Raw genomic sequence first — 57,671 nt, forward strand, 5'->3', positions numbered from 1 at the left:
GCTCCGTTTTTCAGAGATTGGTAGTCATCAATAAATTGTTGCTGTTTATCCGCATCGAATTTATGAGGCACTCCCTTGGGTTTTTTGTAGCTGAAACCCTGGCGGTGAAGCCATCTTGTCATACCAGCCACGCTGAAAGAAACCTGCCAACGTGCTCGGACATAGGCCACAATTTGGGCGGTGGTATGCATCAAATTTGCCGTCAAATAATCAATCAGAGCGGCGGTTTGTTCGGCAGAGAGATGGCTTTCAGAGCCGCCATTTTCCGGAGTGAGCTTTTCCTGTGCGATGAAATCTTTTAGGTGACGGCTTACCGTACTCTCGTGAATACGTAAGGCCTGTGTAATCATCTGAGCTGTCCAGCCCTCTGACGCCAAAAGAACAGCCTTGATGCGATCACAGACTCGACTGTCTCGAGTGGTATCATGCATCAATTCAAGGGCGCGTTTTTGTTCTGGTGTCAGATGAATTTTCATGGTTGCAAGCATGATCGGATTGGGATAAGAAATTAAGCATCTTCAATGACGATTGGTATAAAACATAATTGGCTCTTCAAAATTCATCATGAAAATCAGGCGGAGATGAAAAAAGATGTGCTGGATTATCTGCATTATTACAATTTAACGCGATTACACACGGCTAATAATGATTTAACTCCTGTGGAATATGAAATGGCCTTCGTAAAAATGTCCGATTTTTCTTGAGCAGAACAGACATCGTTGCCCGAATTTATCGGAATTCATGGTGAATAAAATGAAAGATGATAAATAACGAACGTATAAAAACCAAATCCACGAAAGTGAAATAAAATGTTGCCATTAACAATGGCGGAATAAAAAGTTAAAATCATTGCTACACTGGCGAAATATGCTGATTTTTTATAAAGGATTAACGCATTGTTTTGCTCATTTTATCCAGGGTGAGAGCGTGAATTTTTTGTTAACAAAATTTAGGGTTGACGGATAAGAAAAAACATCATCTCATCCTTCTTTTTTTAGGAAGTATTCTCATGAGCATCGATGCCTTTTCTCAATATTTCAGTACGTTAACAGACCCTCGCCAGTCGTCTAAGATCAGTTATCCTTTGTTTGATATCCTTTTTCTGGCAATTACATCCATCATCGCCGGCGCGGAAGGATGGGAAGATATTGAAGATTTCGGCGAAACGTATCTGGACTGGTATCAAAAAAAATCACTTTTCCCGAATGGAATACCGGGACATGATTCTATCGCTCGACTTATTTCTCGTCTCAATCCTGTTGAGTTTCAGCACTGTTTTATCCAGTGGGTTCAAGGGATTAATGAACGTTCTGAAGGGGAAATTATCGCCATTGACGGGAAAACATTGCGGGGAACTTATCACGGCAAGGATCGGCAGTCGATGCTCCACATGGTAAGTGCGTTTGCCACCCAGAATGGCGTTGTGATGGGGCAATTGAAGACAGACAAAAAGTCCAATGAAATCACTGCGATCCCTAAATTACTCCGTTTGCTGGATATCAAAGGCTGCCTGATAACGATTGATGCGATGGGATGTCAAACGAAGATTGCGGAACAAATTGTGCAGCAAGAAGGTGACTATCTTCTGGCGGTGAAAGGCAATCAGGAAACGCTGTATCACGCCGTCAAGAAGGCGTTGTCTGCGCAAGTCTCAGCAGTGAGTCATGCCGAAAATATCACGATAGAACAAGGGCATGGTCGTATAGAAGCGCGTGAATATCATGTATTGTCTGCACAAGCGTTATCCCAACCATTTCCTGAATGGAAAAACTTAAAAAGCATCGGCGTAGCAATCGGGTATCGAATTAATAATAAAGGAAAAGAGTCGCTCGATTATCGTTATTACATCAGTTCAGCGGAGCTAAACACGGATAAATTTGCGACCGCTGTCAGGAGCCACTGGGGGATCGAAACACGATTACACTGGGTTCTTGATGTCACTATGGGAGAAGATGCTTGCCTTATCCATCGGGGAGAATCGGCTGAAATATTGGGATGTATGCGTCATATCAGTGTCAATATGTTGCGGGTAGAAACAACCAAAAAAGTGAGTATTCGCCGAAAACAACGGTTTGCGAGCATGGATATTAACTATCTGGACAAGGTATTAGTCGCAGGATTTAAGGTATTGGGCAAGAAGTGAGCATTCACGCTCTTGCCCTGTCATTTTATCTTAAAGGGGAATGTATTTTTTATTAACAATATGATTTAATTGCAAAAATTTAAAATTCACTGCTTTAAAGAGCGTAATCATTTTCATTTTATGAAAATGATTACGAAAATTATTTTTGAAAGAATTAAATAGTGATTAACGCCATCATTAAATAAACTTCCATAACAAAAAATAGCGATTTCATTCAGGTTAAAATAGTGCTTAAATTTCCATTTTAACTCTGCGTGAATATTATATTAAGATGATTTTTAGGCAGGAAATATAAAATCTGTTTTTCTGTATTTGAACGCGTGATGTTTAAATTAACATCAAATATTCAGTTAAAAATAAAAGACAATATCAGATAAACGTTTGACGGTATCTGATGTTAACGTTAATATCACTTTTGTTTTCAGTGATCCCTCGCCTGTAAGGATCAGCGCTAAGCGGCGAACAAAAACTCCTGTAGCCTGAAAGGGAGTGCATGCAATGCGGTACATCTGCGCACTTTTGGAAGCAGATATCTTCGGACACTTACCCCTCCGTCTGAGGATGAAGGTCTCCCGGTGTGTTTACCACCGGCTATCCACATAACCGAGCAGGACATGCCCTGTCTTACGTTAAACGAGACCGTTTTAACCGGTACAGCATTCACCCACGTTTTGCCTTTATCACGATAAACGTCACGAAAATGGCGCGGCGTCACTTGTGTTGAAGCGCAGCGATAACCAAGTGACGCCGCCAGGCGACCAACGTCCAGAGCACGTCTGGTCAGCCTTTACGGTCGGTTTGAACCACGCATTACTCGATGTCACCCATTGTTACGGGCATTTTTCCGTTTCTCATTCACCTTTGTTCGTTTGTTTTTTAACCCAATGCCTGACAACAGGCTGATGCCGTAAAAAAGGAGAAATCACACCACGTCACGATAATGAGGCGTTCATCCTGATTGATCAGGCCCTGAACGGGGAGTATTCCACCGCCGTGCTGAGCACGTAGCGAACTCCTGCAAAAACTTACCCTAACCCTCGCTCTGCTACACATTGTCTGACGCACCACGGAACGGTGAACCTGAACCGACACGCAGGGATTTGTTTAAAAAATGAATAAAAACAAGGCAAATTAGCAGGAGAGACGGGCATGGCGCAGAAATCAGCACGTTCGAAAATTGAACGGTTCAGAAAAGAATTTATTACCCACGCCCGGAAAGCGGGCGGGAGTTTTGCCACGGTGGCCGATCGTGAGCGGATTGCCCGACAGTTTCTTAACTTTCTAAAAGATAATGGGATTAGTCTCCGGCAGATGGACAGCCTGAAAACTCAGCATATTGAGCGCTATATTGCTGAACGTAAAACCCGTCATATCAGTCACCGAACTTTGCAAAATGAGATGTCGGCACTGCGCATGATTCTAGCGCAGGCCGGAAAACACAAGCTGGCCTCCACCGACAATGCGCGTCTGAATAACCGGGCGCTAGGCATTGCGGGTAGCAGCCGTAAGGGAACGAAAATAGCACTGACTCCGGTAGAATTCAGAGAAATCTTTCAGCAGGTCGAACAAAAAGATCGGAGCGTGGCGGCTGTGATGCAACTGGCCTATGTGCTAGGACTGCGGACCAAAGAAGCGGTAGAAGCCTATAAGTCCTTAGCGACCTGGAAAAAAGCGCTGGAAAACGGACAGATGTCTGTGCGGGTGGTGTTTGGCACCAAAGGCGGGCGACCGAGGCAGACGACCATATTGGATCGGGCAGCGCTGCAACATGCCATTGCTTACGCCGAGCGAGAGCAGGTAGAGCGTGGTGGAAAACTGATTGATAAACCGTCGATCACGCAGGCTATAGACCGTTACCGATATATTGTCAGAAGCTCAGGACTGGCAGGTAAGAATGCCCCGCACAGTATGCGCTACCATTTTGCCCAGCAATCCGGTGAATATTACACAGCGCAGGGATTCAGTGAACGGGAAGCGCTGGCATTGGCATCAATGGATTTGGGGCACGGTGATGGACGTGGGCGCTATATCCGGCAGGTGTATTACCAGAAAGGTGAGACGGAATAACACTATTTTCCCTGATAAAAGGTAATTATCTGTATTAGTCTAGATTAATCGCTACCTTGTCTGACCGTCAGCTTCACGCCCTGAGGCATTCGACAATCTTTTTATTCTTTAAGCAAAGGCGAATTTCGATCTTTGAGTGCCAGTAAGTATTTTGCTTCGTTGTAACAGGTTCTGGTTTTCCAACAGCGATAAATTATCCTGATCCATTTAAATGCCAGTGCTCGGATCGCGGATTGATGTGATTTTCCTTTCTCACGTTACCCCTGATAATACTGTTTGGCCCAGTATGATGATTGCACTGTCTTGGCAGCCCATTCAACAAATGTCTGCCTGACGAACTTGGCACATTGCCACCGCCAGTGTACCCACGATTTCTGACCACTTCGCATGGTTACCGGTGCGATGCCTGCGTAATTTTGAATTTCTTTTGCACTGTTAAAGCGGTTACGGTTATCACTCAATGCTGCAAGCATTCGTGAGCCCATGCAGGGCCCCATACCGGGAAGTGATTTAAACAAGTCTGCATCTGGCATGGTATCGAACAACGCTTCGATTCGTTTGTTGTAGATTCGGATATTCGTAACCAATAAGCGCATACCCTAAATTACCTCACAGTATAACTCTCAGAGTATGAATGACTATATTGAGCCAATTGCGGACGTTACTCAAATCATGACGTGCTAATGCAACAAAATAATATGACGTGTATCTATTGTGACCTCGCAAGATAACCCGATCGCCATTGCTATCGGTTTATTGAAAACAATTTTGACCGGAAAACGTTGCACAATTTTTGTAAAGTTCCCAGTGGCGTTATCGGCGGGCAAAAGTGCGAACACAGAACCGGTCGCCGGCGCTAGGCTTTCAATGTGGCCTTTAAACACTTCACCGGGATAGCTATCGATAGTGATATCAACAGCTTGTCCTGGCTTCATCCTACCTCGCTGCGTTTCCTTAAAATTAGCTACAACCCACGGCTGCTGTTCGGGGACGATACTGGCGATAGTTTGCCCGGCTTGGGTAAACATACCAATCTGAAGATTACGGTTTCCTATCACGCCGGAAACAGGCGCAATAATTCGAGTATAAGTTAACTGTAGCTGTGCATCCGCCAAGCTGGCCTGCGCATGTTTTAGTTGCGCTTGAGCCTGTTCAATGGTGGTCTTCAGCACCGCCAGTTTAGTCTGCTGAGTCTCTAGGCTTGCCTGTGCTTCCTTTGCGTCGGCAACGGCGATTTTGTGCGCGCTGTCAGCTTTGTCTATATCGCCCTGAGCGACATAATGGCGTGTATTGAGCTGGTTGATGCGAATCAATTCTTGAGTGGCATATTTTTCTCTAGCTTTGGCTGAAGTAAGACGGCTGCTGTACTGGTTGATGATGCTTTCTTGCATCTTTGCATTAGCCTGCGCATTACTCAGCGCAGCCGTCGTTTTTGCGACATCAGCTTCTGCTTTCAGGATCGCGACTTTATAAGCACGATCGTCGAGAACAGCTAAAAGCTGCCCTTGTTTTACTTCATGGTTATCAGTGATATAAGACGTCATCACCTGGGAGCTAATGCGGGCGCTAATATTGGTGATATCGCTTTGGGTATAGGCATTATCGGTAGTCTGGATATAGCGCCAGTATAATAACCAGTATAGGAAACTACCCATAAGCGAAACCATAATGAGTGGAATAAAGATTTTTTTAACGTATTTCATTGGCTCACCGCATAAGATGTGTAACTGCCGGAAAAGCTGGAGATAACATTTTCTGGCTGATACAGATCAGCTTATCTTGACAATTTGTTTTCCAAAATGTCTGGCGTTAAAGAGATCGATAAAAGCTTGCGGAGCTTTTTCCAACCCATCAATTAACGTTTCCCGATATTTAAGTTTTCCTCCATGAAGCGCATTCAATAGCCACTTATCCGATTCCGGGTAATCCTTAAGCCATTCCGTTACCAGAAAAAAACGGTTGACAGGGGGATTTGGCAGAGAGGAGAAAAAATCAGCAAGGCTGGAAGCTGCAATACTGGATGATTGATCGTAATTAGCCGCATTGCCACAAACCGATACGCGGGCGCCGTCATTTAATAATTGTGCGACCAGCACCGAAATTCGGCCACCGACATTTTCGAAGTAAATATCGATGCCGTTCAGGCAAGCCTGGCGCAGTTGGTGTTTGAAATCGCTGTCTCGATAGTTAACGCAGAAGTCAAACCCAAGCTCATGAACGACATACCGGCATTTCTCTTCACTACCAGCGATACCTACTACCTGACACCCCGCCATTTTGCCAATCTGCCCTACGGTTGATCCCACTGCGCCAGAGGCCGCTGATACCACCAACGTTTCCCCTGCACGCGGTTTAGCGATACGTATCATGCCGAAATAGGCAGCACGTCCCGGTGTACCCACGGTATTCAGAAAAATGGTGTCGGACAGCTTGACCTGCGGCAAGGTGTAAACAATAAAATTACGCTCGTTGCTAATGTAGTACTGCTGCCAGCCTGAATATACGAAGACTTTGCTGCCCTCGTTAAAGTTCGGGTTGCGAGATGCTACCACAACGCCGACGGTTTCTCCGGCGATAACCTCGCCACAATGGATGGAGTTGACATAATCTGTACTGAGGTTCAGGCGCAGACGGATGTAGGGATCCAGCGATAACCACTGATTGGCGATAAGGAATTCGCTCGGCTCCAGATCTCTGACAGGCGTTATCTCCATGCGGAACTCACTGAGTTGTAAGAGGCCTCAGGGTGCCTAACCAGTACGATGGCTTTGTTTTCGTAATGTGTCATGATCTGCTTACCTTTAAACTAGTAGGTTATGGGTGATTCTCTCGGTGTCAGGCAAAAGCTCAAGACTGCTTCGTTTTTGCCTGCCAGCAATAACGTGGCCAGCGAACACTAAAAAATATCATCGCCAACGTTAGCGGCCAGCCAACCACTAGCAGGAATGTATTCAATAATGGGCTGTGTAAGTGATACAGCAGGTATACTAGGATCGCTTTGCACAGATAAACGATTATCCACGTCAGCGATATTTCTCGCCAGACGCGAAAATAGGCGGGTGAGCCGTATATGTTCAGTGTCCTAAGTTGTGGTCTTGCCTGTTCGGCTAAGGTCTGGATAACGGACTCACCGCGCAGCGAATAAAAAAGGAAAACCACCGCAACCGTTAATGCACCACTTAGCGACAGAAAAACATCTTCCCGTTGAACGGGCAGCCACGCGGGATGACGCAGGAATAAATAGTGGCATAGACCGGAAAGCAGGATCATCAGCACGATGGCCAGCGTCACCTGACGATTTTTGCTTTGCAGCGCGAGAAATGCGGCCCAAACCGCGCTGACCAGCAACGCCGTACCAATGCCAAATAAGTACAGCGCACCATAATAAAGTGCTAACGGAATGATGATGTTCAGTAACGCTGCACGAGAGCGCAGGTAATGCAGAAAAGTAAAAGGGGTATTCTGGCTCATTTTATTATTTCTCCTGTGAGGACTGGAATAACCGGAAATTCTTTGTTGCGAGCAATGCCATGATCGCTGTGGCCAGCATCATCCCGCCCATCACATAAAAGATGTCATTAAACGCGATGATTTGAGCCTGCAACTTAATGTCTTTAATTAATATTGCATAGGCGGTCTGTTGAACGTTGAGGTTATTTAGCGAGCCACCGTGATGGATCAAAAGCGCTTTGACGCTATCCACGTAGCGATTAAACGCATCGCTATCGGAAATTATCGTCGATTGGATCTGTTTGGCATGCATCCACGCATGATTAACGTAGAGGGTGGAAAGAATAGCCGTACCCATTGAGCCGCCAACGCTGCGGATAATGTTAATCAGAATAGCGGATGAGGCGCTATCTTTGGACTGGACATTACGGGTAGCAATCATGGAAAGCGGCACCATGATAAAGGGTTGCCCCAGCGCCCGAACCAGTAACGAAAGTTTCATCTGCTGCCCTGCGAAATAGCTATCCATATGTCCATTCATGAATGAACTGATAGCCAGACAGGTGAAGCCGATGAAAATCATATAGTTCAGGTTGAAAATCTTAAGCAACTTCGGAATAAATGGAAGGATTACCAGTTGCGGCAATCCCATCCAAATCACGACATTGCCAATCTGCAGAGCGTCATAGTTGTGCACAGTGGTAAGATAAAATGGCACCATAAACAGCGTGCCATAAATAGCTATTCCCAGCATAAAGAACATAATGCAGGCATGTGAGAACGCCGCGTCTCTGAACATGCGGATGTTAATTAATGGGGAAGGGTGCACAAGCTGATCGTAAACGAACCCTAAAAATGCGACTACCGAGATCACGATAAGTGAGCAGATAAGGTTAGAATCCAGCCAGTACAGATTGCGCCCCTCTTCCAGAACGACCTCCAATGAACCTAACCACAGCATTGCGGTGAGGATGCCGATAAAATCACCGTCGCGGATCACCTGCCAACGAATGGGCGGACGTTTCTTCTCATAATTAATTAGGCCGTAAGCGAAAACAGCAGGCACGGCGTTGATGTAAAAAATAGCGTGCCAGGAGAACGTCTCTGTCAGCCAGCCGCCCAGAGAGGGACCAATTGCCGGAGCAAAAGTGCCCACAATGCTGAATAAAGACATCCCGAAGGGGCGTTTTTCCTCCGGTAAGGCCTCAATAATCAGGCGAAATGAAAGAGGGATCAGAGCACCGCCGCCGAATCCCTGTAACGCCCGAAAGACAATCATGGAATTCAGGTTCCATGAAAATGAACACAGTATTGACGCTGCGAGGAAACTGCCGAGACACCACAACGCATAGCGGCTGGTGCCAAGCGCCTGCGCCAGCCAGCCGCACAGAGGAATGGCGATAATCTCAGCGGTAAAGTAAGAGGTCATTAGCCATGAACTGTCATCCAGCGTGGCTGATAACGCACCCTGAATAACCTTCATCGACGAGTTGGTTATTTGGATGTCTAGAACAGCCATAAAGCCACCAAGCAGACCGCCAATAACGGTGCACCAGCTACGGAAAGATACTCTTGTATTTTCCTGCACGGTTACGTTCATAACAGAACCTGTTTTACACGCTGAATAAGTTCTGTGATGAAAGGTTCGTTCATCATGGTGATGTGATTGCCTTGCGCTGGCAGGAGGGTAATAGGTTTATCCGTCAGGCTCTGCCAGCCAAGCCCAGGCTCAGGCAACCGTATCCTTCCAGGAAAATCTTCCTGCGCTTCGGCTACCACAATGTTTCCGGTATAAGGCGCACCGACATAGCGATCGCTGGCATTGATGTGCGTCCATAAAATTACCAGAAAATGACGAAAATGCTCGAAACTCAGTGATGTTGGGACCAGCTCAGCGCGTCGAAATTCACTCATAAACAGATGGGTGCGTTCATCATGGCTCATCGCGGCCAATTTCTCTTGCGTGATATCGAAATGCTTGCCGGTAAACATCGCGACTTTTTGGGCATAATAAGCCAGACGAACGCTGTCGCTCATATTCTCAGTGTCATCAATGCGCACTTGCGGCGCGGGTTGGTCAAACACCAGAAGTGTTGGTGCCCGACCTGTGATGCTGGTGATCTGTTGGCCCATTTCGAAAGCAATAGTCGCGCCCAGCGACCAGCCGCCAATAATCAGTTTTTGGCGATGGAACAGATCCTTTGCCTGTCGCAGGTAGAATGCGGCCAGAGAGGATATTTCGCGGTCATAGTCGTGAATTTGACTAAAATCAACGATCTGAAGACCGTAGACCGGGTAACATGACTCCAGAGACTGCAACATGGGGTAATAGCAGAGTACGTTGCCGCCTGCTGGATGAATCATCAGAAAGGTAGGCAGGCTCTCGTCACCCTTGTTCAGCGTCACCAGAGAAGTCAACGCCTGCGAAGTGCTGGCCCGCTCCACAAACTGCGCCAATTGAGAAATACTGCTATGTTCAAGCAACTGTCCCAGAGATAAAGCAGTGCCGAATTGCCGGTTAATCTGCATCACTAGTTTTAGCGCATTGATCGAATTGCCGCCCAGTTGGAAAAACTTGTCATCAATATCGATATCACTAAGATTGAGCACGTCGCAATAAAGCTGATGCAGTTGATGCTCCGTTTCACTTTGCGGGCATCGACACACAGTATTGCTCGACAACGTCATTGTGTTCAGCTGGGTATAGTTGATCTTACCGCTGGCGGTGAGCGGTATCGACTCAAGCCATAACCATCTGTCCGGTAACATAAAGTGAGGTAACCGGGCACGAGCATAATTTTTAATATCATCCTGTTGCCGCCCGGGTACCGTCGTTAAAAAGACAAGTAATTGTTGTTCATCGTCACTGACCGGTTTTACTAACGCAGCGGCTTGGGTTACGCCGGGGCACTGATGAAGAACGTGTTCGATTTCGGCAAGTTCAACCCGGAAGCCGCGGATTTTCACTTGGCGATCGATACGCCCTAAGTACTCAATATTGCCATCTGTCAAGCGGCGTCCTTTGTCGCCAGTACGGTACAGGAGTTCATCTTTAAGCAGAGGATGGGGAATAAAGGCACTGGCGTTTTTGTGCGAATGACTGCCAATGTAGCCAGCGCTGAGGTGCGCACCGCCAATGCAGATTTCACCCGGCAAACCGTCAGCCACGGGTTGGAACTGATTATCTAAAATCAGCAATTGTACACCGGGGAAAGGTTTACCGATGGGCAGATAGCTGCCTTCCGGCAACTGTGTGTCCGGCATTACTTCCCATGTTGTGACCCCTACGGTGCTTTCGGTTGGCCCATAGTGGTTCAAAATGCGGCAGTGGGCATCCAGCGCTCGCAAATGTTCAATCAGCGACCAGGGCACCCGCTCGCCTCCCAACACTAGCAGGGAGGATGGAAGCAGAGCGGCCATGTTTTCACCCTGTAACAACACACTAAGATGGGATGGCGTGATTTTTATGCAATCGAGCGGCTGATGCGTGAGTAATTCTGCCAGCCGGGACGAATCCTGCAATGTACTATTACTGATAATGTTTAAACAGCCGCCACTGGTTAGGGCAGGGAAAAGCATGGTATGAGCCAGATCGGTTGTGAAGCTGGAGAACATACCATAATGCGTCCCTGCAGGTTGTTGCAAGACCTGACGAGCGTTATCGCAATAGCAAGCAAGTTGAGCGTGATTGACCTGTATACCTTTCGGTGTGCCTGTACTACCTGAGGTATAAATGAGATAGGCGGGGGCATCCGGAGCGACGTTCGGCAGCGGCTGCCGAGTAAGAGATTGGGGTATCACATGAATACTGAGGCAAGTCGTCCCGTCAAACGTGACATTATCGCTCTCGGTGAGTATCCAGTGTGCCGCAGCATCGTCGATCATATACGCTAACCGTTCACGCGGCAGGGTGATATCCAACGGGAGATAACATCCACCGGCGCGCAAAATAGCCATAATGGCTATCACGTAGTCGTTGCCCTTCTCCATATGAATACCAACCACATTACCAGGTTGTAAGCCCTCTGCCAGCAGGCATTGAGCCAGATTTTCTGACTGTTCTTCTACCTGTTGATAATTCAACGCACTATCATCGCAACGCACCGCCATCTGGTGCGGGATGTTATGGGCAACCTGGACGAATTGTCGGTGTACTGATGCGCAATCGGCTTGCGGTTGAGAGCTCCAGGTCTGGTACTGGCTTCGTTCTTCGTCACTCAACAACGAGATCTGCGCGAGGGTGATATGCGGGTTGCCCACGAACTGGCATAGTATCGATTGGAAATGTTCCAGCATCTGCCTGGCCGTGCTTTCACGGTAAAGGGTCGAGTTGTAATAGAGCGTCAATAACAGCTTATCGCTGTCTTCTTCGACCCAGAGGTCAAGTTCGGTTTTTGAAACGCCATAATCCACTTTTAAAGGTTTAATCGATGTTTGGCTATCTTCATAGAAATGCGGAAAAACCTGATAGCATAGCATGGCTTGGAACAGGGGATTCACCCGAGGTGAGCGCACAAAACTGATGTTGTCTAGGATCATGTTGAAAGGAACGTCCTGATAAAGCATCGCCTCAGCGCAGTTCGCGCGCACCTGTGCCAATATTTCATCAAATCGAGATTCCGCACGGATATCCCCACGCAGCGGCAGGGGATTCATAAAAAGCCCCATCAAATCCCGACTCGCTGCATGATTTCGGTTTGCGAAAGGAATTCCGACGATGATTTCGTTCTGACCACTGTAGAAGTACAGCAAGACTTGCCAGGCGGTTAACATAGCATGAAACAGAGTGCTGTTATGATGACTACACAGCACGCTTAAGGTTTTTTGCAAATCACGATCCAGTGTCTGGCTGACGATGCTGCCCCGCGAATTCATTTGTGCAGGACGTGGCGCGTCGGTGGGAATATTCAGTATACCCTGTACGCCATCCAGTTGTTTTTTCCAGTACGCCAGACCTCGGTTGTAATGACCGTTAATTTGCCACTGGTTTTCTGCCAGTGCATAGTCAGAGAATTGCAAAAAATCATCAACTGCTGGCATAATGCCATTTTCCAATTGGAAATAGATCCCCATTAACTCCCTGAAAAAGAGATTCATTGTCCAGCCGTCAGAAATAATATGATGAAGCGTTAGCATCATCACATACTCATTATGTTGGGTTTTAATCACCCGCCAATAGGAAAGTGGCCCACGGGATAGATCAAAAATCCGGCGTCCTTCTTTGAGCGCTTGCTTATCAATACGATCCTTTTTCTCCTCTTCTGGCATGGTTACGATATCTTCATAGACGAAATTAAAAATAATATCATCCGAGATACATTGCATCACTTCACCATTAACCATCTGAAATGTTGTGCGTAAAATAGTGTGCTTACGGGTCAATAACGTTAACGCGTGACGTGCTTGCTCCTGATTGAATTCGAGCGCCATATGACAAACAAAAGCATAGGAATTGTTATAGGCTCTTTTATCTTCAAGGTATTGATCAAGCATCCACATGCTTTTTTGCGAACTGGTCAGCGGAAATTGTTTACGCTTAACATCGGTGCAGCGCTGAATTTCGTCTTGTGTCTTGTCTGCGGTTTGTATTTTTTTCTGGCGGGCTAATTTTTTTATTTCATCCAAGCTTAATGAACGAATAACATCGCTTTTGTTTGTCATATTCTTTTCTTCCTAGGTAGCATGTCGGGTCATAGTGATAGTGTGCACTGGCAGCTATAACGCGATATTTATTTACTCGATTAATGCGCCAACCAGCAGATTAGCCATGCCTCTGATAGTTTGATCCTGATAGAAAAGATCCACGCGAATATCAACTTCAAAAATACTCGATACAATAGAAACAACGTGTACAGACAGCAGAGAGTTGCCCCCCAGCTCCGTAAAATTGTCCAGCACGCCAATACCAGAAATCCCAAGTATGGATTGCCATACATTTGCAATTTCTTTTTCAATATCATTTTCTGGCGCAACATATTCCACCGACAAGGCCGGACGGCCATGCGAATCCGAAACACTGGCTTCGATTTGTAAACTATCTTCCTTTTCTTTTTCTGGGATCGCTTCAAAAATTAATTGATCCAGATCGGATGTAACCACCACTAACTGTGGGAATTCCAGGTGATTAAGAATATGTTTTACAGCCTCCTGTCCTTCAAAATAGAGGATGTCTTTATTCTGTAAATTAACTTTTACCTCAGTTATTTTATTTATTTCACCGGCACTCACCTGATTATTATCCGTGATTTTAATCAACGTATAATTCTCAAGTGTCATCAATCTCTTACCCTGCGCCGAGAAAAATACAATGTTCATAACAATGGTATTATCCTGGGATCGATGGGGCTGATTTAATTTCGCATGAACAAAACACTCTTTTTCTAATGGCGCATGGAAATCAATATGCCCATAACTGATCGGCAGGAAATGATCTTTCGTCAAACTCGACAAACACGCGACAGCGACCGAATCAATCATTGCCGGATGAAAGACATAACGTTGCAGATCGCCCACGAACTCTTTTGCCAGAGCTTGACTAATAAACCATTCGGTTTCATTTTTGCGCAGTTCAGCGATAGTATTCCAACGATGACTTAGCGCTAGGAAATCTTCATTGGTGCTCAGCGCGTAATCATTGATAACAGTAGAGCAACGCCGGCGAATCACATCCGGCTGCTCATAGTCGTCATCCACTTCTTTAGCTTCGCCAATCTGACCAAATGCGTGTTCTTGCCAGTTAAAGTTCAGAATTCCGCGACTTTTCAGGCTGAATTTGTAACCTTTATCCTGTTGGGTAACAACCAGATTCATTTCTCGCGGCCAGGCGTTATGGTAAAGCACTGGTGTGCTCAGCATCAGATTCTTAACTTGTAACTCTTCGCCTAGTTTAAACACATTCAGATATTCATTCAGCAGAGACAAAATAGAGGTCCCGACTAACGTGGGTGTTTTTAATAAGCGGTGCTCGTCAATCACCCAATCTTGATTGACTGAAAGATTTACGCGAAACACTTCTTCACTGGCTTTACTTTCAATTTTCGTAAGAAGATCGCCGGTAATTTTCTTAAATGTCGTGTTTCTTCCTTTTTCATTGAGCTGCTTATTCCATCGCGCGGCCATACCAATATCACCCCACTGGCCCCAGTTAATGGACATGCTACAGCCCGGGCGATGTTGATTACGATAATGGGCGAAAACGTCCATAAAGGCGTTACCTGCGCAGTAATCAATACGAGCGGGATCGCCTACAATGGCGGAAATGGAAGAGAACAAGAGGAAGAAATCCGGCGCTCTGTTAGCCAATAGTTCATCCAAAATTAATGTACCGCGAACTTTTGGATTTAGCACTTCAGTACAGTTAGATGTGTTTTTGAGGGGAATAATCCCACCTCCGACGACACCCGCCGTGTGGAATACGCCATCAATATGAGAGAATTCAGCCAGACCCGCTTTCATACCGGCGTAATCGCAAACGTCTACATTCAACAGATGCACGTGATTACCTTGTTCTTCCAGATGCAAGATACAGGCGAGTTTTTCGCTGAGGGCATCATCCACTGCATGTTCTTGAAGCCAGGATTGCCACTCTTCACGTGCCGGCAATGGTGAGCGGTACGTCAGAATCAATGTCGCATTGCTGCTCTGCGCCAGTTGCTTCGCAACCAGCATACCGATCCCTCCTAAACCGCCGGTGATTAGATAAACACCATCATCGCGAATAGCTACGGTTTTATTGCTTTCTTCAGAAGAGAGCGGCACCTGTCGATAGGCTTCTTCCCAGCGATAACCCTGACGGTAGGCGACCAAATTGCCATCGGTATCGATATTGCTTTCATCGATCAGCAGGTTGGCGATGTCCGCAGCTGGGGCATCAAGATCAATATCTACCAGGTGGCAACGCACTTCATGATATTCATGGTAAAAAACCCTGGCAGGTCCAGTAAGCAGGGCTTTATGCGGCGAACCGATAGGCTCACCCGCAACGCTGAAGATATTGTTGGTGACAAGCAACAAGCGCAAGCCGTCTAACAGGTTTTCTGCAATCAGCGCCTGTTGCAGGTACATTGGGCTGTAAAATGCGTCGCACTGTAAAATCTCACAGGAATCAATCAACCGGGCATTGTCATTTTCCTTAGAGAGGCTCCATAAGTGAAGGATACGGGTTGGCGTTAACTCTCTTTTCTTAATGTTGCTGAACAGGCTAACGTAATGCGCGCTTTTATCAGGATCGATCACGAAAACATTGTCGTTCTCCTGGTACGTTTTACCCTGCGTAACGGTGATAACAGTAAAACCGTTCTCTCTAAGCTGTGAGAGCAGCGCATCAGCGACGCCCTGTTTATCTGTAAAAATCACCCAACAGTCTGTTGCTACCGCAGCGACCCTGCCACTCATGTACTTCCCCGGGATCGTCTGATGCCAGGCTGGCATATAAAACCAGTTACTAATATTTGATTGTTTTCTCTTACGCGCATTAATGGAACGATTATCCAGCCCGCTTAACGCTTCCATATTCACCATCGGAAGACGGAACTCTTTACGTTCAAAAGGATAGCTTGGCAGCGGCAGGCGCAGACGGCGCTGACCGTTATAATAACCAGACCAATCAATAGTTACACCGCTGCACCATAAATTACCTAATGCTGCTAGAAATTGTTCGCCAGTCAGCGCGACATCTCTAGCCATAGGCAGGGATGTGAAAATTGCCGGGTTTTCTGCCGTATTGATATGCTGTTTTGCAGCAGACTCCAGCGATCGGCCTGGGCCTACTTCTAGGAAAACAAATTGGTTATGCCCCTGGGCAATTAACGTTTTGAAAGCATGCGTGAACAGAACCGGCTGACGAACATGGTTGACCCAGTAATCATGGCTCTGCGCTTGGCTATCAGTGATCCAGTTGCCAGTCACGGTAGACACAAAGGGGATGGTAGGGGGATTAAAGGTGATTTTTTCGATCACCTTACGGAAATCATCAAGCATCGGCTCCATCATGTAAGAATGGAATGCATGAGAGGTGTCGAGGAGTTTGTAAAAAATACCGTCGTCTTCCAGTTTGTTCTGGAAGGTTTCAATCTCAACCAACCCGCCTGAGACCACGCACAATCCAGGATAGTTTGCGGCTGCAATCTCAAGATGGCTTTTAGATAAATATTCGCGCAGAGCATCTTCTTCCATCAACACGGCAAGCATAGCGCCTGCCGGAAGCTGCTGTACCAGTTTTCCTCGCATTGCAACTGCCGTCAGCGCATCCTCCAGAGACAATACGCCAGAGAGACAGGCTACGACATATTCACCCACACTGTGGCCGATCATAAGGTCTGGTCTCACACTCCATGACAGCCATAACTGTGCCAGCGCGTATTCCACGACAAAGAGCGCAGGTTGCGTGTACTGAGTTTCATTGATGAGATCTTTATTCGTACTTTCTGTGTCCTGAAAAATGATGTCGTGCAGATTATGTTCGAGGATGCTTTCAAGGTGAGCGCAACATCTGTCCATATGTTCGCGGAAAGTAGGATAACTGTCGTATAACTCGCGCGCCATGTTGACATACTGGTTGCCCTGGCCTGGAAACATAAACACGACAGATTTGTGATTTTTTCCTGATTGCGGTGCGATCACTGTGGGTTGCGCGAGTTTATTGAGCAACGCCTCACGGTCACGCGCAACAACAACTCTGCTGTGCACCATACGTTGACGTCCGACCTGCAAGGTATAAGCTACATCCGTCAGGTTGACCTCTACATTTTGCTGTAGATACTGCCTGAGGTTTTCACGTATCTTTTCAAGCGCAGAGAGGGTTTTTGCCGAGTACGGGAATAGCAGATAACCTTCCGTTGAGCTGCTGGCAGGTACTTCAGGTGCTTCTTCCAGAATAACGCAGGCATTCGTTCCTCCTACACCAAAAGAATTCACCAATGCCCGTAGCGGTTTACCGTTAGCGTTCAGCGGGTGCGTTTCTGTGTTCATGATGAACGGGCTGTTTTCAAAATCGATGTTAGGGTTTGGTGTTTTGTAGTGCAGCGAAGCAGGCAGAACGCGGTTTTTCAGCGACAGCGAGGCTTTGATTAAACTGGCAACACCGGATGCGGTATCGGTATGACCGATATTAGTTTTGACCGATCCCAGGCGACAAAACTGATTTTCAGAAGTGAATTCCTGAAACGTTTGGCACAGAGAGCTAAACTCGATGGGATCGCCCAGCGCCGTAGCGGTTCCGTGCGCTTCCACAAAGTTAATGGTAGTTGGATCGACGTTGGCGCGGTGCAATGCCTCTTTGGCAACGGCAACCTGACCGTCGATACCTGGCGCAGTAAAGCCCGCTTTGATATTACCGTCGTTATTAATGGCACCGCCTTTAATTACCGCATAAATATGATCGCCATCGCGTATAGCATCACTCAGTCGTTTCAGAAGCACGACACCGACACCACGGCTAAATACGGTGCCGTTCGCCCGGGCATCGAAGGCGTAACAATGACCGTCAGCCGATTCCATTCCCCCCTGCATATACAGGTATCCACGGCGTTCCGGCGTATCAATTGAAACACCGCCTGCGACTACCATATCGCTTTCACCGTTCAGCAGGCTATTAACGCCCATAACAATCGCGACCAGCGCCGTGGAGCAGGCTGTCTGTACGTTAATACTGGGGCCTTTAAGGTTCAGCTTGTAGGAAACCCGCGTCGTCACATAATCTTTGTCGTTGTTGGTGACCAGTGAAGCGCCGCTTGTATACTTCTGAACTTCCTGGTTGGCGCTAGCCTGTTGCAGGTACCAGGCTGTGCCGGTACCGCCAAACACACTGACTTTCCCAAGATATGTCGAGGGCACGTAGCCGGCATTTTCAAAAGCCAGCCAACTGCACTCTAGGAAGTTTCGGTGTTGTGGATCCATGATTTCCGCGTCACGGGGCGTAATATCAAAGAAGCTGGCATCGAAATGCTGTGCATCACCTAGGATCCCGCGGCGGCGAATATAGTTCGGCGCTGCGATAAGTTCTTCATCCACACCGGAAGCGCGTAATTCTGCTTCAGTAAAGGTGGTAATCGTTTCCAGACCGTCAAGCAGGTTGCGCCAGTAAGTGGTAATATCTTCCGCGCCAGGGAAGCGGCCCGCCATGCCGATAATGGCGATGTCTTTATCGCGTACGTTAGCGAAATTATTCATGAGCGGTGACTCCATTTGATGATTTATTGTCTGCTTTATCACTTTTATTACTGGAAGCGGATTTAAGGCCTTTCTCAGCTAGATAAGCGCTCAATGCCTTAACGGTGGGATACTGATACAGATCCATAATAGATACTGAAATATCAAGGTTCTTTTTGATTTCTCTATGTGCCTTTGACATTAGTAATGAGTTGCCACCCGCATCGAAAAAATTTTCATGGATAGATATAGCTAAATCATATTAATATGACATAATATCTAAATCTAAAATGACAAGGCATAAAATGAGATGGGCTACAGCTTAGATTTTCGAAAGAGAGTACTGGCATACAAGGACAAGCATTCGTTGACTTTCGAACAAACGAGTGCCCATTTTGAAATCTCCATGCGCACCTTGTTCCGGTGGTGCAATCAGATAGAACCTTGCATGACCCGCAATAAACCCGCCACGAAAATCCCTGATGCGGTGCTCAGGGCAGATGTCCAAAACTTTCCCGATGACTATCAATGGGAAAGAGCAAAACGTTTAGGTGTCTCACAATCAGCTATTCATTACGCCCTGAAACGGCTTCGGATCACCCATAAAAAAAACGTTAACACACCCTCGCGCTGATCTTCAGGCTCGTCAGGCATTTATCGAGCGCATCAGCGACTATGAACGGACGGGCAGGCCGATTGTGTATTTGGATGAAAGTGGTTTTGCTCAGTCGATGCCACGTCAATATGGCTATTCGGAAAAAGGGTTACGCTGTTTTGGTCCGCATGACTGGCAGGCAAAAGGCCGTATCAACGTCATTGGCGCCATTCTCGAAAATACCTTCGTCACCTTAAGCTTGTTTACCGAGAATATTAATGCCGACGTTTTTTATGCGTGGATGACGCAAGATTTGCTGCCAAAGCTTCCACACGGCGCCGTGATAGTGATGGACAATGCGCCTTTCCATAAACGGAATGATACGACACAAGCGATAGCAGACAGCAGGTGTCAATTGGAATGGCTTCCCGCTTATAGTCCGGATTTGAACCCGATAGAACACAAATGGGGCGGAGCAAAAGCGATAAGGAGGCAAAAAAGATGTTCAGTTGATGAGTTGTTTACGGAGCATATTGAATATGTCAGGTTATGTTGATTTTGCTATAAGTTTTTATTGTTGAGCACCTGTTCCCATATTTTGATGATTTCAGTTTCAATATTTGATGCGGGAGGTACGATATTTTTTGTCGTGCGTCTTAGGCTTTTTTTGAAATTATGATGGAGAGAAGTCTTATCCACTTTGCCGTTGGGTAACGTGGGTATAAGAGCCTGTTCGATAAGATATGAAGGGATCATATAAAACGGCAGGATATTGTAGAGATATTCTTTTAGCTCCAGTTCCTGCACGGTTTCGTTTTCTTTCACAACATAAAACGCAACGATCTCCAATAGTTTGGGCTCATCATTCTCTTCTAGAATCACGACAGCATCAGATAATTTGCTGTAATTGCGAAGGGTGACTTCTATTTCATTTAATTCCACCCGGTAGCCACGCAATTTAACCTGATTATCTACGCGCCCGAGAAATTCTAGTACGCCATCTTCCCGTGCTCGAACAATATCGCCAGTCTTATACATCAGGCCTGGCGCATCCGTTACAAATAGTTCGGTCACGAAACTGTTACGCGTCTTTTCCGGCTCATTGATATAGCCTTGCGCCAGAATATCGCCTGCCAGATACAGCTCACCTGCTTTACCAGACGAAAGCACATTGAGTTGTTCATCCAGAACATACGCTCTGGCATGAGGAATAGGAATACCGATAGGCACAATGGTTGCATCCGCACCGGGTTGGCACAACCAATGGCAGGCATAGATAGTGGTCTCCGTCGGGCCGTAAAGGTTGTGAATCTGACCGGTAAATTGCGCAGCCAGATCGTCTACCAGCTTCTGATCCAGTGCTTCGCCGCCAGAAAAAATATGTTGCAATTCACTACAGGCTTGCAGCTTTTGTGCTGCAACAATGGCGCGCAGCGCCGTCGGAACGAATTGAACCACGGTGACACGGTGTTGCTGCATAAAATTGATTACCTGATGGGGATCATACTTAATATCATCAGAAATCAGTGCGCAGCTCGCACCGGTAATCAGCGGCCAGAAAATCTCCCACACTGATATATCAAAGCTGAAAGTGGTTTGGTTAAGTACTACATCTCGCTGTGCTATCTCGAAAGCGTCCTGCATCCACCAAAGATAATTCACAACAGTGCGATGCCGGATCATGACGCCTTTTGGCTGGCCTGTAGATCCTGAGGTATACATAACATAACACAGGGCATCGTCATCAACCTCGGGTAGTGGGAAATGGCAGGATGCATTCAAATGCAGCGCGGTAATATCTATTTTTTTATCATCATCGACCAGTATTCTGGCCGCCAATGCCGGGTCAGTCATAATAAAGAGAATGTTCGCGTGGCGCACAATATACAACAGGCGTTCTTGAGGATAGGAGGGATCAAGCGGGACATAGCAAGCGCCCGCCTTTAATATTCCTAATAGACTGACAATTAGTGAAACACCTTTATGGAGATATACGCCAATTTTATCACCCGGATTGACACCTTGTTTAATTAAATAACCAGCCAGAGCTGTTGAGCGATTATCCAACTCCTCATAATTTATTGATGAATTATTACTTCTCAACGCTATGGAGTTAGGTGTTTTCATTTTCTGCGCCATAAATTGCGCATGAATTGTCTTTTCCGATTTCATAACCGGTTTCCTTCATTCTAAGATAATATACAACAACGCACAGAATAATCCGGGGCGAGTGCTCTTTCTGCTGATGAGTAACAAAAGTTAAATCTCCTGAAATACTTTTTGACTGATGTCACTCACGTAAGTTTTTCTCATTCCAGTTGTCTACTCATGTAGGCTGCTCTTATCTTGAGCTTGACGGACAGAATACAGGAAAAAATCGGGCTGTAGACTCAGACAGCAACATCGTTGATTGTGTGTTTACCGCGCATAGAGATAAGACAGCTGCCCTGCATTTCTTTAAAAAATCGATGGGTCAACATGGTCAATCGGATATCGTCATGATGGATAAAAGTGGGGCTAATAAAGCGGCAGAGATCGATTTAACTTAATGAAAATAAAAGAAATAATTGTCTGTTATCCGGCAGAATAAATATCTCAATAATCTGATTGGACAGGATCACTTCAATGTTAAACTTCGGACGGTTCCCATGCTGGGTCTGCAAAATTTCCGACGAGCCCAGACTCGGTTAGCTGGTCATCATAGACAGGATCTTAAACATTAACTGTATATTTTAGGTAGAAAAAAGGCTTCATTTATGATCTGATAATCGTCGCCAAATTCATATCAAAACCACGGATGAAGCCTATGACGATTATCGCTATAAAACACCAGTTAATGCAATTTTTTAGTGACGTTTCTTTGCAAAAGATAGCGTTTAGCTGCGGATTTACCCAACGCATTAGAAATATTGAACCCCGTACATTGCTTCTTAGTCTGATTGCAGCGCTCAGCACAGGTAAAATCACCTCTATTGCCCAATTACATCAGAAGTTTAATGGCCTGTGCCCTGAAGCTCAGCAATAAGTCAGTTACCGACCGTTTTACAATCAGTTACGTAAACCGGCCTTTGAGGAATTTGTAAAAATTATCGTTAGGTTTGTCATGGCACAATGGGTTGAAAAACAAGAGTCGATACCTAAAAAATTAGCTCAATTTCAAAATGTTATTTTGCAGGATGGCAGTTCATTCAACGTGCATCCTGCTCTCGCGGAGGTTTTCCCCTCTCGATTCAAAACAACCTCTGCCGCCATTGAATGCCATATGACGATGTCGTTATTGAGCCAGACACCAACGGGCATGGCGGTGACGGCGGATACCGCGTCTTAACGTGCTTATTTACCTGCGCCGGCAACATTACGGAGGCAACTCTTGCTTGCGGATGCAGGATATCCGGATTTTGATTATTTTGAACAACTCTCCCATTTTGGCGCTTCATTTATTGTCAGAGGAAGCAACTCACTGAATTCTCAAATTGTCGCCGCGCATAATGGACAAGGGAAACCACTGCGGAAACTGGCCGGAAAAACCTTAAAAGAAGTCACCCGTAGAACCAACCGGTCAGAAGTCTTAGACCTATGCTGTAGGAGAAAAGGCTATGAATTCCGGATCATCCGTCGCTGGTTTGCAGAAAAGAAACGGTTTTGCATTTGGCTGACAAACTTATCGCCAGAGGAGTTTACCGCGAATAACATCATGGACATTTATCGTTGCCGCTGGCAGGTCGAGTTGTTATTCAAGGAATTGAAATCACACAGCAACTGGCAAGGATTTACCACCCGAAAAGCGTCGTTAGTCACCGGGCTTATCTGGTCAAGTTTGCTCGCATTGCTGGTCAGGCGAACAATGGCAATACGACTATTTCCAGAGGTGGCTTTGCTTAAAGCCGCTCAAAATACAGATATATGGTTACGGCCGATAATAGAAAATTTGCTCCAACGAGCCTGGTCGGAAACCGACTTTCTTCTCGAAAAGGCGAGAGGATATTTATTTCGGAATGCCTGTAAAACGCAACAAAGAAAATCATGCAAAAACAAGACATTGAATGCGTGTTTTGAAAGGCTTAATTCTTAAGATCCTGCCTATGAGCTGGTCATAAGTAAATCTCAAAAATGAGGTAATAAATAAAATTCAATTAATTATAGATATTGCCAACTATTGCGATGTCGTTGATGGAGAGTTTATAAATTATTCCAAGTCTTCAATTATGATAATGCCACACAGGCATTCAGGCATTCAGGCATTCAGGCATTGATAAATATACTTATAACAAATTGATTATCTTATCAGCAGTGGCTTGTCTGATATATTTCTTACAGTGCGAGAGAAATTGAGAAATGAATGATTCATTACTCCCTATCTTTAATAAGATAGATATAATTGCAGAGGATACATTTGACTCAATCGCCGTCATGTTTGAAGAAAAGTCTCAAACCTACTTCCAACTTAAACAAACTTCGACGCGTATCGCACATTATTTATTTAATGAATTTGGACAAAAAAATCGAAGCGGCGTAATAGCGGTATATCTGGATCCCTGCCTTCATTTACCCGCTATTTTTTTGGCAATCATGAAAGCTGGTTTTACCTATGTTCCCCTTTCAGACTTTCATCCGTTGGAAAGAATAGCGACTATTATTAACGACTCATCATCCTTCTTGGTAATCACTTCCCGAGAAATAAATCAGCGTAACAATCTGACAAGCCTGAGCAAAACCGTTCAATTTATAGAAGATCTGATGGCATTGCCGGAAAGCTTGCCTCCTTGCGCATTGCCTGACGTTGCTGCTGATGACCTCGCCTATATCCTCTATACTTCTGGCTCAACTGGCACCCCGAAAGGCGTGCTGATTGAACATGCTAACATGGATTACTATCTGAATTGGTTCAATGAAGATTTATGGCCAGTGACCCGCACCAGGCTACCATTAACTGCATCGCTTAGCTTTGCGGCCGTAGTCACGCAACTTTATGCTCCTCTGTTACGAGGCGATACGCTGCATATTCTACCCAAAAACATTCTTCAACAGTATCCGGTATTGTTGAATTGGTATCGACAATATCCGGACGGAGCACTTTATTGCGTTCCCACCATTTGGGAAGAATTACTAAATTATGTTCGGCAGCAATGTGACGCCGATGCCCAACTGCTGCCGAAAACCGTGTTTTTATCAGGCGAGGCGGTATCAAACAATCTCAAAAATCGCACTTTCCGCGAGGTGCCGGATATTTGTTTATTTAATTTATACGGTCCAACAGAAGCAACAGCGAACGGTTCGTTCAGTCGGTTATGGCCAGAAAATTCTGTTACTATTGGTAATGCGTTACGCGGCAGCGAATTACTGATCGTTGACGAGCAATGTCTGGAAGTGGAGCCGGGCGAAGTGGGTGAAATTTGTATTATGGGCGATGGAGTCTCCCGGGGATATATAAATCGCGAAGACCTGACGCATCAACGTTTTTATAAGGTTAAACGTCAGGGCCGCACTTGGCGGGTGCATCGTACGGGGGATTTAGGCAAAATGCTTAATAATAACGAAGTACTTTATCTGGGCCGTTGTGATCAGCAATTTAAAATCAATGGGGTGCGCATCGCAGCTGAAGAAATTGAACATGCATTGATCTCCCATACGGGGATCGCAAAAGCCATCGTGCGCTGCGATGATAGTTTGACCACGCCCAGAATCATTGCTTATCTTGTTGCTACGCATGTGCGTATCGCCGAAACGGAATTACGCCGTTTCGTGTCGACAAAACTGCCTACGGTCATGGTTCCAGCTTGCTTTATCTATTTGAATGCGATTCCTAAATTGCCGAATGGTAAATTGGACACTCACCGTTTGCCGAAACCTTCGCCGTTGCGCCCTTCCCTTGCGATACCCTTTATCAGTGCGGCGAATGAACTGGAACAGGAAATCATTGATATCTGGCAGGATGTGCTGGGCATCGTTAACCTGGGCGCAAACGACAATTTCTTTGAGCTGGGTGGTAATTCACTGAAAATAATGCAGGTTCGCTATCGCATTCGTTATCAATTGTATGCTGATATTGATTTCGATTGTTTCTTTGCGAATCCGACGCCACGGATGTTGGCGAGCGTTGTGCCTTATTACAGCAATAACGATATTGTCCGCCATGACGATAAGGATGAATCGCAGGGGATCTTATCTTCCCAGCAACGCTATTTCCTTACCTTGGAGTTGATGAACGAAAATTTGGGGCTGTACCAAATCTATTGTGCCATTGATATCCATGGCAGCATTAATAAAAGCGCTGTTAACCATAGTGTGTCACGCATCCTTGAGCAAAACGCAGTGTTGCGCACTCAATTTGATCTTAATAGCGACCCGATTTGTAGCCGAATCGTACCCGTATCAGCAGTGAATGTTCCTCTTCTGAATGTGGTGTTGCCTGAAGAACGCCCTTTACGTGACAGAGTGTTGCTTGAGATAGCGTGTCGTGAGTTAGCAGGTTTTGAACAATCGCCATTAGCAGATTTCTGGCTGCTTGAGAACGCGCCGGATCACCATGTTCTCTTGTGCAGAGTGCATCATACCCTTTTCGATCATGATGCTATCACACCTTTCTTTCGGCAGTTTGTCAGCTATTATCAGGCATTCCTGGCTGGCGATATCATGTATCGCATTAAAGCGGACTGGCAATATGCCGATTATTGTCGCAAGCAACGCAAAGTTAATACCTCTGAGCAATGCGTTAAGGAAACGGAATTTTGGCGTCAAACATTAGCGGGATATCGCCGTCAGGGGGCGGTATCATCACCTGCCCTGCAATCTTCCCAATCGGAGGGCCACAACTATCTGGTGACGCTGAATGCTAAACAGAGCGCTCAGTTACGACATTTTTCTCAACAAAATAATGTTACGCCATTTATTACATTGTTGACATTATTCAGTCTGGCTTTACAAAAAACAGCTTACTGTAATCAGCCGATTGGTATTCCGACTACAGATCGCGTCTCACAAGAGGATGCGGATACTATTGGCTGTTTCGTCAATATGACCAGTTTCTTTATCGATATTAATAGTGAAGAGCCTTTTAATCATTTATTAATTCGCTGCAAAAAGCATGTGTTTTCATTGCTGGAAAACCAACATTTACCTTATCAGGGCATAGTTAATGCATTGCGTCATTCGCCTAATAAATCCCTGTTGTATTTTTCGACAGGGTTTAATTACTTAACGACGCTTCCAGAGACAATAAACATCAATAACTGTCAGTTAAGCATCAATGAGATATACAGCCATTATTTTAAGCTGGACTTAACTTTACTTATCCAGGACGCCGAAAGTTTTACGCTGTGCTTTAATTATAATCCGCAAGTATTCTCTGAAGGTAATCTCAAAGCGTTATCCAAAGAATATCTTGTGTTGCTGTTAAGGATTGGGGATTGGCTGGCAGATCATGCAGAGGATCGTTAGAGTAACGTTTGAAATTAAGGTGGTTTTTTGAGCGACCACACAGTAATGCCAGTAACTTCCGCTATTCGCACATAGCCGACTGTTTGATTAGATCTCGTAGATCATCAATAGTGTCAGATCGAGTCTTAGTTGGTACAACCAAATCGTTTTTGTCCAGAAGTGAGTTAGAGCAAGTTGCCTGATTTGGTCACACCATAAAATTAGAACGGGTAGATTGCATTCGAATCAATTCAAATAATGCCATCGTGTTTCTGGCATTATTTTCAGTATCAGAAAATGAATTACCCATTGATCTTAATATATTCATTGATTAGCGTAGTCAGACTTATCCATGATCCGGTCGCTTGTGAGGATCACCTTCGGGCAGCGACACCCACACTCCCGTAGCCTGCAAGGGAGTACACACTGTGTGGTACATCTGCCCACCTTTGGAAGCAGATATCATCTTTGTTGATGATGAAGGTTATTTAATCCACGCTGGCAACCCAGCCAGTCAACCCGGACGGGGAACATGCTTCCCGTCGGGCAAGGTGTTCTCCGTTATTTTAAAGGAGTCCACCATGCAACAAAACGAAACCAGGACAACGGTGCATGCTGTACCGGCGTCTGAATTGTCCCCTTTTGCGGACGTCTTTCCGCGAAGTAGCCCACTGGAATTGAGGCTGCTGGAACACTCGGTCATTAAAGCGGCGGTTACGCTGTGTGAGGATTACCGGTGTGATACCTGGCAGTGCCGGAAAGTGTCCGACAAAATTGCCTATGCTGTGAGGAGCTGGAGCAGTATTACCTGAAAACCATCAACAAGTACGAACGGGAGGATGTTGACCGGATTGTAGAACTCTTTTCCTGTACCGTGCTGGGGCTGGCGCAGGAACCCGGTGATTTTCTGGGCAGTGTGTTTATGCAGCTGGGATTGGGTGATAAAGACCTCAACCAGTTTTTTACCCCCTGGTGCGTGGCCAGAATGATGGCGGAGATACAGTTGCAGGATGTCTCTGCACGCTTGCAGGAGAAACCCTTTGTCACGCTGTACGAGCCGGCTTGTGGGGCGGGTTGTATGACGCTGGCCGCTGCCGACGTCTTGAGAGCGCAGGGGCATGATCCGTTATGCAGTCTGTGGGTCTCAGCGATTGATATTGATCCGCTGGCCGCGGTGATGGCCTACATCCAGTTTGCCCTGACCGACATTCCGGCCGCCGTCACCATTGGCAATGCCCTGCATGATGGCGGCAGTCAGCGAACCCGCTATACACCGGCACATTATCTGGGTAACTGGTCGAACCGTTTACGGGAGCATCAACAGCCACAGGCAGCCTGAATTTTTTCAGTATCTTAACTGAACCGCCGTATACGGACCCGTATGTACGGTGGTGTGGGAGGAGGCTAATCGTGAGATTAGCCCCTATCCCGATTTTTGATTAGTGTTAATGCATTGATTTATAGTAAAAATTAAGGTGATCCGATAAGTGAATCCATGGATGAATCGGGTCAGTTTAATTTTCATTTCCGCAAAAAGAGTTTTCCCTTGTTTCCGATTGGGATCCACCGACACTGAACCCAATTTGAACGGAAAGAGGAAAGACCATGTTTGCGCGTTTTAAATCGCATTTTGCCCGCCAGTCTGCCATACCGCAAAAATTATCCGAACAACAACCGGCCGCCATTCGTGACAGCCGGGGCTATTTCCGGCCGCAATCGGCTGACGAATTACTGGCAACCGCCCTGCGTCGTCAATGCCTGCAACAGTTATGGCAAAACAGTGCCTTGCCCGAAGGGCTGTATCAGCGTTTCTATCTTGCACCGGTGAAGCAATTGCTGGGCAGTGTCCAGCAAATACCCGCCACACCGGAAGGTGACTGGTCAGGGGCAGGGGGATTTGCCGACCTGACGCTGCAATTTACCACCTGTGCCGTGCGGCTGGCGAAGGGTCATCTGTTACCACCGGGGGCGGCACCGGAAACGCAGGCGGCCCAGAGCTTGCTATGGCAGGCGGTGGTGTTCTGGGCGGCGTTGTTTTACCACCTGCCGTTATTGCGACAGCTCGAAGGGGAACTGGAAGACGGGCATGTCTGGCAACCGGGCATGGGTATCCCCGATAAACCGTTTCGTTTCCGTTTTCGCGCACCGGAGAACATACCGTCGGTTCCACAAGAAGTGTTGCTGGCTGCCTGTTTGTTACCAGAAAAAGCCATGATGTGGCTGGTGAGCGTACCGGAAGTCTGGCATTGTCTGATGCAGCATCTCAATGGGCGTCCCTCCACTGTTCCGCTGATAGATACATTGCTTCAGGACGCTGCCGGGCAGGTTCATTCCCCTTTGCGGGGGAAACAGGAAGTTTCTCCATCTCCGGCGAAGGAGGCGGCGTGCTCTTCCGAATACAATCCGGTACCGGAAACGACACCCACGCCGCCTGTCAGTGAAATCACAACCCCACCGCCATCCGTATCTGATGATACCCTGACATTATTATCCTTATTTCAGTCACCTGATGGATCTTCGCCGCAAAATCAGGGAAAAAGTCACCCCCCCGCCTCAAAACTGACCAAACGGTCAAAACGGGAGAAAGAAAGTATTGCCCCTGACAGTCACCTGCATTCATCATTTAAAGATAAATAATTCAAACAGTTATTTTTATTTTATTGCCGCGAATTGTTTTTGGACAGGAAACGGCAGGATGAGCCGAGGAAAAAATAATATGTTGCACACAGCAGAAGCCCACAGTTGGGAAGCGCTATTAGAAGAGTACTTTTTTTCACATATCCTGAGACCGGATACCGAATGGAGTTATCGTAAGGTCACACGGGGTTTTATCCGGTTTATGGGGGAAGCGGCATCACCGGCGCAGATCACTCATCGGGATGTGTTGCGGTGGCGGCGCCATCTTCTGGTGGAAAAAAAGCAGTCGAGCCATACCTGGAACAATAAGGTAGCCCACCTGCGGGCGATTTTTAATTTCGGTATGGCGCAAAAATTGCTGCCCCACACCGACAACCCGTTTAACCACGCCGTGGTTAAAAAAGAGAAGAAAAAGAAGAAGATTTTGAGTCAGTCGCAGATAACCCGTATTAACCTGTTGATGGGGAAGTTTGCGGAAGAAGAAAGAACCGACGTGATGCCACGGGGAGGGCGGTGTGCCCTGTACCCAACCTGGTATTGGTCAACCGTGCTGGCGACATTGCGCTTTACGGGGATGCGCAGAACCAGTTACTGCACCTGCGGCTGCGGGATATTAACCTGGAAAGCAATTATATTGAACTGGGACTGGAAGGCAGTAAAAACCACAGCGAATGGGAGATACCGATTATTCCGCAACTCAAACCCCGGCTGGCACAACTCGTGGCAAGGGCGATGGCTGCCGGTGCTGAAGGCCACGATCCGATTTTCGATCTCAGCCGGTTAAGCGTGCCGCACCCCAGCCGGCTTTCCCGTTACCAATATGATATCAATCGGGAAAAACAACAGCTCCGTTCTTTCTTTCGTCGGCTGTCCAGGGAGTGTGATTTTGCTGTCTCGCCTCACCGTTTTCGCCATACCGTGGCAACGACGCTGATGAAAGCGCCGGATCGGAACCTGCCGTTGGTGAAAAGATTACTGGGGCATCGTAATGTGGCGACCACGATGGAATACATTGATCTCGATATGGAAGTGACGGGGAAAACACTGGAGCGGGAGCTGGGATTGTACACCGATCGTTCTGATGAGCCTGCCGGTGAGAAGGAATAAAGCGGATTAAAAAAATCAGGGCAGATCGCAGGATGGATTAAGGAGGAGATAGCGTGAGCTGCCCTGCATCAACAGTGATGGGATGGAAAAAAGCGTTCATGCTGATCCGGTATCCCGTCGTGAAGTTTTCACCTGACTTGACATCAGAATCAATTACTGAAATCATTACCTTAAACAAGAAAAGGGCAACTGATAAAACAGCCACCCTGTCATCTTGTCTTAAATGTTCTTATCAACTAAACAGTACAAATTGAACTGATTAGGCTTTAACATTTAATTAACGATTGATTCTTTTTCGCGCTTTTGTCAGGAAATTTAACAACCTAGGACAAACCCGCATGGAAACTTGGTGCCCGGAGGCGGAATCGAACCACCGACACGGGGATTTTCAATCCCCTGCTCTACCGACTGAGCTATCCGGGCTAACGGGGCGCATTAAACCGTATTCAGCCCAATCCGTCAAACACTTTCTACATAAATTTATTTATATGCTTTTAATTCACACAACAAGCTATAAATCTAAACAAAATGGAGAAACAATCGCCTCTCCATTTGTTATTTCCCTACTATCCGCTCATTGATTATCAACTATCTGCGATAGCTTTTCTGTGCATTGTTCACTTTCATCAAATAGTGACGTGATTCAGCAGAAGGGTGTTTATTGGTCAGGGTTGAATAAACTTCACCAGGTTCCATTGAGTTGATGATTTGAATCGCTTTCTTTTTATCATTGGAGAATACGCGCAATACACTGCCGGCACCGCCATTGTAAGCTGTGATAACGGAATATCGGCGTGAGGTCGCGTTTTTGATTTCCCCTAAATAGGTATTTTGCAATATCGACAAATAAGCAGTGCCGGCATCGATGTTGTTCTCAGGATCGAAGAGATAATTGCGGCTAGGCTGGCCTGATTTTCCTTGCATCTTGAAAACATCTCGTCCGGCAGTGTGTTGCATTACCTGCATAAGCCCCAAGGCATCAGAGCGGCTGACGGCATAAGGGTTAAAACTGGATTCAGTCTGCATGATGGCAAGGATGAGAGATTCATCAACGCCATATTTTATGGATGCTTTGCGAACGATAGGAAGGTATTTATGGGCACGTTTGTCCAAATGGTTAGGCACCAACTGTATGGTAACTGACCAAATGATGTGTAACCCCGATTGACGTTTTTGCAATTTATTTTGGATCAGATAATTGGCAAAATGACGTGCGCGCCACTCCCAGCGAATGGGCTCACCAGTGTTATCTAAAACCTGCCCATATAGAAAGGGTTCTTTGCTGATCTGAATATCGTTGGCGTCGGAATAAAGATCGATAGTTCCTGGATCATCTCCCATCAGCAAAGTTGTAACGATCGCTTTGCGTAAATGTTCAGCGGGTTCAATGGGGGAAATGGTTTCAATCGTAATGTTTCCCGTCTCAAAATTAATATGGCTGCGGGTCTTATAGTGATCTGTATATTTAACGTAATCTTTTGGGCCTGCGATTAAAACTTCCTGCAAACCCCAAATATTTTCAATATCGTGGGCAAATTGCCCCATCAAAATATCGAATCCATTGGTGTCTTTTATATATTCTTCGTTGTATTCAGCGTCTTTTTTGCTAGAACAGGAAATTAAAAGTGGAGCAAGGAGGATCAGGGCCAGCAGTCTTTTCATTTTACAATGCCGTTGGATATTAATACTGTTGGATATTGAGGTTTCAATCAATGTTTAGAGCCATACAAAATGGCTCTTATTTTGCCAATCGATACTAATCGAATAGTAATATTATTGTTCCGGAGGTGTATAACCGTCGATTTTAATATCATGTCCTTCAAACAGGAATTTCACCATCTCTTGTTCAAGCAGTTTGCGATCTTCTGGATTCATGGTATTGAGTTTTTTTTCATTAATCAGCATGGTTTGTTTAGTCATCCATTGTTGCCATGCTTCTTTTGAAATCTCATTGAAAATACGCTTGCCCAATTCCCCTGGATAGAGCTGAAAATCTTGGCCTTCCGCTTCTCGTTGTAAAAAAGTACAAAAAATAGTTCTGCTCATAATTAATCCTCAAAATAGTGGGCAACTTAACCCAATTGTTGCAAAAGGTACTCAACGGGAGCTGCCAATCCAATGGTTGCTGGCTGACGTAAGTTATACCAAAGTCCCTTACTTTCATCCATGCAAGAATCAAAAGTTAAAATATCGATTTTAATAGGAACGATATCTAAATGAAAATGACTGAATGTGTGGCGAAATGCTGTCAGTTGTTCAAGTTTGCTGTGCGAGATACCTGAGTTTTTTAGCCATTGTTCCAGTGATACTTGATCAGCAAATTGTGGGAAAGCAAACAAACCACCCCAAATACCAGAAAGTGGGCGCTGCTCCAGCCAAACCATATCGCCGTGTTGCATTAATAAAAAATAGGCTGTTTTTTCAGGAATGCTTTGTTTCGGTTTTTTCCCCGGATAGTTTGCCCAGCTGTGATTGGCGTAAGCGATACAACCCGTATTAAGTGGACAAATTTCACATTTTGGTTTGCTGCGGGTACAGACTATCGCACCCAAATCCATCATCGCCTGATTGAAATATTCGACACCTTGCTTGGGAGTTACGCGCGTGCTGATATCCCATAACTGGTTTTCGACTTCTTTTTTCCCCGGCCAGCCATCAACCGCGTAGCAGCGAGCCAAAACACGTTTCACGTTACCATCAAGGATCGGAAAATGCTTGCCTTGGGACAATGAGAGAATGGCTCCGGCAGTTGAACGCCCTACACCAGGCAGTGCAACAACATCGTCAAAGGTGGTCGGAAATTTGCCATTGTGCAATGTCACAATCTGTTGTGCGGCTTTATGTAAATTGCGGGCACGGGCGTAATATCCCAGGCCAGTCCACAAATGGAGAACTTCGTCCAGGGGGGCTGCGGCCAAAGAGGCAACATTGGGAAAACGTGAAATAAATTTTTGGAAATAGGGAATGACCGTCGCAACTTGGGTTTGTTGCAGCATCACCTCTGAAAGCCAGACATGATAGGGTGTTTTTTCTAACTGCCACGGCAGAGTTTTGCGGCCGTAGCGGTGATACCACTCAAGTACCACTTGTGAAAATTGCTCAGCTTCCATCATTAGAATAATTGTCTTTATATTTGGTAATTGTTTCGTGAACGGGATTGCAACATAGTGTAACCTCAGTGTAAACCCGAACTTTGTTTCAAAGTAGTACGCAAACTGTCAACATACTTATCTCACCGTCTATAAAAGCCCATTAATCACATTAAAATCAAGTGAATCACGCCATTGTATTCTCTAGCAGTCCAGTATTATCTTTCTAAATCCATGCAATTTATTGCATAGTTTTTTGTATAGAAACCGCCTATAAATTTTTTACACAATATTGGTAGAGAAGCTGACAGGGGAATGCAATGTATGAAAAAGAAAATTTTTTTGTTAGCACAAAATAAGTTGTATAGGAGTTTGTGTAGAATCAAAAACAGTATAAATATTTAATATCAATAGGTTAAGTAAGTAATTCTATATCTTACGCAAACATAGCATTAAAGTTGTGCTTATAGACACTGAACTTGATAAACTCAGCCATCTTTGCATAATTGCGCTCTCTTTGGGCGCTCCTGCGGTATATAAAGTCCCGGACGCCTGAAAAAAATGTCTTTAAAACTGACAAAAAGTACCATGATAAATAACGTAATTTCACCGGAATATAATGAAAATGGCAGGGCGTTGCGCCGTGTCCGCAGTTTTGTGCGTCGGCAGGGGCGGTTAACGAGTCGCCAGCAGCAAGCGCTTGATAATGTGTGGCCAGAGATGGGCGTGGACTATCAGGCAGAATTGTCCAATATGGAAGAGATCTTTGGCCGTAAAGCCCCTGTTGTGCTGGAAATCGGTTTTGGTATGGGCGCATCATTGGTCACAATGGCAAGCGAAAATCCAGATAAAAACTTTTGGGGAATCGAAGTTCATGCGCCGGGAGTTGGAGCGTGTTTGGCATCCGCAGAAGATGAAAATCTCAGTAATCTGCGAGTGATGTGCCATGATGCTATCGAAGTATTGAACAACATGATCCCAGATCAGAGCCTGGCAATGGTTCAGCTTTTCTTCCCTGATCCGTGGCATAAAGCTCGTCATAACAAGCGTAGAATTGTGCAGCCTGAATTCGCTCAATTAGTGAGAAGTAAGCTGGAAATCGGTGGTGTTTTCCATATGGCGACCGACTGGCAGCCATATGCAGAGCATATGCTGGAGGTGATGAGCGCAGCAGAAGGGTATCGCAACTTATCGGAAAACGGTGATTATGTGCCACGTCCTGAGTCGCGCCCGGTCACAAAATTTGAGACGCGTGGTCAGCGGTTAGGTCATGGCGTATGGGATCTAATGTTTGAGAGGGTAAAATAATGGCTAAAAACCGTAGTCGTCGTCTGCGTAAAAAATTGCGTATTGATGAGTTTCAGGAATTGGGTTTTTCAATAAAGTGGAATTTTCCGGCTGATACCTCCGTTGAGGTTGTTGATAGCACGGTTGATGCTTTGATTGAAGAACTGATCGAGCCAAATGGCCTTGCTCTGGATGCCAGCGGTTATTTGCAATGGGAAGGTATTGTCTGTCTGCAAAAAATCGGCAAATGTACGGAAGAACATCGCCAGTTGGTTGAGAAGTGGCTGAAAGATCGCGGTATGGAAGACGTTATCACATCAGAACTGTTTGATGTGTGGTGGGATTGATTCGCTGTTGCATTAAGAAAAAGCGTATTACGTAAAAATAGCGCTGTATGCAGGGGCTCTTTAGGGGCCCCTGTTTGTCTGGAGAAAACGTGGTGAAGGTAAGGTTCTCTAATTCGTTGTTGGCGGATATCTTAGAAGAAGTGCGCCCTTTGATTGGTCAAGGAAGAGTCGCTGATTATATTCCTGCTCTGGCAGAAGTTCCGGCAGACAATTTGGCAATGGCCATTTGTACGGTCGATGGGCAAATTTTTAAAGCGGGAGATGCAGAAAAACGCTTCTCCATCCAATCCATTTCTAAAGTGTTGAGCTTAACATTAGCAATGACACGTTATAAGGAAGAGGATATCTGGCAACGGGTGGGTACGGAACCTTCGGGGCAGCCGTTTAACTCATTGGTACAGTTGGAATTGGAAAAGGGTATTCCCCGTAACCCTTTTATTAATGCCGGAGCCTTGATTATTTGCGATATGCTGCAATCTCGCTTAAGTGCCCCTAAGCATAGAATGCTGGAGTTTGTCCGTAGCCTCACCGGTCAAAAAAGGATTTGCTATGACGATATCGTTGCCCGTTCAGAGATGGAGCATTCCAGCCGCAATGCCGCGATAGCTTACCTGATGAAATCATTCGGTAATTTTGAGAACGATGTTATTACCGTTTTGCAAACATACTTCCAATACTGTGCCTTAAAGATGAATTGTGTTGAATTGGCTCAATGTTTTATTTATTTAGCCAACCAGGGGCGAATGCTGGGTTCTGGCCAACAAATTTTGAGTCTTCGACAAACTCGCCAGATTAATGCGCTTATGTTGACATGTGGTATGTATGATGGCTCTGGCGAGTTTGCTTTCAGGATCGGTATGCCAGGGAAATCGGGTGTGGGTGGCGGCATTATCTGTGTGGTGCCGGGAGAATTTACGGTTGCAGTATGGTCGCCTGAGCTGGATAAATCCGGTAACTCATTGGCAGGTTGTGCAGCACTGGAAAAATTAGCCGGGCGTATTGGACGCTCTATCTTTTAACCTGTAAGTGTTTTAACTTTAGAAATCAGGAGAAGGTATGTTACGCAGGATCACGATTGCTGCAACATTGATATTTGTGTCTCAAGCCATTGTTACTCAGGCACAGGCGAATTCTGAATGTCATGCGACGCTTAATGATGACATTATTGTCACGCCAAATTCTGTCCAGATCACAGGGGCGAGTGGGAACTTAAAGATATTGCCTGATGGTTCCATAACCAGAGATGGTAAGGCGTTATCGCTGGATACAGGACAACGTAGTAAAGCCCAACAATATCAACAGACAATCCGTCAGGATTTACCTTGGGTTAAGAAAGAAGCGTTAAGTCATTTGGCGAATGCACGACAGTCACTGGATAAAGTGGTGGTCGAAACAATGGGTAAGGAAAGTAATATCCGTAACCGTCTATCTCAATTGGAATCTGGCCTCAGTAAACAAGTTGATAAAGTGATTGAAACCCGTGCTAATGGCTTTGCTTTTAATGCTCAGGCAGTCAAGCAGGTAGAACCTGAAGGCAAAAAACTGATTGAACAGAGCCTTGGCGGTATCTTGCAAGATAGCATTAATGAAATGAGCCGGAAAAATAGCGAGCAAAATGGTGATGGCAAACAGATGCTAATGTCTCTTCTTGGCGGGTTAGGCGGTATGCAAAATGGTTTTGATGCAGAATGGAAAAAGCAGGAACAAGAATTAAAACGCTTAAAAGTTGAAGTATGTAGTAAAGCCAGCCAATTAGAACAACAGCGCATTAGTCTTATGAATGCGATTAAATGAAACAGGTTTTCACCCTACAGGAAAATAAGAATCAATATGAAATTGATTCTTATTTTGTTGACATGTTAACGTTGCCACCTAGAATGCAAGTCACCTTTTATTAATAGACTTAATTTAGGTGTCACTAATGAAAAAAATCCTGCCAATTGTTATTGCATCACTGCTTTCTGCTACCAGTTACTCTGCATTTAGCCAATCACCAGAATTATTTATGCCAAATTCAGTAACAGCCCAGTCTGGTGATTATGCCACGGTAAAACATCTTTCCGGTGAAACTCAGGTTAAAAAGAATCCAAAACGGGTGGTTTTGTTCGATTTCGGAACGTACGATTCGATGGTAAAACTGGGATTGTCTGATCGAGTGATTGCATTACCCATCAATAACTTACCTGAATATGTGCGTAATGGTGTGCCTGCAACTATGCACAATGCCGGCGGAATGAAAGAGCCGAATCTGGAAAAATTAGCGGAAATCAAACCTGATTTGATTGTCATTACTGGCCGCCAAGGTGCTTTCTATGAAAGCCTGTCACAAATAGCACCAACCATTAATTTAAGCACGGACAATAAAAATTATCTGTCATCCGTTGATAGTAATCTTAAATTGTTGGGTGAGTTATTTAATAAGCAGGATATCGTGAAAGCGCAATTTGCTGATTTGGAAAAAACGCTTGCAGCCGCTCAGGTAAAAGCGCAAGCAGCGAACAGCAAAGTATTGGTATTACTGCATAATGCAGGGGGATTATATCCCAATAATCAGGCTATTGTTTACAATGTGATTAAAGCACCTCGTGCTGTCTTGCCGGCTAAATCGGATAAAGACAAAAGCAGGAGCGTGACGGCGGATATGATTGCACAAGCGGATCCTGATGTGATTTTTATTATCGACCGTAGTGAAGCAATTGGTGCCGGTAAGTTAGAAAAAGCACAGTTTGAAAATGACCAAGTCAAATCAACTAATGCCTATAAAAACGGCAAGATAGTGTATTTACAGCCTGATCTTTGGTACTTGTCTGGTGGCGGTTTGGATAGCATGACGCGACAAATCAATGCCGTTGCTGATGCCTTGTAATTTCGTAAATTAAAATCCTTTTTCTCTGAATTTATCCTGAAATCTGAAGAGTGAGGTTTCAGGGTAAACTCGACTCACTTATTATTCCTAAACTGATATTGTTCCTAAATTGAAACAATCAAGCTAAATCATGACTTATCCTTGCGACACAGAAAATCTACGTTAGCAACTGAATTTAAGAATAATGATTTCTGAAAAAAGGGCATGAATTTAATCAATTTGATGGCAATGGTGATAACCGTTCCCCCGAACTTTCCTGGGCGGACGCACCAGCCGGAACAAAAAAGTTTTGCGATAACTGTCTATGATCCTGATGCACCAACGGGTAGTGGTTTCTGGCATTGGGTCGCTTTCAATATTCCCGTTGAAACACAATCCTTACCTGCAAATGCAGGGCAAAGTGATGGTAGCCAATTACCAATCGGTACAACTCAGAGCAGAAATGATTATGGTCTGTCTGGTTTCGGTGGTTGTTGCCCACCTGTGGGGGATAAAGCCCATCGCTATATTTTCACCGTACATGCTTTAGCGGTAGAGAAACTACCGGGCGTTGATGCTGAAACAACAAATGCCGTTGCGCGTTTTATGATCCAGGCCAATACCCTGGCAACAGCATCTATTACCGGCTACTACCAGCGTTAACTGATTAATCATTCTTCCGTTTCCAGTAAGGGGTATCAATATGAGCAGCAAAAAAATTCAATGGAACTATGGATTACAGCCGGAAGCGGTAGAGATCCTTTCTAATAATGGAGGCATGATCGTCTGCCCAACCAAAGTTGGCTACATTATCATGACATCCGATGCGCAAGGTCTGGAACGTAAATTTGAGGCTAAACAGCGTAATCGTAACAAGCCCGGTGTTGTATTATGTGGTTCTTTGGAACAGTTGAAAGAGCTGGCTCAACTTAACGCGGAAATTGAAGAACTTTATCAAAGACATTGGGATGAAGACGTCCTGTTAGGTTGTATCTTGCCGTGGAAAGAAGAAGCGATAGCCCGTATCCCAGATGATGGTTCTAAAGAACTGATGATGGATCAGCGTGGTACGAGCTGTTTCGTGATTAAATTTGGCAAGCCTGGCGAAATCCTGGCAAAAGAATTGTGGGAAAAATATGGCAAGTTCTCTTTTGCCAGCTCAGCTAATCCATCAGGTAAGGGGAATCGCGGTTTGGTTGAATGTATCGGTGAGAGGATAGAAGAGCGGGCCGATCTGATTATTTGCGCCAATGACTATGTTAAATCTATTCAGCCAAATGAAACTGAGCAAACTCGTTATGAACAAGGTGTTATGGTTTCAATGGTCGATGAAAATGGTCAATTAGTTCCACTGCAACAAGGGCAACGTGATATTACCCCGTGTCCGGTATTAATCCGCAAGGGATTGGATGTACATAAAATCATGGCGATGATGTCCGATATTTTCACTACTTGGGATTACCGCCACGGCAATTACTATTGATTAATCTCTTTGGCGGGTGCTGTTGTGCCCGCATTGATATCTGTCGTTACGCTTTTTTTCCTCTCTCCAAATCTTGCCTGAGCTTGCGTTGTAAAGAGTTTGCAAACTGTTGTACACGCGAAGATAGCGTATCCTCTGATTTAAACAGTATCCATGCTTGATAAATATCCATGTCCCACTCTGGGAGAAGCCGTACTAATTTCCCTTCTGCCACAGCTTCATGGGTAACATAGTCGGGTAAATAGGCAATGCCAGCCCCAGCCAGAGCGGAATTCATTAGCGCCACACTGTTGTTGATGCGAAATCGGCTACGCACTTCAATATCCAGCTTATTTCTTTCCTTACGGAATGGCAGGGAAATAGTATGCGCAGGACCACGAAATAACAGGTAATCGTAACGAGGAAGATCTTCGGGTTTCTCTATTGGCGAAAATTGGTTGATATAGTCTGGGGTTGCATAAAGTCCCCAAGTGATATCAATTAAAGGCATGACAAGTGGATATTGTGGCGTCTCACGCCCTATGATGATGGCAATATCACATTGATCTTCTTCCATATTAATGGTTCTGTCGGTTAGTTCCAGATCAACGCTGATATGAATATTTCCGGCGACAAAGTGATTCAGGGCGGGGACAATACATTGGCTGCCAAAGGATACTGGAGCAATCAAGCGTAAACTTCCCATCGGTTGTTCATGGAAATTACGTATAAAATGTTCAGCGTTTTGGGCTTCGGTAAGGAGCCGCTGGCAGTATTGGTAATAACTCATCCCAACTTCGGTGACTTGAATTTTACGTGTAGTGCGGTTGAGTAATTGAGTACCTAATCTTACTTCTAATTGTGCAATCTCGCGGCTGACGGAAGATTTGGATAGCCTTAATGATTTTGCTGCTTCGGTAAAACTCAGCGTCTCTACCACACGGGCAAAGATCACCATAGAGGTAAGATTTTCAATATTATTCATGCAATAACCTGATGATTTACGCGTGGGAACTGCCCTATAACATATCACATATCCTGTAGTGATAGGTCAGATTCAATGGGTAAGAATTTCCCATTTTGTGAACAACTGTCCCATACTGGAAACAGTGAACCATACGATGGTATTTCCCTACGTTAAGGCAGCGTAATCTTGTTAGGATGACAATCTATTGAGTCTGTTTTTATCTTTCAGAGGGCAATGTGAGATGAGCCAAACTATTACACAAAAAATTCTTGCACGGGCAAGTGGGCGTGCACAAGTCACTCCGGGTGAAGTGGTTTGGGCGAAAGTGGATATTCTGATGTCTCACGATCCCTGCACACCGGGTGTAGCCAGTGTATTTAAAAAGGAGTTCGGGCAAGATGCGAAGATATGGGATCCTGAACGCTTTATTTTAATTCCAGACCATTTTGTCTATTCAGCGGATCCACAGGCTAACCAAAATATTCGGGTCATGCGTGAATTTGCCGCTGAGCAGAACATAAAATATTTTTATGATGTCGGGACACCTAATTATAAGGGTGTGTGCCATATAGGACTCGCAGAAGGGGGGCATATTCGCCCTGGCGAGGTATTACTGGGTACAGATTCTCATACTGTGACCGCGGGTGCTTTTGGGGCATTTGCCATTGGCTTAGGTATTACTGACGCCGCTTATGCGTTAGGTACGGGAGAAATTCCTCTTAAGGTGCCAACAACCATTCGGGTCAATTTTACCGGAACCAAACCAGCCCATGTTTTGGCGAAGGACATGATTTTATCCGTATTGTCAGAGTTGACGGTTGATGGAGCGACCTATCAGGCCATCGAGTTTGGTGGTAACGTCATTGATGAGTTATCAGTAGAAGAACGCATGACGATTTGCAATATGGTCGTTGAGTGCGGCGCTAAAAACGGCATTATGGTTCCCAATCGAGCGACGTTGGATTATTTGGCAGAACGCAATAATCTCCCGTTTGAAATTGTCTACCCTGACGAAGATGCACAATATAGCCGCGTGTTAAATATAGATGTTTCCACGATGCAACCAAAGATTGCCAAACCCCATTCGCCAGATAATGTCGTTTCCATTGACCAGGTAGCCAATGTCGCCATTTCTCAGGCATATATTGGTTCTTGTACGGGGGGCAAGCTGGAGGATTTTGTTGCGGCAGCGCGCGTTATCAAAGGGCATAAGGTAACTATTCCGACGTATGCCGTGCCTGCAACAAAAGAAGTTTTCCATAGGACGATTACCACCCAAATCGATGGTGTTTCTGTTTACCAAATTTTAAGCGATGCAGGCGTAAAACTTTCTTCTGAATCAGGGTGTGCAGCTTGTTGTGGTGGCCCGCCAGACACGTTTGGCCGTGTCAATGATCCAATATCAGTGATATCCACCACCAATCGTAATTTTGTCGGCAGAATGGGGCATAAACGTGCCAACATTTATCTGGCTTCCCCTTATTCTGTTGCTGCGGCAGCGATTACTGGTCAAATAACAAATCCTGAGGAGTTTTTATGAGTGAATTAAAGGAAAATATCATTCGGGGTGAGGTGTATGTCTTGACCGATAATATTGATACTGACCAAATCCTCTCAGCCGAGTATCTCAAGGTCAACCCTTCCACTCCTGAAGGGTATGCTCAGCTGGCTTCGTTGGCGATGTGTGGACTGCCGGAAGGTTCGCTGCCTTTTATTGATGAAAGTAAAGGAAAAGCGAAATATCCGATCATTGTGGCAGGGCAGAATTTTGGTTGTGGATCTTCGCGTGAACATGCGGTTGCCGCATTAGGTGCTTCAGGTGTGAAAGCGGTTCTTGCTCAATCTTATGCCCGTATATTCTTCCGAAATTGTGTCTCAACCGGAGAGTTATTGCCTGTTGCAGCCCAGGAGCGCTTGTGTGAAAAATTAGTTACAGGTGACAGTATTGAGATTGATATTGAAAACCAGACCGTTACTTTGCTTAAAGAGGGTGAAAAATATCAAACCGATCCTATTGGTGAACTTGCTAATATTGTCTCTGCCGGAGGGCTATTTTCTTACGCTCGTGCGTCGGGAAGAATTAAATAGTATGAAAAAACTGCACCCTGAATTTTAAGGTGCAGTTTTTTTCCTAAAGAAACAGCTCCAGTAAGGAATTCAGGAACAGTTTTCCGTGCTTAGTGATTTGCCAGTGAGTATCGCTTTCAGTGATATAGCCTTTCGACAAGGCTTCGTCGATTTGTGGGTGAATGACACTTTCTGGTAACCCAGTGAAATCACTGAAATCCTGACGTGGCATCGATTCCAGCAGGCGGAAACGGTTCATAAAAAATTCAAATGGACGATCTGCATTATCCACCTGATTTTGTTGATCCAGATAACGCCCCTGCATGTAACCGCGTGGATGTTTGGTTTTCACGGTACGGAGAATACGGCCATCCGCAAACGAAATCTTGCCATGTGCACCACAACCAATCCCCAAATAATCACCGAAACGCCAGTAATTGAGATTATGCTGGCATTGATAACCTGGCTTGGCATAGGCCGAAGTTTCATATTGTTGATAACCCGCTTCTGTCAGTAATTGATGGCCTTGGGAAAAAATATCCCATAGTGCATCATCATCCGGTAAAACCGGAGGGCGGGAGCCAAAACTGGTATTGGGTTCAATCGTCAGTTGATACCAGGATAGATGGGGGGGAGATAACTCGATAGCCTGACGCAAATCATTCAGTGCTTCCTTGAGCGTCTGGTTGGGTAAGCCATGCATCAAATCCAGATTAAAACTGCGTAATCCAAGCCCGTTAGCTAATTTTGCCGCTCGTTTAGCCTCTTCTGGACCGTGAATACGTCCCAAACGGATAAGTTTATCTGACCCGAAACTTTGTACACCGATGGAGATGCGATTAATTCCCGCCTGCTGATAAGCACTGAAACGATCGGCTTCAACAGTTCCCGGATTGGCTTCCATGGTAATCTCTGCTTGCGGCGAGATTGGCAGTGCAGCCCTGACGCCATCAAGCAATCGCTGCATACCTTCGGCACTTAACAGGCTCGGCGTGCCTCCACCGATAAAAATCGTTGATACCTCACGATCACCAATCATTGGCAGATCTACATGCAAATCCGCCAATAGATGATCAACATATTCCTGATGCGGCACATCCCCTTTTAAAGCATGTGAATTAAAGTCACAGTAAGGACATTTTTGTACGCACCACGGAATATGGATATAAAGACTCAGGGGAGGCAACTTAAGCATTACGCATGGCTTCCAACAACATTGCTAATGCTTTCCCGCGGTGTGAAACGGTATTTTTCTGCTCACGAGTTAGCTCGGCAGCTGTACAGTTAAATTCAGGGGCATAAAAAATAGGATCATAACCAAAACCGCCTTTTCCAGCCGGTTCACGGGTAATCATGCCTGACCAGCGACCATGAAATACCAGAGGGGTAGGATCTTCTGCGTGGCGTAAGAAGACCAGCACACAATTGAATTGAGCCTGACGGTGTTCATCAGGAACATCGTGCATGGCTTGCAATAATTTTTCCAGATTCTCCTGATCGGAGGCATCACCGCCTGCGTAGCGAGCGGAATAAATGCCCGGCGCGCCACCTAATGCGTCAACAGACAACCCTGAATCGTCAGCAATTGCAGGTAACCCCGTTACTGCTGCGGCATGGCGGGCTTTGATGATAGCGTTTTCAATAAAAGTAAGGCCTGTTTCATCGGCTGGCTCCACACCTAATTCGGTTTGGGCCACGATATCTAAGCCAAAATCAGCTAATAAATCAGCCAATTCACGTACTTTACCTGCATTTCCCGTGGCGAGAACAACTTTTTGCATTGCCATTTATTTAATTAACCTGTATGTCCAATTAATTTACGTATCTTATTGATCTGTCTATCTCATTAGCCTGCAAACATGGCAGCCAGCCACCCCATTACATCGTAGCGCAGGGCATTTAGTGCGTAGAGAATAAGAATGACAATCATGGCAGAGAAATCAAGACCGCCCATTGAAGGGATAATGCGGCGGATAGGTGCCATGAGTGGTTCAGTTAATTGAATCAGGACATAATCTACAGGGTTGCGTCCCTGGCTGATCCAGCTTAATAACGCGCGAGCAATCACTAACCAGAATATGAGTTTTCCGGCAGCGGTCAGTAATTCAATCACACCAAACAAGAATATGGCGCCAGAAGGAACGAGAAATTGCCCTGTGGCTAACCATATAGGCAACAAGATCTTGATGAGAATCAGCAGATAGGAGAAAAGCACAGACGCGGTATCAATGGGACCAATGGCAGGAATGAATCTGCGTAATGGGCGCACCACAGGTTGGGTGATTTTAACAATAAATTGTGAGAATGGATTATAAAAATCGCAACGTGCCCACTGCATCCAGACACGCAGCAGTAAAACGGCAATATATAAATCCAGAACGGTGAAAAAGACGAAATTTAAGAATTGCATGTAGCAGCCCTGATTGAATTAAACCAATTGAATTAAAATAATTTTTCCATTTCCTGTGCTCGGCGGATGGCTCCTTGCATGGCATTGGACACCATTTCAGGCAGCTTGCCTTCATAAAAAATGCGCAATGCTTCAGCCGTTGTACCGCCTTTAGATGTTACCTGCTCTCGCAGGATAGCAAAAGGAAGATCTTTTTGCGTTTCAGCAAGTTTAGCTGAACCTGTGGCTGCTTGCAGAACAAGTTCCCTGGCTGTTTCACTGTCAAATCCCAGACGTTCCGCTTCTTGTTGCATCGATTCCATGAACAGGAAGAAATAAGCAGGAGCACTGCCTGCGATGGCGATAATATCGTTGATACCGTTTTCATCATTTACCCAGCAGACTTTCCCGACACTGCGCATTAGCGATGCTGCAAAGTCGCGATCAGCTTGCCCGACATACTCAGGTGCGAACAATCCACTCATCCCTTGTCCTACAAGCGAAGGGGTATTTGGCATGATGCGGATAATATTAAGATTATCCTGCAAAAAGGTATAAAAACGGGACACTGGAATACCAGCAGCAATAGAAATAACCAGTTTTCCACTGAAATCGACGTATGAATGCAGTGATCCACAAACTTCGGCCATCATTTGCGGTTTAACCGCCAAGACGATGACATCGGCTTCTTGTGCGTAACGAATATTATCGCCTTGACTATTAATGCCATATTCTTTTGCCAGTACATCACGGCGGGTGGTTGTTGGAGAACAGACAGTGATGAGTTCGGCAGGATAATCTTTTCTGACTAACCCGGCAATGATGGCGTGAGCCATATTACCTGCGCCAATAAAGGTGATTTTACGATTTTCCACTAGATAATCTCGTCTATTAATCAGTTAATTTCAGGTATGTTAAGACTTGTACCGACGGGCACCGAATATTGCCGTTCCAATCCGAACCAGTGTAGAACCACAAGTAATAGCGGCTTCCATATCATCCGTCATGCCCATTGATAGTGTATCAACTTGGGGATATTGCGCTTTTAGTTCAATCAAGGCTTTTTCCATTTGGCGAAAAATGGCTATTTGGCGTTCAAAGTTGCTTTCCGGTGCCGGTATTGCCATCAAGCCGCGCAATACCAAATTAGGTAACTCATCAATAGTTGCAGCCAATTTGGTTAACTCTTCCAGTAAAATGCCTGACTTGCTCTCTTCTCTACTAATATTAATCTGGATCAGGACATTAAGAGGCGACCTATTTTCAGGACGTTGTTCGTTTAAACGTTGGGCAATTTTTGCCCTGTCAACGGTATGACACCAATCAAAATTTTCTGCAACCAGACGGCTCTTGTTAGATTGTAATGGGCCAATAAAGTGCCACACTAAATCGTCATGGTTATTAAAGTATTGGATCTTTTCAACCCCTTCCTGCACGTAATTCTCACCAAATTCCCGCTGGCCATTGGCGATGGCTTCTGCGATGGCATCCACAGGTTTGGTTTTACTGACTGCAAGCAAGGTAATTTCTTCTGGAGAACGTCCGCATTTTTGCGCTGCAAGTGTCATGCGGTTCCTGACATCGTGAAGATTTTGTTCGATATTGTTCATAGTTGACTCAGGAGATAAAAAAATGAATATGGAAAAATGGGTGTCCCTTAGTGTAAAGCATAATGCTTCCGATCTGCATCTTTGTGTCGGGCAAGTGCCGGTTTTGCGTATCAATGGTGTGTTATACCCACAGAGACAATGTGAGGAAATTCAACCTAATACTCTTATCACGTGGAGTGAAGAAATATTATCGGATACGCAGAAACAGCAGTTACATCAGCACGGTCATGTCGATTTTGTGGTGACTATGCCAGATAAACGGCGACTCAGGGGAAATCTATTCTATCAACAATCTCATTTATCATTAGTATTGCGACTGATTGAGAATAAGTGCCCGACATTGGAACAACTCTATGCGCCTGACATCATCCAGCACCTTACCTTGCAGGAGATGAGTGGATTGATATTAGTGACAGGTGCGACGGGAAGCGGTAAATCCACGACGCTGTCAGCTATGATTAATGCGTTGAATAGCCATGTTTGTAAGCACATCATCACACTGGAAGATCCCATAGAATTTGTTCACCAAAGCCGGAATTGCTTGATACAGCAAAGGCAGATTGGTAAGGATGCCACGGATTATCAAACCGCACTGAAAGGAGCATTACGCCAAGATCCTGATGTGATCCTGCTAGGAGAATTACGGGATAAGGAGACGATCAGGTTGGCTCTGACTGCGGCTGAAACGGGGCATTTGGTGTTATCGACGCTGCATACTCGTGGCGCCATTCAGGCGATAGATCGCCTGGTTGATGTTTTTTCCGCAGAAGAAAAAGGGTGGATTTGTAGTCAGTTGGCTGGAAGTTTAAAGGCCGTTATTTCTCAGCAGCTGCTTCCTGCTAAAGGGGGAGGCAGGGTGGCTATTTACGAAGTTTTGGTCATCAATCAGGCTGTTAGTCATTTGATAAGGGAAGGCAAAAATCATCAAATAACATCATTAATGCAGACAGGCGCTGCTTGCGGTATGCAGACTTACGCACAAAGCCAACAACAACGTAAGTCGTTGGGGTTGCTGGAATAAACCGCTTGCGGTAACAGCCATGCCTAATGATGAGTATGGCTATTACGAATAGTGCTTTTACTAATACTGCTGTTCAAACCAGCTTTCCAGAATAATAACAGCGGAAGTGGCATCAACCTTACTTTTATTCAGTGCCTTGTAGCCACCGTGATCAAAAAGGTGAGAGCGTGCTTCCACGGTGGTTAATCGCTCATCATGCAGTTCAACTTGTACCCCAAAACGGCCATGTATGCGATTGGCAAACTTACGGGCTTGTGCGGTGACGGGTTGTTCTGTGCCATCCATATTGAGTGGCAGGCCAACAATAACCAGATCGGGTTGCCACTCTTTAAGTAGTTTCTCAATAAGTTCCCAATTAGGGGAACCTTCGTTAGCTTTAAAAGAGGTCAATGCCCTGGCTGTACCGGTGATCTCTTGCCCGATGGCAGCGCCAATACTGCGAGTTCCAAAATCAAAGGCGATGATTGTACGGTTTTTCATCAGGCATGTCCTGCTTGTGAGGAGAGATTGTAAATATTAACTCCCAGTAAAGAAGCTGCCTCATGCCAGCGGGTAGCGATAGGGGTATCAAAAATAATGGAAGGTTTAGCGCTGACAGTAAGCCAACTGTTTTCCATAATTTCCCTTTCTAACTGACCGGCTTCCCAGCTTGAGTATCCAAGTGTCATTAAAACATTTTTCGGTTGGCGTGATGTACCCAGCGCTTCCAGCATATCTTTGGATGTTGTGATCATGGTGTGTTCAGAGATCTGAATACTGGAACTGAAACCTGATTGCGGCGTATGCAAAATAAAACCGTGCTCTTCAGACAGAGGACCACCCGCCATCACTGGCTGGTTGAGATTGATCGTACTGTCTCTATCTTTAGGGGTGATATCTAATTTTTGTAAGATACTTTCGATAGAAACTCTGGCTATTGGCTTATTGATAACTAAGCCCATCGCTCCGTTTTGATCATGTTCGCAGATATAAACTACAGAACGATTGAAATAAGGATCAGAGAGCGAAGGCATGGCAATAAGAAAATGATGCTGTAGATTCATGTGTTTTCTGATAATTATTTTGGCAATGTAAGAATGACTGGCCCACAGTATGTGGGCTCCTATTATAAATGGCAAATATTGTCAGGAAACGAACGTTGTTTAGCCTGTTATTCTATCTGTTTTTCCAATCGTTTTTCGATAGCATCCATCAACATGCCAGTAATGGTGATATCTGGGAATGCCGCTTCTATTTCACGTACACAAGTTGGGCTGGTTACGTTGATTTCAGTTAAACGATCGCCAATGATATCCAACCCAACAAAAATTAATCCTTTCTCCTTTAACACTGGTGCAACTGCACGGGCAATTGCCCAATCGCTTTCTGACAATGGGCGTGCTTCTCCACGACCACCTGCCGCCAGATTACCACGGGTTTCCCCTTGAGCAGGGATACGGGCAAGACAATAAGGTACAGGTTCACCATCAACAACCAGTACGCGTTTATCTCCATCTTTAATGGCCGGCAGAAAATTTTGTGCCATGCAATAACGATTGCCATGTTCAGTCAGTGTTTCAATAATAACGCCGACATTGGCGTCATCTTGTTTCAGACGGAAAATGGAAGCGCCTCCCATACCATCTAAAGGCTTAAAGATAACATCGCCATGTTTTTGGTGGAATTCGCGTAGTTTTTTGGCACTGCGGGTAACGAGTGTATCGGGTGTCCATTCAGGGAACCAGGCAGTAAATAGTTTTTCATTACAGTCGCGCAGGCTTTGGGGCTTATTAACGATCAGGCTGCCTTTGGCTTCAGCCCTTTCCAGAATATAGGTCGCATAGATGTACTCAGTATCAAAAGGAGGATCTTTGCGCATCAAGATAACGTGCAAAGTATCGAGAGCGATTTCTTGCTCACTGCCAAACTGATACCACTGTTGTGGATTTTCTTCTACTGTGAGCAAACGTGTGCGGGCGCGAGCCTCCCCTTGATGCAGGTAGAGATCATGCATTTCCATATAATGGATTTCCCACCCGCGTTTTTGTGCTTCCAACAGCATGGCAAAACTAGTGTCTTTCTTGATGTTGATGGATGAAATAGGATCCATCACAATACCGAGCTTGATCATTTTTTCTCCTTAACCCAGATCACCAAAACGTACTTGCAATGCGGTAATTGCGGTAAGTGCCGTCGTTTCTGTCCTCAAGACGCGAGGCCCTAACAGGATATCAGTAAATTGATATTTTGCTGTCATTTCTATTTCTTCGGCAGACAATCCCCCTTCAGGGCCAATCAGCAGGCGCACTTTTTCCACAGGAAGTGGGAGGGTATTAATGCTATGGCTGGCACGAGGATGTAGATTCAATTTTAGGCTGCCATCGTTTTCTGCACACCAGGTTTCCAGTGACATAACAGGGCGGATTTCAGGGATTCGGTTACGTCCGCACTGTTCACAGGCAGAAATGGCAATTTTTTTCCATTGTTGTAATTTCTTCTCCAACCTTTCTATATCCAGTTTGACGCCACAACGTTCAGACAAGAGGGGTGTAATCGTATTGACACCCAATTCAACCGATTTTTGGATTGTAAATTCCATTTTTTCACCACGGGACATGACCTGCCCCAGATGCAGGTTTAATGGGGATTCATGATCAGATAATTTGCCATCAAGGATAGACACTTTAACCGTTTTTTTACTGGCTTCCGTGATGATTGCATCAAAAACCTGATTGCTGCCATCAAAGAGTTGCAACGCTTGCCCGTTACTCATTCTAAGCACGCGACCAACGTGATTGGCAGCATCATCACTCAAATAAATTTCCACTCCTGTTGAGAGCAGTTCAGGGTGATAGATGCGGGGAATTCGCATATTCTTCTTTCCTTCTTTTTCCGGGTTCTTCCGGTATGGCGCAAACAACCATATGACAAAATTGATTCATCGTCATGATAAATGAGCGTTGTTTGCGTGATCAAGTTATCTCTTGGTTTAAGGAATACAAGATATTTCCTTGCGATCGGGTTCGCATATTTATTTTATAATAGCTTTTTCGGCTAAATTTTTATTGCCAATATCTGGGGTGAAAAATTAATATTCATCTTGTTCTGATTGTAGTCAGGAAATAAGGAAAGAAGGCAATAACAGGGATGTTATTTATATACGCATTAAACTTCAAGTTGCAATTTACAACACGATTTTTCCCCGCGAAGCGGGAAGAAATTACACGTATCTTGAAGTGAGATGGGTATAAATAGATTTTAATTTTTCATCGGTGATAAAAGGAAGGGTGCTATTTTAATTAATGTGGATTATATAATAATTATGTTTTTCTGTAGTACCTTATTGTTATTGGCTGTTATCGATATAAAAACATATTGCTTGCCTGATATTATCACTCTTCCTTTATTATGGTTAGGTCTTTTGGTTAATATTGATGGTAACTTGGTTTCGATAAAGAGTGCAATATACGGCGCCATATCAGGGTATCTTTTTTTATGGTTTTTGTATTGGTTGTGTCGATATACCTTAAATAAGGAAGGAATTGGTTATGGTGATCTTAAATTAACCGCAGCAATCGGTGCCTGGTTGGGTGTGGAAATGATACCAATATTGATGCTAATGGCTTCATTATTGGGGATATTTGGATTTGTAATAATTGGCATGAAAAGAAAATCTTTTCCTGAGTTTATCGCATTTGGGCCTTATTTATGTTTATCTGCGATAGTATTGCTGGGGTATGGTATTGGCAGAGTATAGTATCCATTTGCAAAGTGGGGAAAATAGATAAAAAGTGGCGGAGAGAACCGGAACCTAACCGACGATACACATTCTGTACAGGCTAGATGTTAAAAGCATCTAGTTGGTTTAAGCTGCTTTTCTGCATATGCCAGACATTGGAAGCATCTGTTAGCTTGAGCAGCGCATCCTGTGTAGTTAGATGTTAAAAGCATCTAGTTGGTTTAGGCTGTTTATCCTGTATGCGCTAGACGTTAGAAGCATCTAGTTGGCTTTAAGCTGCATGCCTTGCATATTCTAGATGTTGGAAGCATCTGGTTAGCTCTAGGCTGCTGGCTTATCTCTCCGCTGACTGCAAATTTAAAAAAAGTGAGATTTTTATTCAAGCTGATTTATTGGATTATGGATTATTGATCACAACTTAAGTTTATTAATTATTTCAAATTCTTTAAAAGCGCTAAATATCACATCAATTCAAAAAGAATTGTGTTTATTTAATGGGTTTTTTCATTTTAAAAATTAATTTCTTATTGGTTTTATATGGGTAAATATAATGTATTAAAATGAATTTTGATACTTAATTTATTAATAGTTGGAGCTGGTGTTTTATTTTTTATTTGGCGTTTTGGATTCATTAAAATTAGATTGGTGGAGCATTATGGTAATATTTTAAATATTGTTATACGGGCGTTACTATTCGCAACGCCCATGATGATTTTTAACTTACTGAGGCCACTTCATTTCGCCTTTTAATACCTTGGCACTGAGCTCAAGGCTGGATTCATCAGCCAAATCTGGATAGTGTTTTTTCATGGCTGCAATTAGCACATTGGAATCTTTTGCTTTCGGTAACTCTTTTTCCAGTGTGGTCAGATAATTCTGGGTAAAAGTCACTGAGTCCAATGTCATTGATGAATTCCCTAAATAGTGGCCTGGTACAACAGTTTTAGGTTGCAGGCTCTTGATGCGATCCAATGTTTGTTGCCAATGCTGGCGTGATGCTTTGGTCTGGGTATCTGCAATCCATACATGGATATTGTCAGAAACAGTCACACCACCCACAACGGCTTTTAATTTAGGAACCCAGACAAAAGTACGATCTGCGGCTGGACCATCTAAACCTTCAACAATCAGTTTTTCACCATCGACAGTGAAGGTGTTTCCTTCCAGTGGTTCTGGTACGACGATCTTTTTGGGAGCCTGATCTGCAAGAATTCCACCCCAATAAGCCAGCTTACCATCTTTGGTTTCATTGATCGCTTTGATGGTTTCTGGTGATGCGATAACTTTGGCATCAGGGAATGCTTCGGTGATCACATCAAGGCCAAAATAAAAATCAGGATCGGATTGGCTGATATAGATCGTTGTCAATTTTTTGCCGGTTTGCTGGATCATTTTTACCAGCTCTTGTGCATCATTTTTCTTAAATTGGGCATCAATCAGGACAACTTCATGATCACCACTGATAATTTCGGAAGAAACAGGGAAGACGCCTCTTTCACCTGGGTTGTAGATATCCAATTTTAGATCGGTTGCTTGAGCCAGTGATGCCATCCCCAAGGAGAGTGTCGCTGCCAGAGCGATGTTGAATGTTGTTTTGCGAGCCATCGTCGAATTCCTATAGCAAAAAGTTTATATGCTTGAATGGCGTGTATAATAAGTTGCATATTTCGATTTAAAAACCCCATAACTAGCAACTATTTGTTGCATAAATCGAGCTAATTAAGGCAAAAAACAGGTTGACCGAAATGGATAGGATCACCGCAACACAAGTGTTTATTGCGATTGTTGAACAGGGTAGCCTGATTGCAGCAGCGGAACGGTTGGATATGTCGAGGGCAATGGTATCGCGATATTTGGCTGAAATGGAAAAGTGGGCAGGAGTTCGCTTATTACATCGTACAACACGTAAAATTGGCCTGACTTCGGCAGGTGAGAGTGTTTATCAACGTAGCCTTAAATTAATGGAATTGACGGAAGGAATACCTGTACAGCAATCTTTGGAAACACAAACCTTGAAGGGATTGTTGCGAGTGAGTTGTTCCCAATCGTTGGGCGTTAGTGCGCTGGCAGTTGCTATTCCTGAATTTATGCGGGTATATCCGCACATTGCCGTCAATCTGCAAATGGATAATAAAGCCGTCAATTTAATAGAAGAACGCATTGATTTGGCGATCCGTATTACCAATAATTTGGAGCCAAATCTGATCGCTCGCCCATTATCGACTTGCCATTCCATTGTTTGTGCTGCGCCGTCTTATTTAGCAGGAAAATCTATTCCCAACAATCCTATGGAGTTAACAGCACATAACTGCCTGAACTATAACTTTTTCGGCAAGAGTTTATGGGTATTTGAAAAACAGCATGAGCACTATTCAGTCCCTGTCAGTGGTACGTTGAGTGCCAATGAATCCACCGTATTAATGAAAGCTGCTTTGCAGGGAGCTGGAATTACAATGCAGCCTTACTATTCTGTTTCTTCTTATTTGATGTCAGGGCAGTTAGTTGAGCTGCTACCTGATTACCAACCCCAGGCTATGGAGATCTATGGCATTTATACCAGCCGCCAGAATATGCCAGCGACTTTGCGTGCACTGTTAGATTTTCTGGTGGATTGGTTTGCTACATCACCCCATTGGCAGCAATTAATGTTGAAACGCTAATGCCAGTTTTTCGGCAAATAGAGCAGCCTGTTGTTTTAGATGTGTAATGAAAGCCTCTACAGGCTCTGAGGAGGGGCGATGTATGGGTTTGATTAAACTGACTGTAAATGGAATGTCGATACTGAATGGCCGAATGCAAATCTTTGCGCTGTTATCTAAATAATCCAATGCAGTGAGCGGGTTTACGATAGACAGGCCAATACCTTCGTTAATCATGGCACAAATTGAAGCTGCGCTATGGGTTTCCATTACTATCTTGCGGTTGATTTGATGCTCCGTAAAGATTGTATCAATCAGTTGCCTGTAACTGTCTGTGATCGAGAGGCTGATAAATTTTTGATTGTGAAAATCTGCTGGCGTTAGTTGTGATTTTTGACTGAGCGGATGATTAATGGGTAAGACACAAACTTCATTTAAGGTGATCAACGTTTCTCGTTCAGTACCTGCCGGCGTCTGCAAATGTTCGGTTAAACCAATATCATGGCGTTGTGCTGAAAGCCATTCTTCCAAAAGGGGAGATTCTTGTGGAACGATGGTCAATCTGGCTTCAGGATAATGTTCGATAAAACTGCAACAGGCTTTTGGCAGCAGAGATTGGGAGAACATTGGCAGGCAAGCGATGGATAACTGCGCCTGTTCAAATTGTCGGATACTGTCAGCCGTATTAATTATTCTTTCCAGTCCATAATAAGAGCGTTGCACTTCTTCGAATAGACGTAATCCTTGCGCGGTGGGAAACAGACGCCCTTTGATGCGATCAAACAATTTCAGTTTCAATAATTGTTCAAGGCGTGCAAGTTCACGGCTGACGGTGGGTTGAGAGGTTTTCAGTAGTAATGCTGCATCAGTCAGGTTGTTAGTGGTCATTACAGCATGGAAAATTTCAATATGTCGCCATGAACAGGAATGCATAGATTTGTCTCTTTGGGTAAAAAATAGTCATTACCATATCACAAATGAATAGATTATGGCTAAATAGATATTTTTATTCCTGCCTGATTATTGCCAATAATGAAGGATCTGCTGATTTTATGAGACGACACTGCAATGACTATATCGACTTTCACTTATGACTCAGAGGGACATTTTACCCCTGATAATTTACTCCGTTTACCTATGCAGTATGGAACACCATTGTGGGTTTATGATGGCGATAACATCATCAAACAAATCACAAAATTAAAACCGTTTGATGTTATTCGGTTCGCACAGAAAGCGTGTTCCAATACCCATATTTTACGCTTGATAAGAGAGCAGGGCGTGAAAGTTGATGCAGTGTCATTGGGAGAAATCGAGCGGGCGCTCTATGCCGGTTTTCAGCCTGGTCGCGATAAATCAGAAATTGTATTCACTGCGGATGTGATCGATGAGGCAACCTTGTCGCGTGTTATTGAGCTGGATATTCCGGTCAATGCCGGTTCTATTGATATGCTGGCACAGATAGGTGAACGTCAGTCTGGACATCCGGTTTGGTTACGCATTAATCCCGGATTTGGGCATGGGCATAGCCAAAAGACCAATACTGGCGGCGAAAATAGCAAACATGGGATCTGGTTTCAGGATCTTCCTCTGGCAATTGCAAAAATTCATCAATATGGTTTGAAATTAGTGGGACTGCATATGCACATTGGTTCAGGGGTGGATTATCAGCATCTTGCCAATGTCTGTAATGCTATGGTAGAGCAGGTCATGCTATGCGGGGAGGATATTCAAGCCATTTCCGCAGGCGGTGGTTTATCCATTCCCTATCAGGAGGGTGAAGAATCAGTCGATACCGAACATTATTACAGCTTGTGGCATGAGGCTCGCCAACGTATTGAGCAGCATCTAGGGCATCACATTGAGCTGGAAATTGAACCTGGTCGTTTTCTGGTGGCGGAATCTGGGATCTTGATGGCGGAAGTACGGGCAGTTAAATCTATGGGCAATCGGCATTATGTGCTGGTGGATGCGGGTTTCAATGACTTAATGCGCCCGGCGATGTATGGCAGTTATCACCCTATTTCTGTATTGTCGGTAAACGCGCTGTCGGAAACCACATCGTTAGAAACTACCTTGTTAGAAACCATCGTTGCGGGACCGTTATGTGAATCAGGCGATGTGTTTACACAGTTGGAAGGTGGAGAGGTTGTATCACGCATGTTGCCCCCTGTTAGTGTTGGGGATTATCTAATTTTTCACCATACCGGCGCTTATGGTGCTTCTATGTCTTCAAATTATAATAGCCGCCCTTTGATCCCTGAAATTTTGTTTACTCAGGGAGAGGGGCGTTTGATCCGCCGTCGCCAGACAATCGAAGAGCTATTATTGCTGGAAGCCATTTAAAATAAGTATCCTTTGGCATAGCCCTATTTTTTCATATACAAAGCCCCTGAGAAAAAATCAGGGGATTTTTTTGAGTTTTTATCCACTTTTCTGATCTCAATAATCAATATTGCATTGGTACGGTAAAATGTTTCAAACTAACGCAGAACAGTGACCCTATGAAACGTTTAATCGAGCAAATCTAGGCGACAGCCGACGAACAAAATGTCTCATCAATTTCACCGCCTCTTTAGCCAATCATATAGGGCAATCTATGGTGTAATCACTCAAAACACCTGCGGATAGTGATTATTGTCCCATGAACAAGAACCCTTTTCTATCTAGCGACCAATTTTTCATCTTAGTCCATGTGATACACCATATTGCATATTTGAAAAATCCCTTATGTTCTTACTTGTTTAAGTATTTATACGCATTAAACTTCAAGTTGGCATTGACAACATTATATGAAACCTAATATTTCCCCGCGAAGCGGGGAGATATCACACGCATCTTGAAGTTAGATTGGTATATAAAAATGAATTTTAATTTTTATTATTTTAAGATTGAATTATTTTCACTTGTATAAATGTTGTTGTTCTAATTGTGATTATTCATCATGAAAAATCGAATTCAACCTTAAAATTAAAATTATGTTATTGTGATGACTTTTTTTAAAAAATATAGAATATTATTCTATTTATCATGTGTTTTATTTTCGTTGAATGACTGTTTATTTTTTCTATGATTATTTGGCTCTAACATACATGCATTCTATATCAACTGATTAACTTTCTATGAAAAATAAATTTTACTCTATATTGTTCATTGTGTTAATGGCTTTTCTTTCTATGGGGGGATTGATTCATCAGATATATTTCTTCCTGCCTTGAGTAAAATGGGGGAGTATTACAACGTTAGTGAATCTAATATACAAAGTGCGATAGCTATATTTTTATTTTCCATAGCTTTTTCTCAACTTATTTATGGTCCATTGAGTGATTGTTTCGGAAGAAAATTCTCCTTTTTGGCATTATGATGTGGTTGATTTCTACTGTTTGTATTTTCTACAGCACACATATCAGTGAATTGTTGTTGTTGCGTTTATTTCAGGGGATAGGAGCTTGCGCCGGTATTACATTAAGTCGTGCCATCATTAATGATTTAATGGAGAAGGAAGAGGCTGCGAGTTTGTATCTAATCATCTTTCCTTTTGTTGGGATGTCACCAGCAGTAGCACCAATGATCGGTGGAGTCCTTAATGAACATTATGGCTGGAAAGCTTGTTTCTTATTCCTGACTTTATTTATAACAGTCACACTTATATTAAGTTTATTTATAT

General features: G+C 44.7%; 46 protein-coding genes, 1 tRNA gene and 7 pseudogenes (2 of these 54 running past the window's edge). 27 read left to right on the forward strand and 27 right to left on the reverse strand.

What is annotated here, in order from left to right; all coding sequences use genetic code 11:
* Window positions 1–476: the start of an IS630 family transposase gene (locus AAC853_RS11350; protein ID WP_340614630.1), read on the reverse strand. It extends 562 nt beyond the left edge of the window; the window shows 476 of its 1,038 coding nt (coding positions 1–476); the start codon lies at window positions 474–476; its stop codon lies beyond the left edge, outside the window.
* Window positions 477–521: 45 nt separating this feature from the next.
* Here AAC853_RS11350 and AAC853_RS17860 point away from each other — a divergent pair, with 45 nt between their 5' ends.
* From AAC853_RS17860 to AAC853_RS11365, 4 genes are all read left to right on the forward strand, one after another.
* Window positions 522–704, forward strand: a complete 183-nt coding sequence (locus AAC853_RS17860) for an IS3 family transposase (protein WP_422824208.1) — start codon at window positions 522–524, stop codon at window positions 702–704.
* A gap of 305 nt (window positions 705–1,009) precedes the next feature.
* Window positions 1,010–2,143 (forward strand): ISAs1 family transposase, encoded by a 1,134-nt coding sequence (locus tag AAC853_RS11355; protein ID WP_340614631.1) that lies wholly within the window; start codon window positions 1,010–1,012, stop codon window positions 2,141–2,143.
* A gap of 717 nt (window positions 2,144–2,860) precedes the next feature.
* The gene (locus AAC853_RS11360) at window positions 2,861–3,046 is read left to right on the forward strand and encodes a hypothetical protein (protein ID WP_340614632.1); all 186 of its coding nucleotides are present in this window, start codon (window positions 2,861–2,863) and stop codon (window positions 3,044–3,046) included.
* Between the two features lie 246 nt (window positions 3,047–3,292).
* Window positions 3,293–4,210: an integrase domain-containing protein gene (locus tag AAC853_RS11365; RefSeq protein WP_340614633.1), complete on the forward strand. Its 918-nt coding sequence runs from the start codon at window positions 3,293–3,295 to the stop codon at window positions 4,208–4,210.
* A gap of 101 nt (window positions 4,211–4,311) precedes the next feature.
* On the opposite strand, the pseudogene AAC853_RS11370 reads toward AAC853_RS11365, so the two are convergent.
* The 8 genes and pseudogenes from AAC853_RS11370 to AAC853_RS11405 form a co-directional block, all read right to left on the reverse strand.
* Window positions 4,312–4,785 (reverse strand): annotated as a pseudogene (locus AAC853_RS11370) (transposase); the annotation flags it as partial.
* 105 nt (window positions 4,786–4,890) lie between these two features.
* A complete protein-coding gene (locus AAC853_RS11375; protein WP_340614634.1) occupies window positions 4,891–5,865 on the reverse strand; it encodes an HlyD family secretion protein in 975 nt (324 codons plus the stop codon).
* A 114-nt stretch (window positions 5,866–5,979) separates the two neighbouring features.
* Window positions 5,980–6,924: an NADP-dependent oxidoreductase gene (locus AAC853_RS11380; protein ID WP_340614635.1), complete on the reverse strand. Its 945-nt coding sequence runs from the start codon at window positions 6,922–6,924 to the stop codon at window positions 5,980–5,982.
* Window positions 6,925–7,057: 133 nt separating this feature from the next.
* Window positions 7,058–7,681 (reverse strand): DUF3159 domain-containing protein, encoded by a 624-nt coding sequence (locus AAC853_RS11385; protein ID WP_340614636.1) that lies wholly within the window; start codon window positions 7,679–7,681, stop codon window positions 7,058–7,060.
* Between the two features lie 4 nt (window positions 7,682–7,685).
* The gene (locus tag AAC853_RS11390; RefSeq protein WP_340614637.1) at window positions 7,686–9,260 is read right to left on the reverse strand and encodes a DHA2 family efflux MFS transporter permease subunit; all 1,575 of its coding nucleotides are present in this window, start codon (window positions 9,258–9,260) and stop codon (window positions 7,686–7,688) included.
* Window positions 9,257–13,321 carry a non-ribosomal peptide synthetase gene (locus AAC853_RS11395; RefSeq protein ID WP_340614638.1) on the reverse strand — a complete coding sequence of 1,355 codons (4,065 nt, stop codon included), beginning with the start codon at window positions 13,319–13,321 and terminating at the stop codon, window positions 9,257–9,259. Before AAC853_RS11395 ends, AAC853_RS11390 begins: the two co-directional genes overlap by 4 nt.
* A gap of 72 nt (window positions 13,322–13,393) precedes the next feature.
* Window positions 13,394–18,844, reverse strand: a complete 5,451-nt coding sequence (locus AAC853_RS11400) for a type I polyketide synthase (protein ID WP_340614639.1) — start codon at window positions 18,842–18,844, stop codon at window positions 13,394–13,396.
* Window positions 18,822–19,058: an acyl carrier protein gene (locus AAC853_RS11405; protein ID WP_340614846.1), complete on the reverse strand. Its 237-nt coding sequence runs from the start codon at window positions 19,056–19,058 to the stop codon at window positions 18,822–18,824. The genes AAC853_RS11400 and AAC853_RS11405 overlap by 23 nt, the downstream gene beginning before the upstream one ends.
* A gap of 60 nt (window positions 19,059–19,118) precedes the next feature.
* On the opposite strand from AAC853_RS11405, the gene AAC853_RS11410 reads away from it, so the two are divergent.
* Together AAC853_RS11410 and AAC853_RS11415 are read left to right on the forward strand one after the other, a co-directional pair.
* Window positions 19,119–19,442: an IS630 transposase-related protein gene (locus AAC853_RS11410; RefSeq protein WP_340614640.1), complete on the forward strand. Its 324-nt coding sequence runs from the start codon at window positions 19,119–19,121 to the stop codon at window positions 19,440–19,442.
* Between the two features lie 22 nt (window positions 19,443–19,464).
* The gene (locus AAC853_RS11415; protein ID WP_340614847.1) at window positions 19,465–19,959 is read left to right on the forward strand and encodes an IS630 family transposase; all 495 of its coding nucleotides are present in this window, start codon (window positions 19,465–19,467) and stop codon (window positions 19,957–19,959) included.
* Window positions 19,960–19,964: 5 nt separating this feature from the next.
* Here AAC853_RS11415 and AAC853_RS11420 read toward each other — a convergent pair whose 3' ends face one another.
* Complete coding sequence (locus tag AAC853_RS11420; protein WP_340614641.1) at window positions 19,965–21,575, reverse strand: non-ribosomal peptide synthetase; 1,611 nt, start codon at window positions 21,573–21,575, stop codon at window positions 19,965–19,967.
* A gap of 146 nt (window positions 21,576–21,721) precedes the next feature.
* Here AAC853_RS11420 and AAC853_RS11425 point away from each other — a divergent pair.
* The 6 genes and pseudogenes from AAC853_RS11425 to AAC853_RS11450 all read left to right on the forward strand — a co-directional run bounded on the left by AAC853_RS11425 (window position 21,722) and on the right by AAC853_RS11450 (window position 30,563).
* A pseudogene (locus AAC853_RS11425) lies at window positions 21,722–22,126 on the forward strand (DDE-type integrase/transposase/recombinase).
* An 83-nt stretch (window positions 22,127–22,209) separates the two neighbouring features.
* A pseudogene (locus AAC853_RS11430) lies at window positions 22,210–23,475 on the forward strand (IS4 family transposase).
* A 263-nt stretch (window positions 23,476–23,738) separates the two neighbouring features.
* The gene (locus tag AAC853_RS11435; RefSeq protein ID WP_340614642.1) at window positions 23,739–26,840 is read left to right on the forward strand and encodes an AMP-binding protein; all 3,102 of its coding nucleotides are present in this window, start codon (window positions 23,739–23,741) and stop codon (window positions 26,838–26,840) included.
* Window positions 26,841–27,570: 730 nt separating this feature from the next.
* Window positions 27,571–28,158: an N-6 DNA methylase gene (locus AAC853_RS11440; RefSeq protein WP_340614643.1), complete on the forward strand. Its 588-nt coding sequence runs from the start codon at window positions 27,571–27,573 to the stop codon at window positions 28,156–28,158.
* A 266-nt stretch (window positions 28,159–28,424) separates the two neighbouring features.
* Window positions 28,425–29,456: a TraI domain-containing protein gene (locus tag AAC853_RS11445; protein WP_340614644.1), complete on the forward strand. Its 1,032-nt coding sequence runs from the start codon at window positions 28,425–28,427 to the stop codon at window positions 29,454–29,456.
* Between the two features lie 79 nt (window positions 29,457–29,535).
* Window positions 29,536–30,563 (forward strand): annotated as a pseudogene (locus AAC853_RS11450) (tyrosine-type recombinase/integrase).
* 37 nt (window positions 30,564–30,600) lie between these two features.
* On the opposite strand, the gene AAC853_RS11455 reads toward AAC853_RS11450, so the two are convergent.
* From AAC853_RS11455 to mutY, 5 genes are all read right to left on the reverse strand, one after another.
* Window positions 30,601–30,768 carry a hypothetical protein gene (locus AAC853_RS11455; protein WP_167383256.1) on the reverse strand — a complete coding sequence of 56 codons (168 nt, stop codon included), beginning with the start codon at window positions 30,766–30,768 and terminating at the stop codon, window positions 30,601–30,603.
* A 142-nt stretch (window positions 30,769–30,910) separates the two neighbouring features.
* Window positions 30,911–30,986, reverse strand: a tRNA-Phe gene (locus tag AAC853_RS11460).
* Between the two features lie 165 nt (window positions 30,987–31,151).
* Entirely contained in the window at window positions 31,152–32,225 is a 1,074-nt protein-coding gene (gene mltC / locus AAC853_RS11465) for a membrane-bound lytic murein transglycosylase MltC (RefSeq protein ID WP_340614645.1), read from the reverse strand.
* Between the two features lie 111 nt (window positions 32,226–32,336).
* Window positions 32,337–32,609 (reverse strand): oxidative damage protection protein, encoded by a 273-nt coding sequence (locus AAC853_RS11470; RefSeq protein ID WP_338803365.1) that lies wholly within the window; start codon window positions 32,607–32,609, stop codon window positions 32,337–32,339.
* Window positions 32,610–32,635: 26 nt separating this feature from the next.
* On the reverse strand, window positions 32,636–33,676 hold the full coding sequence (gene mutY, locus AAC853_RS11475; protein ID WP_340614646.1) for an A/G-specific adenine glycosylase: 1,041 nt from the start codon (window positions 33,674–33,676) through the stop codon (window positions 32,636–32,638).
* A gap of 564 nt (window positions 33,677–34,240) precedes the next feature.
* On the opposite strand from mutY, the gene trmB reads away from it, so the two are divergent.
* The 7 genes and pseudogenes from trmB (at window position 34,241) to AAC853_RS11510 (ending at window position 39,614) form a co-directional block, all read left to right on the forward strand.
* Window positions 34,241–34,960, forward strand: a complete 720-nt coding sequence (gene trmB, locus AAC853_RS11480) for a tRNA (guanosine(46)-N7)-methyltransferase TrmB (protein ID WP_193851004.1) — start codon at window positions 34,241–34,243, stop codon at window positions 34,958–34,960.
* Complete coding sequence (locus tag AAC853_RS11485; protein ID WP_338803363.1) at window positions 34,960–35,286, forward strand: YggL family protein; 327 nt, start codon at window positions 34,960–34,962, stop codon at window positions 35,284–35,286. The genes trmB and AAC853_RS11485 overlap by 1 nt, the downstream gene beginning before the upstream one ends.
* Window positions 35,287–35,378: 92 nt before the next feature.
* Window positions 35,379–36,305, forward strand: coding sequence for a glutaminase B (gene glsB / locus AAC853_RS11490; RefSeq protein ID WP_370588412.1), 927 nt, complete (start codon window positions 35,379–35,381; stop codon window positions 36,303–36,305).
* Between the two features lie 37 nt (window positions 36,306–36,342).
* Window positions 36,343–37,080, forward strand: coding sequence for a DUF2884 family protein (locus AAC853_RS11495; protein WP_340614647.1), 738 nt, complete (start codon window positions 36,343–36,345; stop codon window positions 37,078–37,080).
* A gap of 127 nt (window positions 37,081–37,207) precedes the next feature.
* Window positions 37,208–38,152, forward strand: a complete 945-nt coding sequence (locus tag AAC853_RS11500; RefSeq protein WP_340614648.1) for a siderophore ABC transporter substrate-binding protein — start codon at window positions 37,208–37,210, stop codon at window positions 38,150–38,152.
* A 191-nt stretch (window positions 38,153–38,343) separates the two neighbouring features.
* Window positions 38,344–38,794 (forward strand): annotated as a pseudogene (locus tag AAC853_RS11505) (YbhB/YbcL family Raf kinase inhibitor-like protein).
* A gap of 40 nt (window positions 38,795–38,834) precedes the next feature.
* The gene (locus AAC853_RS11510; protein ID WP_189758021.1) at window positions 38,835–39,614 is read left to right on the forward strand and encodes an L-threonylcarbamoyladenylate synthase; all 780 of its coding nucleotides are present in this window, start codon (window positions 38,835–38,837) and stop codon (window positions 39,612–39,614) included.
* A gap of 46 nt (window positions 39,615–39,660) precedes the next feature.
* Here AAC853_RS11510 and AAC853_RS11515 read toward each other — a convergent pair whose 3' ends face one another.
* Window positions 39,661–40,578, reverse strand: coding sequence for a LysR family transcriptional regulator (locus AAC853_RS11515; RefSeq protein WP_338883041.1), 918 nt, complete (start codon window positions 40,576–40,578; stop codon window positions 39,661–39,663).
* Window positions 40,579–40,801: 223 nt separating this feature from the next.
* Here AAC853_RS11515 and AAC853_RS11520 point away from each other — a divergent pair, with 223 nt between their 5' ends.
* On the forward strand, window positions 40,802–42,100 hold the full coding sequence (locus AAC853_RS11520; protein WP_340614650.1) for a 3-isopropylmalate dehydratase large subunit: 1,299 nt from the start codon (window positions 40,802–40,804) through the stop codon (window positions 42,098–42,100).
* Window positions 42,097–42,648 (forward strand): LeuD/DmdB family oxidoreductase small subunit, encoded by a 552-nt coding sequence (locus AAC853_RS11525; RefSeq protein WP_273558878.1) that lies wholly within the window; start codon window positions 42,097–42,099, stop codon window positions 42,646–42,648. Before AAC853_RS11520 ends, AAC853_RS11525 begins: the two co-directional genes overlap by 4 nt.
* A gap of 43 nt (window positions 42,649–42,691) precedes the next feature.
* On the opposite strand, the gene hemW is transcribed toward AAC853_RS11525, so the two are convergent.
* The 5 genes from hemW to AAC853_RS11550 form a co-directional block, all read right to left on the reverse strand.
* Window positions 42,692–43,822 carry a radical SAM family heme chaperone HemW gene (hemW, locus tag AAC853_RS11530; protein ID WP_340614651.1) on the reverse strand — a complete coding sequence of 377 codons (1,131 nt, stop codon included), beginning with the start codon at window positions 43,820–43,822 and terminating at the stop codon, window positions 42,692–42,694.
* Window positions 43,815–44,408 carry an XTP/dITP diphosphatase gene (locus tag AAC853_RS11535; RefSeq protein ID WP_340614848.1) on the reverse strand — a complete coding sequence of 198 codons (594 nt, stop codon included), beginning with the start codon at window positions 44,406–44,408 and terminating at the stop codon, window positions 43,815–43,817. Before AAC853_RS11535 ends, hemW begins: the two co-directional genes overlap by 8 nt.
* A 65-nt stretch (window positions 44,409–44,473) precedes the next feature.
* The gene (locus AAC853_RS11540; protein ID WP_273558882.1) at window positions 44,474–45,037 is read right to left on the reverse strand and encodes a YggT family protein; all 564 of its coding nucleotides are present in this window, start codon (window positions 45,035–45,037) and stop codon (window positions 44,474–44,476) included.
* 32 nt (window positions 45,038–45,069) lie between these two features.
* A complete protein-coding gene (proC, locus tag AAC853_RS11545) occupies window positions 45,070–45,891 on the reverse strand; it encodes a pyrroline-5-carboxylate reductase (protein ID WP_273558884.1) in 822 nt (273 codons plus the stop codon).
* Window positions 45,892–45,930: 39 nt separating this feature from the next.
* Window positions 45,931–46,626 carry a YggS family pyridoxal phosphate-dependent enzyme gene (locus AAC853_RS11550; RefSeq protein WP_340614653.1) on the reverse strand — a complete coding sequence of 232 codons (696 nt, stop codon included), beginning with the start codon at window positions 46,624–46,626 and terminating at the stop codon, window positions 45,931–45,933.
* Window positions 46,627–46,648: 22 nt separating this feature from the next.
* On the opposite strand from AAC853_RS11550, the gene AAC853_RS11555 reads away from it, so the two are divergent.
* On the forward strand, window positions 46,649–47,647 hold the full coding sequence (locus AAC853_RS11555; RefSeq protein ID WP_273558888.1) for a type IV pilus twitching motility protein PilT: 999 nt from the start codon (window positions 46,649–46,651) through the stop codon (window positions 47,645–47,647).
* A gap of 60 nt (window positions 47,648–47,707) precedes the next feature.
* Here the strand turns inward: AAC853_RS11555 and ruvX are convergent, their stop codons facing one another.
* From ruvX to rsmE, 4 genes are all read right to left on the reverse strand, one after another.
* Window positions 47,708–48,127: a Holliday junction resolvase RuvX gene (gene ruvX, locus AAC853_RS11560; RefSeq protein WP_189758030.1), complete on the reverse strand. Its 420-nt coding sequence runs from the start codon at window positions 48,125–48,127 to the stop codon at window positions 47,708–47,710.
* Window positions 48,127–48,690, reverse strand: a complete 564-nt coding sequence (locus AAC853_RS11565) for a YqgE/AlgH family protein (RefSeq protein WP_340614655.1) — start codon at window positions 48,688–48,690, stop codon at window positions 48,127–48,129. Before AAC853_RS11565 ends, ruvX begins: the two co-directional genes overlap by 1 nt.
* Window positions 48,691–48,797: 107 nt before the next feature.
* Window positions 48,798–49,757 carry a glutathione synthase gene (gene gshB / locus AAC853_RS11570; protein ID WP_340614656.1) on the reverse strand — a complete coding sequence of 320 codons (960 nt, stop codon included), beginning with the start codon at window positions 49,755–49,757 and terminating at the stop codon, window positions 48,798–48,800.
* A gap of 9 nt (window positions 49,758–49,766) precedes the next feature.
* Window positions 49,767–50,498: a 16S rRNA (uracil(1498)-N(3))-methyltransferase gene (gene rsmE / locus AAC853_RS11575; protein WP_338883033.1), complete on the reverse strand. Its 732-nt coding sequence runs from the start codon at window positions 50,496–50,498 to the stop codon at window positions 49,767–49,769.
* A 450-nt stretch (window positions 50,499–50,948) separates the two neighbouring features.
* On the opposite strand from rsmE, the gene AAC853_RS11580 reads away from it, so the two are divergent.
* Window positions 50,949–51,383 (forward strand): prepilin peptidase, encoded by a 435-nt coding sequence (locus tag AAC853_RS11580; RefSeq protein ID WP_273558897.1) that lies wholly within the window; start codon window positions 50,949–50,951, stop codon window positions 51,381–51,383.
* Between the two features lie 702 nt (window positions 51,384–52,085).
* On the opposite strand, the gene AAC853_RS11585 is transcribed toward AAC853_RS11580, so the two are convergent.
* Window positions 52,086–52,970: an MBL fold metallo-hydrolase gene (locus tag AAC853_RS11585; RefSeq protein ID WP_340614657.1), complete on the reverse strand. Its 885-nt coding sequence runs from the start codon at window positions 52,968–52,970 to the stop codon at window positions 52,086–52,088.
* Between the two features lie 140 nt (window positions 52,971–53,110).
* Between AAC853_RS11585 and AAC853_RS11590 the strand changes: the two genes are divergently transcribed.
* A complete protein-coding gene (locus AAC853_RS11590; protein WP_340614658.1) occupies window positions 53,111–54,025 on the forward strand; it encodes a LysR family transcriptional regulator in 915 nt (304 codons plus the stop codon).
* Here AAC853_RS11590 and AAC853_RS11595 read toward each other — a convergent pair.
* Window positions 54,008–54,937 carry a LysR family transcriptional regulator gene (locus tag AAC853_RS11595; protein WP_340614659.1) on the reverse strand — a complete coding sequence of 310 codons (930 nt, stop codon included), beginning with the start codon at window positions 54,935–54,937 and terminating at the stop codon, window positions 54,008–54,010. The genes AAC853_RS11590 and AAC853_RS11595 overlap by 18 nt on opposite strands.
* 135 nt (window positions 54,938–55,072) lie before the next feature.
* Here AAC853_RS11595 and lysA point away from each other — a divergent pair, with 135 nt between their 5' ends.
* From lysA to AAC853_RS11605, 3 genes and pseudogenes are all read left to right on the forward strand, one after another.
* A complete protein-coding gene (gene lysA, locus AAC853_RS11600) occupies window positions 55,073–56,350 on the forward strand; it encodes a diaminopimelate decarboxylase (protein WP_340614660.1) in 1,278 nt (425 codons plus the stop codon).
* 172 nt (window positions 56,351–56,522) lie between these two features.
* A pseudogene (locus tag AAC853_RS17865) lies at window positions 56,523–56,612 on the forward strand (transposase DNA-binding-containing protein); the annotation flags it as partial.
* A gap of 591 nt (window positions 56,613–57,203) precedes the next feature.
* Window positions 57,204–57,671: pseudogene (locus AAC853_RS11605) on the forward strand (multidrug effflux MFS transporter) (it continues 644 nt past the right edge of the window).

The organism is Xenorhabdus thailandensis (assembly GCF_037996785.1).
Taxonomy (GTDB): domain Bacteria; phylum Pseudomonadota; class Gammaproteobacteria; order Enterobacterales; family Enterobacteriaceae; genus Xenorhabdus; species Xenorhabdus griffiniae.

What these genes read in the sequence shown, in the direction of transcription:
- AAC853_RS17860 (WP_422824208.1), top strand. Translation starts at nt 522, where the DNA reads ATGACGATTGGTATAAAACATAATTGGCTCTTCAAAATTCATCATGAA.
- AAC853_RS11355 (WP_340614631.1), top strand. Translation starts at nt 1,010, where the DNA reads ATGAGCATCGATGCCTTTTCTCAATATTTCAGTACGTTAACAGACCCT.
- AAC853_RS11365 (WP_340614633.1), top strand. Translation starts at nt 3,293, where the DNA reads ATGGCGCAGAAATCAGCACGTTCGAAAATTGAACGGTTCAGAAAAGAA.
- AAC853_RS11375 (WP_340614634.1), bottom strand. Translation starts at nt 5,865, where the DNA reads ATGGGTAGTTTCCTATACTGGTTATTATACTGGCGCTATATCCAGACT.
- AAC853_RS11380 (WP_340614635.1), bottom strand. Translation starts at nt 6,924, where the DNA reads ATGGAGATAACGCCTGTCAGAGATCTGGAGCCGAGCGAATTCCTTATC.
- AAC853_RS11385 (WP_340614636.1), bottom strand. Translation starts at nt 7,681, where the DNA reads ATGAGCCAGAATACCCCTTTTACTTTTCTGCATTACCTGCGCTCTCGT.
- AAC853_RS11390 (WP_340614637.1), bottom strand. Translation starts at nt 9,260, where the DNA reads ATGAACGTAACCGTGCAGGAAAATACAAGAGTATCTTTCCGTAGCTGG.
- AAC853_RS11395 (WP_340614638.1), bottom strand. Translation starts at nt 13,321, where the DNA reads ATGACAAACAAAAGCGATGTTATTCGTTCATTAAGCTTGGATGAAATA.
- AAC853_RS11400 (WP_340614639.1), bottom strand. Translation starts at nt 18,844, where the DNA reads ATGGAGTCACCGCTCATGAATAATTTCGCTAACGTACGCGATAAAGAC.
- AAC853_RS11410 (WP_340614640.1), top strand. Translation starts at nt 19,119, where the DNA reads ATGGGCTACAGCTTAGATTTTCGAAAGAGAGTACTGGCATACAAGGAC.
- AAC853_RS11420 (WP_340614641.1), bottom strand. Translation starts at nt 21,575, where the DNA reads ATGAAATCGGAAAAGACAATTCATGCGCAATTTATGGCGCAGAAAATG.
- AAC853_RS11435 (WP_340614642.1), top strand. Translation starts at nt 23,739, where the DNA reads ATGAATGATTCATTACTCCCTATCTTTAATAAGATAGATATAATTGCA.
- AAC853_RS11445 (WP_340614644.1), top strand. Translation starts at nt 28,425, where the DNA reads ATGTTTGCGCGTTTTAAATCGCATTTTGCCCGCCAGTCTGCCATACCG.
- mltC (WP_340614645.1), bottom strand. Translation starts at nt 32,225, where the DNA reads ATGAAAAGACTGCTGGCCCTGATCCTCCTTGCTCCACTTTTAATTTCC.
- AAC853_RS11470 (WP_338803365.1), bottom strand. Translation starts at nt 32,609, where the DNA reads ATGAGCAGAACTATTTTTTGTACTTTTTTACAACGAGAAGCGGAAGGC.
- mutY (WP_340614646.1), bottom strand. Translation starts at nt 33,676, where the DNA reads ATGATGGAAGCTGAGCAATTTTCACAAGTGGTACTTGAGTGGTATCAC.
- trmB (WP_193851004.1), top strand. Translation starts at nt 34,241, where the DNA reads ATGATAAATAACGTAATTTCACCGGAATATAATGAAAATGGCAGGGCG.
- AAC853_RS11485 (WP_338803363.1), top strand. Translation starts at nt 34,960, where the DNA reads ATGGCTAAAAACCGTAGTCGTCGTCTGCGTAAAAAATTGCGTATTGAT.
- AAC853_RS11495 (WP_340614647.1), top strand. Translation starts at nt 36,343, where the DNA reads ATGTTACGCAGGATCACGATTGCTGCAACATTGATATTTGTGTCTCAA.
- AAC853_RS11500 (WP_340614648.1), top strand. Translation starts at nt 37,208, where the DNA reads ATGAAAAAAATCCTGCCAATTGTTATTGCATCACTGCTTTCTGCTACC.
- AAC853_RS11510 (WP_189758021.1), top strand. Translation starts at nt 38,835, where the DNA reads ATGAGCAGCAAAAAAATTCAATGGAACTATGGATTACAGCCGGAAGCG.
- AAC853_RS11515 (WP_338883041.1), bottom strand. Translation starts at nt 40,578, where the DNA reads ATGAATAATATTGAAAATCTTACCTCTATGGTGATCTTTGCCCGTGTG.
- AAC853_RS11520 (WP_340614650.1), top strand. Translation starts at nt 40,802, where the DNA reads ATGAGCCAAACTATTACACAAAAAATTCTTGCACGGGCAAGTGGGCGT.
- AAC853_RS11525 (WP_273558878.1), top strand. Translation starts at nt 42,097, where the DNA reads ATGAGTGAATTAAAGGAAAATATCATTCGGGGTGAGGTGTATGTCTTG.
- hemW (WP_340614651.1), bottom strand. Translation starts at nt 43,822, where the DNA reads ATGCTTAAGTTGCCTCCCCTGAGTCTTTATATCCATATTCCGTGGTGC.
- AAC853_RS11535 (WP_340614848.1), bottom strand. Translation starts at nt 44,408, where the DNA reads ATGCAAAAAGTTGTTCTCGCCACGGGAAATGCAGGTAAAGTACGTGAA.
- AAC853_RS11540 (WP_273558882.1), bottom strand. Translation starts at nt 45,037, where the DNA reads ATGCAATTCTTAAATTTCGTCTTTTTCACCGTTCTGGATTTATATATT.
- AAC853_RS11550 (WP_340614653.1), bottom strand. Translation starts at nt 46,626, where the DNA reads ATGAACAATATCGAACAAAATCTTCACGATGTCAGGAACCGCATGACA.
- AAC853_RS11555 (WP_273558888.1), top strand. Translation starts at nt 46,649, where the DNA reads ATGAATATGGAAAAATGGGTGTCCCTTAGTGTAAAGCATAATGCTTCC.
- ruvX (WP_189758030.1), bottom strand. Translation starts at nt 48,127, where the DNA reads ATGAAAAACCGTACAATCATCGCCTTTGATTTTGGAACTCGCAGTATT.
- AAC853_RS11565 (WP_340614655.1), bottom strand. Translation starts at nt 48,690, where the DNA reads ATGAATCTACAGCATCATTTTCTTATTGCCATGCCTTCGCTCTCTGAT.
- gshB (WP_340614656.1), bottom strand. Translation starts at nt 49,757, where the DNA reads ATGATCAAGCTCGGTATTGTGATGGATCCTATTTCATCCATCAACATC.
- rsmE (WP_338883033.1), bottom strand. Translation starts at nt 50,498, where the DNA reads ATGCGAATTCCCCGCATCTATCACCCTGAACTGCTCTCAACAGGAGTG.
- AAC853_RS11580 (WP_273558897.1), top strand. Translation starts at nt 50,949, where the DNA reads ATGTTTTTCTGTAGTACCTTATTGTTATTGGCTGTTATCGATATAAAA.
- AAC853_RS11585 (WP_340614657.1), bottom strand. Translation starts at nt 52,970, where the DNA reads ATGGCTCGCAAAACAACATTCAACATCGCTCTGGCAGCGACACTCTCC.
- AAC853_RS11590 (WP_340614658.1), top strand. Translation starts at nt 53,111, where the DNA reads ATGGATAGGATCACCGCAACACAAGTGTTTATTGCGATTGTTGAACAG.
- AAC853_RS11595 (WP_340614659.1), bottom strand. Translation starts at nt 54,937, where the DNA reads ATGCATTCCTGTTCATGGCGACATATTGAAATTTTCCATGCTGTAATG.
- lysA (WP_340614660.1), top strand. Translation starts at nt 55,073, where the DNA reads ATGACTATATCGACTTTCACTTATGACTCAGAGGGACATTTTACCCCT.